We start from the raw sequence: 45,865 nt of genomic DNA on the forward strand, positions 1-45,865 counted from the left end.
TATTGATCACTTTTTTTGGCAGCTTTTTAGTACTATCCTATTTGGTTGTAAGAGAGAGATTGATGGCGATATTCCATAAAAATAAGTTTGATTAGTCTTCCCAGTTTTCATAGACAACAACTCCTCCTGATAAATCGATTGTATTACGTTCTCCTTTATAAAGAAGTTTGCCATCCTCTTCTACAATTAGATTTTCATAAGTAAATACTTTTTTTCCGTTTGGCAAGGTAATGACTACTTTGTCTCCATATTCTTCTGTTCCTGTTTTGGGCTCACTAGCAAAATATCTATCTGAAAATATATAACCTCCGAAAATTGTGGTAAGCAGTAAGATAGAGCCTAAAAAATACATCACTTTTTTACCTATCCTATTTTTATTTTCAATTTCCTCATGTTTATCTGTACGTTTCATATGCTCTTCCACAATATCACCTTTTCATAAAGTTTTATTGCTCAAACGGTAACAATGGTATATACAAAATATTTCGTTGATATAGATGAAATTCCCCTTAAACTATGATATGAAACAAATTCTTAAAGATGACGAAATATTAATGGAAGAATGATTTTTTTGCATGCTTGATAAGCTGATGCTAAAAAAGGGTATTAGTTCTTTATTTCTGTATGCCAGTTCATACAATATAAGTATAATTTAGATTTTTTCTAAAAATTCCTGAAACCTTTCTTCGTCTAAGTCGTATGTATGGTAAGTACTAAAATGAAGGAGGTCTGATTTTAGTGAATACATAACAAAATTAAATTTTTAGAAAGTGAATGATGTGTATGGAATTATTCGGCTTTGATCTTCCCTCCATTTATTTAACTGTTTTAATTGGTTCGGGAATATGTGTCATATTAACCTTATTACTATCAGACTTATTTGGTGGAGACGTGGGTGTATTTAATCCTACTTTAATCCTTGCTTTTTTTACGATATTATCAGCAAGTGGTTATCTTATGGAGAAGTATTCTTCTATCAATAGCTTCATTATTCTTTCCATTTCAGCAATAATCGCACTTATTATTTCTAGCTGCTTACACTTTTTTGTTTTTATTCCTCTTGCTAATGCAGAAGAATCATTAGTTTATAGCGATGAATCACTTAAGGGAAGAATTGGCAAAGTCATTACAGCAATTCCGCAGGATGGCTATGGAGAAATATTGATCGAAAGCATCAGTGGAAATATCTCAAAAACTGCAGCAAGCTTTTATAACGAAGAAATTGGATTTGGCGAAGAAACGGTTATAGTAGAAATTAAAGAAAATGTTGCTTATGTTGTTCGCAAGGATGGCATATAGTAAAGCAAACAAAAGGAGGAAAAATGAATGGCAATTGAGATTTATATTGTAATAGGAATTGTAGCATTTTTATTAATCGCACTTATTAGTATTTTTATGGCGAAATATAAGACTGCAGGACCAGATGAAGCACTAATTGTAACAGGTAGTTATTTAGGTTCTAAAAATGTTCATGTCGATGAATCAGGAAATAAAATTAAAATTATTAGGGGCGGAGGGACATTTATTCTCCCGGTTTTCCAGCAATCAGAACCTCTGAGTTTATTATCTAGTAAATTAGATGTTTCAACACCGGAAGTATATACAGAACAAGGCGTTCCAGTTATGGCAGACGGCACAGCTATTATTAAAATTGGTGGTTCTATTGGTGAAATTGCCACTGCAGCTGAACAGTTTCTAGGAAAAACAAAACAAGATCGTGAAAATGAAGCAAGAGAAGTATTAGAAGGCCATTTACGCTCTATTTTAGGTAGTATGACAGTCGAAGAAATTTATAAAAATCGAGATAAGTTTTCGCAAGAGGTCCAAAGGGTTGCTTCTCATGACTTAGCAAAAATGGGTCTAGTCATTGTATCCTTCACGATTAAAGATGTCAGAGATAAAAACGGATACTTAGAATCGCTTGGTAAACCAAGAATTGCCCAAGTTAAACGCGATGCAGATATCGCAACAGCTGAGGCAGATAAAGAAACAAGAATCAAAAAAGCCGAAGCAGATAAAGATGCTAAAAAGGCAGAATTAGAAAGAGCAACAGAGATTGCCGAAGCAGAAAAAGAAAATCAAATGAAAATTGCTGATTATAGAAGAGAGCAAGATGTTGCAAAAGCACGTGCTGACCAAGCATATGATTTAGAAAGCGCTCGATCTAAGCAAGAAGTTACTGAGCAAGAAATGCAAATTAAGATCATTGAAAGACAGAAACAAATTGAGTTGGAAGAAAAAGAGATTTTAAGAAGAGAAAAGCAGTATGATTCAGAGGTTAAAAAGAAAGCAGATGCAGATCGTTATGCAATGGAGCAGGCTGCCGAAGCGAATAAACGCCGTGAAATTGCCGAAGCGGATGCGAATCAATATCGAATTGAATCACAAGCAAAAGCGGAAGCAGAAAAAGTGCGAGTAGATGGTTTAGCAAAAGCGGAAGCAGAAAAAGCAAAAGGGGAAACAGAAGCAGAAATTATCCGCTTAAAAGGTTTGGCTGAAGCGGAAGCAAAACGCAAAATTGCCGAAGCATATGCACAATATGGTCAAGCGGCAATCTTGGATATGGTACTTGATATGTTACCTGAATACGCAAAACAAGTAGCTAGTCCATTAGCTAATATCGATAAGATTACGGTTGTGGATACTGGAAGTGATGGCAGCAACGGTGGAGCAAATAAAGTGACAGGCTATGCAACAAACTTAATGTCAACAATGCAAGAATCATTAAAGGCATCTGCTGGAATCGATGTAAAAGAATTACTTGAAAATTTATCAGGCAAAGGAAATATTCGTCAGAGTATTAATGAGTTAAATGATAATTTAAGTAATAAAACAGAATAAAGAAAAAAAGACTCATCTGAAATAAATTTCAGATGAGTCTTTTGGTGTTACTCTTTTTCTTTTAAATCTTCAATTGAATTAATATCTTTCATATAGCTTGGTACAACAAGACCTAGTTTTGTTCCTTCTAAGTTAGGTCCTAGGTCTTCGAATTGACCTTTGAATTTGTTTGCATAATCTTCATGCGTAATTGGTAACCAACCTGCAATATGTGCATCTAGGCTGCCATCTGCTACACCAGTCCACATTGGACCTGCTTCAACTTGACTTAATGTTACCTTATAACCTAAATCTGTTAAAACTTTGCCGATAACATTGGTACTTGCAATTTCACTATCCCATGCTACATAACCGATTTTAATTTTGTCTCCGTCTACTTTGCTCACGCCTTTTGTCCATTCACTAACTTTATCAGCGTTATCTTTTATCCATTTTTCAGCGGCTTTTTCAGGATCTTCGCCATCATAGATATCCATCATAACAACACCCATGTCATCTGTTGTCCAGTGGAAATTATCTAGTACCTGATATGCTTCAGGCATATCTTCTTTTAATCCGTTACGCGCAATGGAATGAATATTCTCATTTTCACCAAAAGAGCCCTTTGGATCTTCCAAGTATTTTAAATCATATGCAGTGAACATCCAATGTGGAGTCCAGCCTGTTATGATAATTGGTTCTTTTTTGTCATACGCTTTTTTTAGAGTAGCCGTCATTGCTGCGCTTGAACCTTCTACCAATTTCCAATCCTTTAAGTCATAGTCGCTAATCGCCTTATTAGCTGCTTTCATTATACCTGCACCAGGATCGATACCGATAATTTCATAATCAACTTTTTCACCAATTGTGGCATTCGGATCGTCTGCGCTGTTAGAACCACAGGCAGCTAACCCTAAGGTAAGAGTGATTGCTCCTAATAGACTAGTCATTTTTTTCATATTATTTTGCCCCCTTTTTCTTTGTTCCCACATTTTGGGTAATTCTATCTAAAATGATCGCAAGTACTACAATAGATATACCAGCTTCAAATCCACGTCCAATTTGAATTTGAGTTACAGCACGATATACATCAGCACCAAGTCCTGGTGCACCAACCATTGCAGCAATAACTACCATTGATAGTGCAAGCATAATACTTTGGTTAATCCCAGCTAGTATTGTTGGCATAGCAAGTGGTAATTCAACCTTTAATAATTTTTGGCTAGTTGTACTACCGAAGCTTTCTGTCGCTTCTCTAATATCGCTAGGAACCTGTTGGATACCAAGAATAGTCAAACGAATAGTAGGTGGCATAGCAAATATTACTGATGCTACCACTCCAGGTACGACCCCGATACTAAAGAAGAAGATAGCAGGAATAAGATAGACAAAGGCTGGCATTGTTTGCATAAAGTCTAATATTGGGATAACAATATTGCGGACAGTGCTATTTTGTGAAGCCCATATTCCTAGTGGAACACCAATTATTATGGAGATAAATACAGCAGAGAGTACAAGAGCTAGTGTATCAATCATTGGTTCCCAGTAGCCTAAATTATCTACTAGTAATAATCCGATAAGAGTAAAGAGTGCAATCTTCTTATTCGCTAATTTCCATGCAAGTAATGTAAGTAAAATAATTAATAAAATAGGAGGAATAAACCCAAAGAAGCCTACTAAAATATTTACAACAAATTCTAATACAGCAGTGATTCCATCAAATAATACTTCGAAGGTAGTTGTCAACCAGGCGACAAAGGAATCAATCCAATCTGCAACTGGTAATTTAGGAATTAGATTATTCATTATTCATTCCCCCCAACTAATACTGATTCTTCTGTTGGTGGAGTATTAATAAGCTCGTTGTTACCAGCAAGGGCTCCAATAACTGCACCTCTAACGAGAATCCCTTTTAATCTCTTCTGCTCATCTATTACTGCAACTGGAATGATTGCAGTTGATACCTTATCAAAGAGATCAGCTAATAATGTGTCACCTGTAACCGTAATTACATCTTTTTGTAAAATGGTTTCAATGCCTTCATTGTTTTCGGCAGCTGCACGGGCATCGTCAGCTGTAATTGCTCCGAGTAATTCTCTTTTCTTGTTCACGACATAGATGCTGGAAATTCCAAGTTTCTTCATCATTTGTAACGCGACACGAGGACCTTTTTCAATCGTGACTGCTTCTGCGCGTTTCATTATATGATTGGCAGTTAATACTTTCGATAAATCTACATCTTCGACAAATCGTTCCACATAATCATTGGAAGGATTCATTAATATTTCTTCTGGTGTTCCGACTTGAACAATGGTTCCATCTTTCATTAGCGCTATACGGTCGCCAATACGAAGTGCTTCGTCTAAATCATGTGTAATAAAAATGATTGTTTTTTCCATATTTGATTGCAAGTCTAATAATTCGTCTTGCATATCTTTTCGAATGAGGGGATCAAGGGCACTAAATGCTTCATCCATTAGAAGAATATCAGGGTCATTAGCTAAAGCGCGAGCAAGACCGACTCTTTGCTGCATTCCACCACTCAATTGGTCTGGATATTGGGATTCATACCCTGATAATCCAACTAATTTAAGTGATTCAAGTGCACGTTCTTTTCTTGATGCTTTATCAATCCCTTGAATTTCTAAACCATATTCTGCATTTTCCAATATTGTTCGATGAGGGAGTAGAGCGAATTTTTGGAAGACCATACTTATTTTTTCTCTGCGTACTTTACGTAAATCTTCTTTTGACATTTTTACGATGTCTTTCCCATCAATATAAATGTTCCCGATTGTAGGATCAATCAGACGATTAAACATACGTACTAATGTTGATTTACCACTACCGGATAGTCCCATAATAACAAATATCTCACCAGGATTTACTTCAAAACTAGCCTTGTTTACACCGACTGTTGCTCCTGTTTTTTTGAGGATATCTTTTTTTGATTCACCACTGTTTAATAGTTGAATTGCTTTTTTTGCGTTTTTGCCGAAAATCTTTGTGACATTTTCGACTTTTAATTTTGCCATACTTTCCATTCTTTCACCTCTTTAATTCTAAACGCTCTGTAAAGCGAGCCTACATATATTATAGAAGATAATCAACAGACACTTCAAACTGTATAATCAGTTAAAATGATTCATTCTGAACGTACAGAAAAAACTGAATGAACCGTAGGATGTATATTCTTAATAATGCGCTCAAATGCTTCCATATACTATCTAGGTTGTTACTTTACATTTTTTTTATTCATGTTAATCTATAAACAGAAAAAGCATTTAAGTACTTGATTATTGATTCACCTTGATTATTGAAATAATCATTATTACAATGTATAAGTAAACATATAATATGGATGTGAATGATAAATGACGGATAGGGAGCAGTTAAATATTGCTCGAGAGAGAGTGATTGATTCCGTAGCCCAAAACATGGATTTATATGGAGTGACTGAATCGATTGGTAGATTATATGGGATGCTATTATTCCAGAAAAATCCGATGACGCTTGACGAAATGAAAGAAGAGCTAGGAATGAGTAAAACTAGTATGAGTACTTCGGTTAGAACCTTGCTTGAATTGAAAATGGTGGACAAAGTATGGCGAAAAGGTGTTCGAAAAGATTTATATAGAGCAGAAGAAGATTGGTATCAAACATTTATCGATTATTTCACGATTAAATGGCGGTTAGCAATTACTGAAAATATATATGCAATTGAGAAATCAATGAATGAAATAAAAGTATTAATGAATAAAGAAGGAATATCTGAAGATGTTATAAAAGATGCAACCAATGATTTAGAGAAAATGAAATATGCGCTTGATTATTATGATTGGCTTGAACGTTTTGTAGATAGTTTAGAATCACATGAAATTTTTAATTTCATTCCCAAAAATAAAGAATAAAAGAATAGTTAAAGGTGCTATCTTCTAAGTTTTTTATTAAAAAACTTAGAAGATAGCACCTTTTTGAAGTCTAAATAGATGTATGAAGAAAATTTGACAATCAAATATGAAACGAAAAAAATATCACAATAGCCTAAGGATAACTGGTTAAAAAACCTAAAAAATGTGCATTTGTCTATCGCACATTTTCAATTCTTGAATAGGATATATGGAATCAAAAAAAGGAGGTTTTTATTCATGGGTGAAGTTGGAGTAGGTTACGGCGGAGGTTTCGCTCTTTTAGTAGTATTGTTTATTTTATTGGTGATTATTGGTGCTTCTTGGGGTTACGGCGGATTTTAATTAATCCGTAACGAAACAGATATTAAAAGGAGGAAATAGAATGTACGGATATGGTTGTGGATATCCTGGCTATGGTTCTGGCTATGGTGGTGCAGGTTACGGCGGAGGTTTCGCTTTAATCGTTGTTTTATTCATTCTTTTAATCATTGTGGGTGCAGCTTGCTTTAAATGGTAAAATAATGAAAAAAAGAAGGCTGATTCGATGAGTCAGTCTTCTTTTAATGGTAATAAGTAAAGCGAATAAAGTGCATACTATTATATTTGAGGAGTCTTAACTATTTGCTAAAATAAAGAGAGAAGATGTGTGTTAGGGGGAAATGAATAGATGGATTCCTTAGTTTCATTAATAAAGTCTGCTAATTATTTTGTTATATTTACTGGTGCTGGGATGTCAACAGAGAGCGGATTGCCTGATTTTAGATCTGCTAATAAAGGATTATGGACTGCTGAAAAGAAACAATATCTTTCCAGTACGAGTGCCTTAAATAATCATGTGCAAGAATTTATTGAGTTTTATCGAAATCGAGTTCAAGGCATTCATGAATTTAAGCCGCATAATGGCTATTACATACTAAGTGATTGGGAAAGAAAAGGCTATTTAAAACAAATCATCACACAAAATGTGGATGGGTTTCACGAAGAAGCTGGAAATGAGAAAGTTGCTGAATTGCATGGAACATTAAAAAAGGTTCATTGTGAAACGTGTGGAAAGAATTATCCTAGTGATGAATATTTACATGACAATTATTTATGCAGTTGTGGAGGGATACTAAGACCTTCCATTGTCCTTTTTGGAGAAATGCTCCCAGAACAGCCATTTTTTACAGCGGAAGAGGCAGCCATAAATTCAGACGTCTTTTTAGTTTTAGGGTCCTCTTTATCCGTTTCACCAGCAAATCAATTTCCATTACTTGCAAAGCAAACAGGTGCTAAACTAATCATTATCAATAAAGAGCCAACCCAAATGGATGGTATTGCTGACATTGTCATTCATGAATCAATTGGAAAGGTATTAGAAGAAATTAATCTTAAGCTATAATGTCCGTCAAACGGTTGAAAATAAATAAGATGGATGGATTCTCATGAAATAAAAGAAAAATAGTAAAAATAAAAGTAGCCGAATACATTTATATCCATTGCAAACTTTGATATATCGAGATAATATAAGGGAATGGACTAAATTTGAATGCGTAAAAGAGAGGAAAGTAACATGTCAAAGAATTTTAAACAGGATGTACTATCTCGTCGCACCTTTGCGATTATTTCCCATCCAGATGCTGGAAAAACAACGTTAACGGAAAAGTTATTATTATTTGGCGGAGCAATTAGAGATGCTGGAACAGTAAAAGGGAAGAAAACAGGAAAATATGCGACAAGTGACTGGATGGAAATAGAAAAGCAAAGAGGAATTTCTGTTACATCAAGTGTGATGCAATTTGACTACAAAAATGCACGAGTAAATATTTTGGATACACCTGGACACCAAGACTTTAGTGAAGATACTTATCGTACTCTTACAGCTGTGGATAGTGCTGTTATGATAATTGATTCGGCAAAAGGAATAGAGGAACAAACGTTAAAGTTATTTAAAGTGTGTAAGATGAGAGGTATTCCTATTTTTACATTTATTAATAAATTAGATCGCCAAGGGAAGCCGCCTCTTGAATTACTTGCGGAATTAGAAGAAGTAATGGGGATTGAGTCTTATCCAATGAATTGGCCGATCGGAATGGGTAAAGAATTTTTAGGTATATATGATCGTTTTTACAATCGAATTGAGCAGTTCCGTGTAGAAGATAAAGAACGATATGTTGATCTAAATGAAGATGGAGAGATTGAAGGGGATCATCCAATTAAACAGGATTCTTTATATGATCAAACATTAGAAGAAATCATGCTTTTAAATGAAGCGGGGAATGAGTTTTCGGAAGAAAAAATTAATAATGGTGATTTAACACCTGTATTTTTTGGTAGTGCATTAAGCAACTTTGGGGTACAAACATTTTTAGAAACATATTTGCAATTTGCACCGTCTCCACAAGCTAGAAAATCTACCATTGGAGAGATCGATCCTTTATCAGAAGAGTTTTCAGGGTTCATTTTTAAAATTCAAGCGAATATGAATCCGGCTCACCGTGATCGTATCGCGTTTTTACGTATTTGTTCTGGGAAATTTGAAAGAGGAATGATGGTTAATTTACCAAGAACAGGGAAGCAAGTAAAGTTAGCGCAATCTACACAATTTATGGCTGATGATCGAAGTACCGTTAATGAGGCGGTTAGTGGAGATATTATTGGGTTGTATGATCCAGGTTTTTATCAAATTGGCGATACGTTAACGGTTAGCAAGAATGCTTACCAATATGAAAAACTACCTCAATTTACACCAGAACTTTTTGTAAAGGTAACGGCAAAGAATGTAATGAAACAAAAACATTTCCATAAAGGCATTCAGCAGCTCGTACAAGAAGGTGCAATTCAGTTATATAAGACTGTCAAAACAGAAGATTATTTGCTGGGAGCAGTTGGTCAGCTACAATTTGAAGTATTTGAGCATCGAATGAGAAATGAGTACAATGTAGAAGTAATTATGGAGCATGTAGGTTCGAAAATTGCCCGTTGGTTAGTGGATGAAGAGGTAAATGAAAATCTTTCTAGTGGAAGAAGTCTGCTAGTAGAGGATCGTTACGGCAAAAAAGCATTTTTATTTGAAAATGAATTTGCATTAAGATGGTTCCAAGATAAAAATCCAGAAGTAAAATTATATAATCCGATGGATGAACAAGAATAATTCAGTAAAAGAAGAGATTATTGCAAAAGGATTCTACCTATTTTAAATGGAGATTCTTTTGTAAATAGTCTCTTTTTTGATGTAATGGAAAATAGCTCTATGTTGAAATCCTGTCAGATTTTCGAACATGAGAAAAGGGGAGGGAAGGAGAAGGGACAAGTGTTTATTATAAAATTTCAGATTTTTGTTATTCTGAAATAATTTTATTTGATGGGAAGTAGATATATACTGTCTTTTTTCTGAAATAAAAGCGGGTGGATGGTTTTTGTAGGGAGTAAAAAAGAAAGTCTTTCGGTATACGAATTACTGATATATAAGGTTTTTGTAAATCTAAATAAAAACGAAAATGTTTAAAATGTTTTCATGATTAAAAGTTTTCAAAAAACTATTTGTAATTCTAATAAAAATAGGTATAATAAAAACATGATGTTATAAAAGTTAACAAACAATTGTTAATTAGTTGGCTTTTTAATATCTAATAGGGCTGATACTAACATTCGATGTGATAAGAGTATTCTTGTAAGATAAATAGATTGAATATTCTTTTAATTAGAGTTTGCTAGTATCATAAAAACAAGATATAGGGGGATATATTGTATGAAGAAAAGTTTGTCGCTTACTTTTAGTATTTTATTAGTACTTGTTCTAGCTTTAGCTGGCTGCTCAAGTAAGTCAGGATCAGATGGGGAAAGTACTAATGGTGCAAAAACAAGTTCTTCTAAAAGTTTACTTGAAACCATAAAAGAAAGAGGGACATTAAAAGCAGGTGTTAATGATGCTCTTCCTGGTTTTGGCTACATAGGTTCAGATGGGAAAAATACTGGTTTTGATGTTGATTTTGCAAGAGCGATTGCAGCTGGAGTTCTTGGAGATCCTTCTAAAATTGAATTTAGACCTCTATCAGCTACAGACCGCTTTACGGCAGTTCAATCTGGTGAAGTAGATGTGTTAATTCGTAATACAACTTGGACAACAAACCGTGATGCTGAAGTGGGGCTAAGTTTTGCTCCAGTTACTTTCTATGATGGTCAAGGAATTATGGTTCCAAAGGATAGTGGAATCAAAACACTAAAAGATTTAGAGGGTAAAACAATTGGGGTAGAAACGGGAACAACAACCGAATTAAACTTAGCTGATCAGATGAAAGCAGCAGGTGTTAACTATACAGCACAAACATTTGATAATGCAGATGCTGTAATTGCTGCATATGAACAGGGTTCTATTGATGCTTGGACAACAGATAAATCGGGATTAGTTTCTCGCCAGTCTACTTTGCAGGACCCAGATGCTCATATTATTTTAGAAGAAACATTATCAAAAGAACCACTAGCTCCAGCAGTTAAAGATGGCGACGAAAAGTGGGCAGATGCAGTATCATGGATTGTATTTGCAACCATTCAAGCGGAAGAATTCGGTATTACCTCTCAAAACGTAGATGATTTCTTAACCAGTGAAAACCCAGAGATTAAGCGTCTTTTAGGAGTGGAAGGCAATCTAGGAGAACAGCTAGGATTAGCCAATGATTTTGCCTACCAAGTAATTAAACAAGTTGGTAACTATGGTGAAATTTACGAGCGAAATTTAGGTCCTGACACAGTGTTCAAATTAGAGCGTGCACAAAATGCGTTATATACTGATGGGGGATTATTGTACTCTATTCCATTCCGTTAATAGGTAATAACAGATAAAAATATGGGGGGTCTCAAAAACCAAAGTGTCTAATCTATTTGAGATACCCCCTATTCTTTTAAGTGAGAGGTGAGAAATAGTGGAAATGAAAAAAACAACATCGACTCCTCTTTGGAGAAATAGAAAAGTGGTCCCGATAATTAGTCAAATTATTTTTGTTCTAATCGTAGGAATAGTAATTGCCTTTATGGTGAGAAATGTAATATCAGGTCTCGAACAAATAGGTTTAGTATTAGGATTAGACTACTTAAATCTAAAAGCATCTTTCCCTATAGCAGAATCTATTATTAGTTATACACCTGACGATCCTTATACACGTGCTTTATTAGTAGGATTATTAAATACACTTAAGGTTTCCATTTTTGGGATTATCCTTGCAACTATTATTGGAGTCATTGTAGGAGTTGCAAGATTATCGAACAACTGGTTAGTCCGTAAAGTGGCAACAGTATATGTTGAAGTTTTTAGAAATACACCATTATTGGTTCAAATTTTCATTTGGAATTTTGCTGTTTTTTTACCAATGCCGAAAATTCAAGATGCTATATCGGTTGGGCCGTTTTATTTTTCAAATAGAGGTGCCTCTATTCCGTGGTTTACCTTACAGGATAATACGCTGATCTGGCTTGTCATTCTAATTTTTTTAATCGCAGGAAGCATAATTTTATTCAAAAAATTAACAAAAGTATCGATAGAATCAGGTAAGTCTACATATCCGTTCATTTCAAGTGTGGGATTAATAGTAATTGGAACGATAATTATCTATATTATTTTAGGAAATGGACCACTTGGTTTTTCTGTTCCTGTATTTAATGGCAATTCATTTGAAGGAGGAACGTCATTATCCATCGGGTTTATGTCTGTTTTAGTTGCCTTAACAATCTATACATCAACCTATATTTCGGAAATTGTTCGTGCAGGAATAATGGGGGTTCCAAAAGGGCAGATAGAAGCTGCTAAAGCGCTTGGATTTAAAAGTCATACAGCACTTCGTTTAATTATTTTTCCGCAAGCAATTAGAATCATTATCCCGCCATTAACAAGCCAATATTTAAATTTAATAAAAAACTCAAGTTTAGCAATGGCTGTAGCATACCAAGATATTGTTGGAATCGGAAATACAATTATTAATCAGACAGGACATACATTAGAAACTTTATTAATTGTTATTTCTGTGTATTTATTATTTAGCTTAACTACATCACTGTTAATGAATATTTTTAATAAAAAATTCCAGCTGGTAGAAAGGTAGGGAGGTAAATGGATAATATACAACTTAATACGGAACCAGTTATGGAAACGAAAAAATTGGCTAATCAAAAGAAATTACAATTATGGCTGAAAAATAACTTATTTAAGAATTGGAAAAATGCTATTTTAACGATTGTCACATTAATGTTTACTATTTATTTGCTTACGAGAATAGGTAAGTTTTTATTCGCAAGTGAATGGGGAGTTGTTACTGACAATTTAAGGCTCCTCTTTGTCGGACAATTTCCACTAGAAGAAATATGGAGATTGTGGGTATCTCTTCTGTTACTATCAGTATTTTTAGGAACTACTTGGGGAGCGTGGAGAGGGATTATCGGACATGTTGCCATTAGTCTCAGTGTTCTTCTAGTTATATTTGGAGTAATTCCTTATACAGAAATGGAATCGAAAGTATATTTATTTACGAGTGCGGCTGTGATATTCCTTTTTTACTTTATCGGAAAATATGTTCCGAAGTTAAAAATCCCCCTTCTTATATTATGGATTTTATATATGCCGATTACCCTTTCTATTATTAATGGGTTTGGTGTACTTGAGCCAGTAAAAACAAATATTTGGGGAGGATTTTTATTAACGCTTGTTATCGCTTCGGTTGCAATTATTTGCTCTTTCCCATTAGGTTTACTCCTAGCAGTGGGGAGACGAAGTAAACTGCCTATAATCAAATATTGCTGTATTCTTTATATAGAATTAATTCGAGGAATGCCGCTGATTATGGTGTTATTTATTGCCCAATTATTGCTGCCGATGTTCCTTGGGGGAATCGAACTAGATAATGTAGTCCGGGCAATGATAGCATTCACTTTATTCAGTGCGGCCTATTTAGCAGAAAATATTCGCGGAGGCCTGCAATCAATACCGAGAGGACAATTTGAAGCAGCGCAAGCTCTAGGATTAAATAATTTTAAGGTAATGTTTTTTGTCATATTGCCACAGGCTTTAAAAGCAGTTATCCCAGCTATGGTTGGTCAATTTATTTCCATCTTTAAAGATACATCCCTAGTTGCGGTTATTGGATTAGCCGATTTTCTTGGAATGGGAAAAAAAATTGCTGCAAATCCGGAATATTTAGGAAAATATATGGAGTTATATATTGTGATTGCTTTTATATACTTCATCTTCTGTTTCTTAATGTCGCATGTAAGTAAGCATATAGAAAAATCACTTGGTGTAGGGACGAGATAGAAAGGAGAATGAGAGGATGGAAAGTGTCTTTGGTATAAATAAATTATCGACACCTCTAGATGAGAGAGAGGATATTATTAAGGTTACTAAATTGAATAAATGGTATGGAGATCACCATGTATTAAAAGATGTAGATCTTACAGTAAAGCAAGGGGAGGTAATTGTCATTCTAGGACCATCAGGTTCTGGTAAGTCAACCTTTATTCGTACGATAAATGCTTTAGAGGAATTTCAAAAGGGGCATATAACGGTTGATAATATTGCGTTAACAGATGATTTGAAAAACATTGAAGAAATTCGGAAAGAAACGGGAATGGTGTTTCAGTCATTTAATTTATTTCCTCATATGACTATCCTGAAGAATATCTCTTTAGCACCAATTTGGGTGAGAAAGTGGAAAAAAGCAAAGGCAGAACAAATTGCCAAAGAATTACTTGAAAGAGTTGGTATTCCAGAACAAGCAAATAAGTATCCAGGACAATTGTCAGGTGGACAACAGCAACGTGTTGCAATTGCACGAGCATTAGCGATGCAACCGAAGATTATGCTGTTTGATGAACCTACTTCTGCCCTAGATCCTGAGATGGTAAAGGAAGTATTAGATGTTATGAAAACTTTAGCAGAGTCAGGAATGACCATGTTGGTGGTAACACATGAAATGGGTTTTGCAAGACAAGTGGCAGATCGCATTATCCTTTTTGATAAAGGAGAAATTGTAGAAACGGGAAAACCAGAAGAACTATTTGATCATCCGAAGCATGAACGGACAAAAGCATTTTTATCTCAGATATTATAAAAAGAGCCCTAGGGCTCTTTTATAGTGGTCCAATCATATATGATATGGATTGCTTATAAGCAGTATTTCCATTTAATATTTTGTTTTGTAAAAATATAACAATTTATTTTGTATAAAATATCGAGATTTCGCTAAAAATGTAATAGTAGGTATAGAAAAATAGATGGTGATACCAATGAAGGGCCTAAGTAGATTGGAAGCAATTATGTGGAGTATAGCTCTACCTGGTTTTAGTCAGTTATTATTGAAAAAATATTGGAAAGGAACACTATTAGTTATCTTAGAATTTATTATAAATGCGAAAAGTAATTTTAATTTAGCCATTATGCTGAGTTTTTGTGGCAATATCCAAGAGGCAATAGAGATTATCGACTTTCAATGGATATTGTTTTATCCGTGTTTATATATGTTCGCAATGTGGGATGCCTATAAGGAAGTTATGGAAACAGACAATGAATATGCTTTTTTACCATTTGTATTTTGCGCATATTTTGTTACCGTAGGTGTTTTTTATTCGACACAAATGAAGTTATTTGGAGTGTTGTTAGGTCCTGTATTTTTACCGATGGTATTCTTGATACCTGGAATCATTAGTGGTTTTGTAGTTAAGTATTGCTTAATTTATTTTAGGAAAAAGAAACATTCTTAAAGTGGTAAATGTTGATTGGCTAGAGAGAAATGATGAAAGAGTTACAGATAAAATAAAATTATCAGTAAAATTAAAAAATATGTAAAAAACCATTGGCAAATAGTTCAATATTGTATATAATTAATACATATTAATATTTGTATACTACTCAAAGGGGAGTAGCTTTTAGGTTTGATACCTAAAACAAAGTCGTCAGTTCATGGCATATGCCATCGGCTTTGTTGGCATATTAGTGCTTAGCAAGACCTTTGCCTATTTGGCAAAGGTCTTTTTTTGCGCACTTTTGTACATAATAACGAAAGTCGTAGCAAAACCTGCTAATAGGAGTATACAAATAAAAACCTAAAGGGGGAAATTTTATTGGATGCAAGCATGTTACTAGAGTATGGGTGGGTTTTACTGATTCTTGTTGTTTTAGAGGGGTTACTAGCAGCTGATAACGCGGTGGTAATGGCTGTTATGGTTAAGCATTTGCCAGTAGAACAACAAAAAAAGGCGCTTTTTTACGGATTATTAGGTGCTTTTGTATTCCGTTTTGCTACTTTATTTATGATTTCTTACTTAGTGGATGTTTGGCAAGTGCAAGCGATAGGGGCGCTTTATCTTCTCTTTATTGCAGTGCATAATATTTACGGAAAGTATGCGAAGAAAAATGAAGCCGATAAAGATAAAAAGCCGAAGAAACAATCCGGTTTCTGGATGACTGTTTTTAAAGTAGAATTAGCAGACATTGCTTTTGCGATTGATTCCATGTTAGCAGCGGTTGCACTTGCAATTACTTTACCAAAAACAAATTGGTTTACGCTAGGAGGCATTGATGGAGGACAATTCTTAGTTATGTTCCTTGGGGGATTAATTGGATTGATCATTATGCGTTTTGCTGCAAACTGGTTTGTAAAGTTACTTCATTCTCGTCCTTCTCTAGAAACAGCAGCATTTTTAATTGTAGGCTGGGTAGGGGTGAAATTAGCCGTATTTACGTTGGCACATCCATCAGTAGGATTCTTAGATGAACATTTTCCAGAATCGAAACTATGGAAAGGAATCTTCTGGTTTGTGCTAGTAGCTATTGCGGTTGGTGGATATCTCTTCTCCAATAAAGAAGCAGTTAAAGCAAAAGAAAGTAATGCATAAATATGATGAAAAAGCCATCCATTTGGAGTGGCTTTTTCTTTTTGATCAGGACTTTAGTTCAGCAGATTTAACTTATTGCGTTTTTCCAGATAACTCTGCCTGTGCTTGTTGGACAAGTCTTTTTGTTATTTCTCCCCCAACAGAACCATTGGCACGTGAAACAGTATCAGATCCTAAATTCACACCAAATTCTTGGGCAATTTCATACTTAACACTATCTAGGTATTGTTCAATTCCTGGAACTAATAATTTATTTCGAGAAGCCATTTTTGTTTCCTCCTTATCCAATATATAGTACAGTGATTATTTATCAATTAATTGTTTCAAAAATAGGAATGATAAATGATTCTGTATTTATAATATGTGGATTTATTTTAAGTTCATTAGTGGTAAAGTTTGTGTATAGGGGAGAAAATAGGATTTATTGTTGTTTATAGGTTAGCCTAGCCTATTGGTAAACCTCCATTACTTCATTAATTGATAGTACTTAAAAATATTCAAGCTAATCTTAAAAGTTTCCTAAACATTTAAGATTAGCTTGAACGTCGAGGGATAGATAACTTATACTGTTTAATATCTATGATAATAAGGCATCATTATATAGGATATATGGTTAGCTTTAAAGAAAGGAATTGTTTTTTAATGGGCAAGAAGTTTAAGTTAGTCCTTCAAAATTTAACTCCTGCGCAGATGATAACCAGTTATTATGGTTTAGCTGTTAGCATATCGGTTTTATTATTAAGTTTACCAGGAGTACATAAAGAAGGGGTAACAGTTTCCTTTATGGATACATTGTTTACTGCCGTAACGGCAGTAAGTGTAACAGGACTTACTGTTATTAATATCGCTGAAACGTATAGCACATTTGGAATAATAATATTAATGTTTGTTCTTCAATTTGGCGGTATTGGAGTAATGGCAATAGGTACATTTTTTTGGATGATTCTTCGTAAGAAGATTGGTTTAAGAGAAAGACAGTTAATAATGATTGACCACAATCAATCTAATCTTTCCGGTCTCGTCAATTTAATAAGAGAAATTATCAAAATCATTCTTATTATTGAAGTATTGGGTGCTATTATACTCTCAATGCAATTTCATAATTATTATCCTACCTGGGGGGATTCGATCCTACATGGCACTTTTGCATCTGTTAGTGCCACAACAAATGGAGGATTAGATTTAACAGGAGAATCACTTACTCCATTTAAGGATGATTATTTTGTCCAACTTGTTAATATTATTTTAATTACATTAGGAGCGATTGGATTTCCAGTACTTATCGAAGTGAAAAATTACCTTTTTCCAAAAGAAGGAAAAAATCATCTGAAGTTTTCATTATTCACTAAGTTAACAACGATTACTTTTGGTTTTCTTTTACTATTTGGAACGATTATGATTATTATTTTAGAATGGGGTAATTATTATGCGGGAATGAGCTGGCATCAAATATTCTTCAATGCCTTTTTTCATTCTACCTCCACTCGAAGTGGTGGTTTAGCAACAATGGAATTAAACGAGTTTTCTATGACAACTTTACTTATCTTTTGTTTTCTTATGTTTATCGGTGCTTCCCCAAGTTCTGTTGGAGGAGGTATCAGAACAACAACCTTTGCATTGAATGTCTTATTTATTTATCATTATGCAAATGGAAACAGGTATATTAAAATATTTAAACGAGAAATTCATGAAGAGGATATTATAAAATCATTGGTTGTAACGATATTTGCGATTGGTATATGTCTCGTCGCTGTCATTGCTTTATCTATTTCTGAAAAGGCGTCCCTTATTGTGATCCTTTTCGAAGTTTGTTCTGCATTTGGAACAACAGGACTTTCTCTAGGATTAACACCAGAATTATCTACCTTTGGTAAATGTGTAATTATGCTGCTTATGTTCATCGGAAGAATAGGATTGACTTCTTTCATCTATATTATTGGAGGAAAAGAGAAAAAAGATAACTTCCATTATCCAAAAGAACGAATTATTATCGGATAAGGATAAGGATAAGGAAGATGTGAATGGAGCTGGCTATTTTGCCAGCTCCATTTTTTTATGAGTGCTTGACAAAAGTAGGAAAGCATATCTTTTATTCACATGCGGATAATAATGATGTAATGGAAAGGAGAGATCATAATGGCTAAAAGAAAAGCTGAAGTTAACAGTGTAGAAAAATACAGCAAAACGCCAAAGAAAAATACGCAGGAAACAGAATTTTCCGCTGAATTTAGTAGGGGCGAAAACCCAATCAAAGGTGCCAATCGTAATGCAAAGCATGGAAGAGAGGGACAATAAATGGCGAAAAAAATAAAAAAACGACAACAAACAGAGGCTTCAAATGTAGAATTTGGCCAAGAGTTTGGTGATGTTAATGCAAGTAAATTCTATGATACAGGAGCTTTAACAAAAGATAAAACAAAGAGTGCTACTAGAAGAAAATAAAAAAATTTCCCATCAGTAAATTCCTTCACTGATGGGAACAAGTTATCTATTTGTTTGAAGAGAGCGCTGTACTCTTGAAAAAAGCTTTTTTAATTTAGAACTTTTTAATTCAATAATAGGCTGTGTAAAGGAAATAATTATATTGCTTGAAAGCAGTACTGTAATTAAGAATGATACAATTACGATCATAACATAGGACCTAGGTGATTCAAAAATAGCGGGTAAGTCACTTTGTCTAAAAAGACGGATAAAAAAGCCATGCAGTAAATATACATATAATGTTGATTTTCCAAGCTTAGTAAAGAAATATTCCTTTTTTGGTACACAAGCAAAAAAACAAAAAATCATCAGAAAACTTAATAGATAGAAAAATAATCGAATAGCCATTCCTATAAAATAACCTTCTCCAAGGGCTTCATAAGATTTTGAGCCGAATAGCCATTGATAATTAACGGTAGGGAATAGGTGAAATCCTATAAAAACAATCGTGAAAATAACAATAGCAAGGATGGTTGCTTTTCTTGTTTTTACTAAAGCAAAATGTTCTTTTTTCATATAAAATCCTATTAAGAATAAAGGGAAGAACACAAAGGTTCTCGTTAAGCTTAAATAGCTAGACGTCCAATCGACCATTCCAATCGCTAATCCTAGTACAAAGGAAAGTAAAATTCCATGTATAGGCTTTAACTTTACAAACACTAATAAAAAGATGTTCCAAAAAAACAAACTAATTAAAAACCATAAGGACCAATGTGGGGTCAACGGTTCAATGGCAAAAGTTGATTTACCATATAGAAAATAATAAAAAATGCTATATACAAGTTGGAAGATAAGGTAGGGAATGATTAGTTTTTTTGCATATTTTTTTATATATCCCTTTTCTGCTATACCTTTGGCAAAAAATCCTGAAATAAGAATAAATGCTGGCATATGGAAAGTGTAAATTACTTTATATAACGTATAAATATTTTGATTGTCATTTATGAATGATTGGATAAAATGACCGAAGACAACGAAAAAAATCAAAATAAATTTTGCATTATCAAAATAGTAATCCCGTTGTTTCATAAGCTCATCCTTTCATGAACGGAAATATCGTATAGTTCATTTCACTAACTATATATAACACAAATTCGATTGTTTTAATCCCCTGTCGTTAATCTGTTAACTAAATAACTTCTGTTTATTACATAATTGAAATGTACGTTAGACGAAAGAAAAATAAAAATCCTTATTAATAATAGGGAAGGCTTAATTTTTTGTTTGAATTTTAAGGGGGAATAAAGGGAGAGGTAGATATTAAAATGAATATACTTGCGATCAGAAATACATCGGTTGCTATATTGAGGGAGGGACATAAATATTTTAATCAAATATAAACCCGAACAATAATTAATTTTTTAAGAAAGATGGAACGATTGATTTCACCACTAAATTAGAGATTGTTTGTCCTTATCCGTTATATATTTTATTTTCTCAGCAGTTGACTAATCTTAGTATGTTTTTTTCTTTAAATTCTTCAGAAGGAAAGGAAATTCAAGAATAATGTAGAATTATGTAATCACTACGTTTGAAAAGGGGGGTATCCATAAAGATGGATAGTATATCCTATTCTGAAGAATATCGACAATTACAAAATAAACTGAGGGAATTGGAAAGAGAGAATACCCTTCTAAAGGAAGAATTAGAAGAAAATAAACTTGTCCGGGATAGGAGATTCATTGCTTTCCAAACAATAAATGTAGGGATGGTTATATTTGATAATAATGGAGTGATTCGAGATATTAATCCATGTCTTTGTGATTATTTTAACGTGAATATGAATCAAGTAGTTGATAGGAATATAACGCATTTTGTGAAGCAGGAAGAACGTTCGGTGATAAGGGAGCATATGGAAGCTATAAAAACCAAATCAGGTACTTTTCAAAGCGTATTCCTATTAACTATTAATGGGCGAAAACGCTATTTTGAAACGCAAACTAGTCGCTTGCCCGATGAGCTGGGATTTATAACAATTATTGAAAAGATAACAGAGGAATTTGAAAGAGAAAAAGAGAAAGAAGAAGCACAAAAGCTGTATAATGATTTTTTTACAGAAGCACTCGATGGTATTGTTCTTTGGAAAGAAACAGGGCAAATTATTGCAGCTAATGAATCAGCTTTAAAAATTTTTGAAAGTTCTGAAGAAAAGTTACTAAAATCAAGGATTAGTGATTTTATTTATAAAAAAGATAAACGCTACGTGGATATGATTACAAATCTCTATTATAAGAAATCTAATCGAGAAGAATTGATGTTTTTGATGCCTAATGGACAGAAAAAAATACTAGAATTTACAACCAAACTTCATTCGGTAGAAGGGCTAAACATGAGTATTTTCCGTAATATTACGGAACGTTATAAAATGGAAGAAGAATTACGTGAAAGTAAGGCGATGTTTGAGAATACTTTTGAAGAAGTTTTTGACGGTATTATCATTTGGGATCAAAACTATCAAATAATTGATATGAACAAAGCGGCTGAACGTCTTCTTCATAAAAGTAAAGAGGGTTTAATCGGTGCAGATTTAATATCCTTTTTCCCTCCTGCAAAAACAATTGGAGAAGATATAAAGCCAAAATTATTAAATGTGGACAAAGATGGACAAAATAGGGGGCTTTATACAGTAAAGTTTCCTAATAATAGAGAATATACGCAGCTTGAATATCGTAATAAATTTAATATTTATTCAGGATTAAGTATTACTACATTACGTGATGTTACAGAAAATGCCTTGTTGGAAGAACAGCTGAGAAAGTCATCTACTTTAAATGTAGTAGGAGAATTGGCAGCGGGAATAGCTCATGAAATTCGAAATCCAATGACAGCTTTAAAGGGATTTATTCAATTGTTAGAAGATGGAGTTGCCTCAAAGGAAAATGATATGTATTTTTCTGTGATAAAAACAGAGCTTACTAGGATTGAATCCATTATTAATGAATTTTTATTACTTGCTAAACCACAAGCTGTTCAATATGTAAAACGAGATATAAGACAAATTATGAATGATACAATCGAATTGCTGTATGCACAAGCGGTGCTACAAAATGTTCAAATTATAAAAATGTATGCAGAAGATATGCCGATTATCTATTGTGAACCAAATCAAATGAAACAGGTATTTATAAATATTATAAAAAATGCAATAGAGGCATTAGAAGACGGTGGGGAAATAGCTGTTTCCATTGAATGTAAGCAGGATTACTTTCAAATAGCAATCCGTGATAACGGAAGAGGAATGGGCAAGGAAATACTTGCAAGAATTGGGGAACCTTTTTATACGACCAAAGAAAAAGGAACAGGCTTAGGTTTACTAGTATCGTATCAAATTATTGAAGAGCATCAGGGGAAAGTGACAGTTGAGTCAGAGCTAGGGGTTGGTACGACGTTCTACATTGTACTTCCAGTCAAACTAAATGAATGATCATTAGACCTGGTAGAGTAACTTTTAAGGAATGGGCTTATATTAGGCCCTTTTTATTTTTGGTTGTTTTGAATTGTTAGAGGAGTAGACATAGGGAAACTCAGAAGGATTTGTCTAGTGGTCTTCTCAACGGAAAATGTAGACTTAGAAAATATTATACCATATCTTGACATCATCACCTACTTTGATTATTATCTAATTAGATGATAGTCAAAGTAGGTGATCGAATGCAATTAGATAAAATGGTTGCATTTCATAAAACTATGGGGGATCCCACCAGAATTAAAATAATTTCCTTGTTAGCAAACAAACCATGGAATGGTCAAGCAATCGCAGAAAAACTGGGTCTATCTGCTCCAACCATTACTCATCATTTAAAGAAATTGCGTGACATAAATGTTGTGTATGAACGCAGAGATAAAAATACGATTTATTTTTTCTTGAATAAATCAGTCATTTTACAACAAAACGAGTCTTTAAGAAAATTAACAAATGGAATGGAGGAGAGGATTATGACTGTTACTAAAGAGGAACAAGCAAAAATCATTGAGAACTTTTTTACTAAAGAAGGGAGACTTAAAAATATTCCTTCGCAAAGAAAGAAAAAGTTAATAGTGCTCAAATACATGCTTGAGGGGCTGGTTTTTGGCAGAAAATATGAAGAAAAAGAAATAAATGCTTATATTCAACAATATTTTGATGACTACGCGACAATAAGAAGAGAATTTATTATTAATCACTTTATGTATCGAGAAAATAGTATATATGAACTCAACCCTGAGGAAATGTGGGCGAAGTGAAGAAAAAGGGGCTGAGACAAAACTAAAAAGGCTATGCTTAAAGCTGAATAATCATTTGTTGAATTAGACGAATGATAAAAAGAATCTATTTTTGTTTCTCGCCCCATTTTATAAGATTAGTGAAATGGAGCGGAAGACACTCGACTCCTGCGGGAAATAGAGGAAAGGCTGAGACCCCGCAGCGCAGTGAGGAGGCTCAGCTTCCTCCCCGCGGAAAGCGAGTGACTGGAGCGCAATGGAACGAACTTGTTTTTTAGCTATAAAAAGGATAAATCAGCGAAAAGAAAAACCCGAACTATTACGATGTTATTGTATTATAGTTTGGCTTTTTCTTTATGTAAAATTCTTTTGTCCCACCCTCTAGGTTAATATGTATAAAAATCACGTATAATATGCTGGTTTTCGATCAGCAAATATTGGGATGGTTTTACGTACCTCTGTTACTTTATCTAAATTAATCGCAGCTGTTAGAATTTCTTCCTTCTCGCCGGCTTCTGCAATAATTTCTCCCCATGGGTCAATAATCATGCTATGCCCAGCAAAGATATTATTTGGGTCATTTCCGACACGATTACAAGCAATTACATAACATTGATTTTCAATGGCTCGTGCAATAAGCAGGCTTCTCCAGTGTGCCAATCTTGGTTTTGGCCATTCAGCCACTACAAAGATGGCTTCAGCTCCTTTTGTTGTATGTGCTCTTATCCACTCTGGAAAACGAATATCGTAGCAAATCATACTAGCAAAATTTCTATCCTCTAAAGAAAAAAGGCCATTAGATGTCCCGCTCTTTAAATATAGATGTTCATCCATCAGCTGAAAAAGATGAAGCTTATCATACGTATGTACCACATCACCAGATTTATTTATCACAATAAGTGTATTATAAACCCCTTTTTCTTTATTATTAGCAATAGATCCGCCAATGATATGAACATTATATTTGGAGGCTAATTTACTTAAAAAAGAAATAGTATTTTGAGCTTGTTTATCAGCAATCGCAGCTAATCTTGTTAAATCATAGCCGGTTGACCATAACTCTGGCAGTACAATGATATCACTATTATCCTTGCACGCAGCAATTTTTTTCTCTACCTGTTTAAAATTCTCTTCAGGCCTGCCAAATGCGATATCCATTTGAATTAAACTAATCTGAAATTTCAAATGATTACACCTCTATTCATCTTCGTTAAATTCCGTTATAATGTTAACCAACAAAAAAATTCAATTATTATATTAATTTCGTTATATCATAAAAAAGCGAATTATTAAACGATTATTTCTATTTTAATCACTTATGGAATGTTTATAATCGAATTTTCTAATAGAAGTTTATCCAATAATAATTGGAAGGTTTTATCATTGAAGAAGGTGTGTGTACATGAAGAAATATGATCAATCTCAATTATTAAAGAATTTACCAGAGCAGTTTTTTGCTTCATTAGTTAGTAAAGTTAATAGCTATATTGAAAAAGGATATGATGTGATTAATTTAGGGCAAGGAAATCCAGACCAACCGACACCTTCTCACATTATCAAGAGCTTGCAGATGGCTGCCGAACAGCCTAAGAATCATAAATATTCTCCATTTCGAGGATATAAACATTTAAAGGAAGCTATTAGTGAATTTTATAAAAAAGAATACGATGTTGACTTAGATCCTGAATCAGAGGTGGCGATATTATTTGGAGGAAAGGCCGGCCTTGTAGAGATACCCATATGTTTATTAAATCCAGGCGAAACAGTAATGGTTCCAGACCCTGGTTATCCGGACTATTTATCTGGGATTGCTTTAGCGAATGCAGAGACGGTTTTCATGCCATTGCGTGAAGAAAATAACTTTTTACCAAACTACAAGGAAGTGAGAAGGGAAGAGTTAGAAAAAGCAAAGTTAATGTTCTTAAATTATCCTAACAATCCTACTGGAGCAATAGCAACAAAAGAATTTTTCGCTGAAACAATTTCTTTAAGTAAACAGCATGATATATGTGTTGTCCACGATTTTGCATATGGAGCGATTGGGTTTGATGGAAAAAAACCGCTTAGCTTTTTACAAGTAGAGGGTGCCAAAGACATTGGTGTTGAAATTTATACTTTATCTAAGACATTTAATATGGCAGGTTGGCGAGTTGCCTTTGCAGTTGGAAATCAAAGTGTCATTTCCGCTATAAATCTTTATCAAGATCATTTATATGTTAGTTTATTTGGAGCGATTCAAGAAGCTGCCTATACGGCATTAACAGAATCTTTAGCGTGTATTAGAGATATGAATCAGCTTTACGAACAAAGACGTAATATCTTCATAAATGGACTTAAAAAAATTGGATGGGAAGTCAATGCGCCTGAAGGTTCATTCTTTGCATGGTTAAAAGTACCAGATGGATTTACTTCACAAGAATTTAGTGATTATTTATTAGAAACGGTACATATTGCAATGGCTCCAGGCTCAGGATTTGGTGCATTTGGGGAGGGATATGTCCGAGTTGGTCTATTGACAGAAGAAGAGAGATTGCAAGAGGCGGTTGATAGATTAAAAACACTCTCGATATTTAAGTAATTCCTCGATAATGGATAAGAATTCAGTCGAAAAAAGGCAAAGAATCATGGGAAACAACAACTTCATATGATTCTTTGCCTTTTTGCTCTTAATAAACTAATTTCCAGAAGGGTTGATACTCCTTCATACTAAGATGTTTTCTATTAGGCGAAAGTGACTAAAAAGAAAGCGTTTTCTATTATTGCGAGTTGTTTTCGACTCTTTTCATCAGTGGTTTTGTCGAAAAAAAGAAGCGGAATCAAGAAAAAATAAGTACAAATACCTATTTTGACTTAGAAAAATGTCTAATATTGCGAATCTATTTACTTTTATTTGTTTTATTGTAATAATTCATCAAGTAAACAAATAATGCATTGTTTGTAAGTAAGGAATTTGATTAGGAGGAAGTAAGGTGTATTGTAAGAAAACAGAATTATTATTTGAAATTCAAGATAAAAGGGAGGTAATGATTAAAACAGCGAAAGAGCGTGGAACAATTGATGAAGAGACCATTAGATTGAGTCAAGAACTCGATAAATTAATCTATGAATATCAGCTTGTATTTCGCTACGAAAGTGAGAAAAGAAAACAAATAAAAAGACAATATAAAAACACGCGAATTTTTTGGTCCAATGCTAACCGATATAAGCGGAAAAATTATTCCGAGGTTGTATATAGATAACTAAATGGCGAAGGGTAATGGCAGTGATTACCTTAATAATATTTCATCCAAATCAATGCCCTTCTTTAAAGAAAGATGTGACCTCCATTAAATTACTTATCCTATTATCCACTAATATTTTGACAAAATAAAAAACGCTTCTTTTGTTCAAAAGCTACTATTCTTCTTTTAAGAAGAATAATAGAAAATGAACAGCGTTTATGATGCAAGAAGCGAATAGATAAATAATTATTCCATAATAGGTAAGATTATATTTACCTTTGTGCCTTTCTTTTCCCTACTGGATATATGGATTTCACCATCGAATGATTCAACGATTCTTTTACATACAACGAGCCCCAAGCCAGTCCCTGTTTCCTTCGAAGTATTAAATGGCTCAAATATTTTCTTTAACTGTTGATTGGACATGCCAATGCCATTATCGGTGATTGTAATGATTACGTTTGACTTAACGGAACGTATGGAAAGTTCTAACTGCCCGCCCTTTTCCATTGCTTCAAGCGCATTTTTGGTTAAATTAAGTAATACTTGTTTCATTTGATCGGCGATTCCGAGAATATAAATGTCTTGGTCAGATATCTTTTCTGTATATTTTACATTATATAAATTTGCTTCCGAAACGATAAGCGGATTAAGTTCTGCGATGATTAATTTTAAGTTTATTTTTTGCTTATTTTGTGCAGTTGGCTTTCCTAAGATAAGGAATTGACTTACGATTTCATTTATCCGTACAATTTCTTTTTGGATAATAGAAAAATAAAACTGGTCTTGCTGATCATGATATTTCTCACTTAATAATTGAATGAGACCTTTGATACCAGTTAGAGGATTCCTAATTTCATGTGCAGAACTAGCGGCTAAATTGCCGACAAGTTCTAATTTTTGAATTTCGTTTTGTTTTGCTTCTTCTTCTCTTATTTTACGATGATAGTAAAGAATTAAAAGCATATAAAAGAAATGGAAAATCACCATAAAAAAAAGAAGGACCCATATTTTCGATTTTACGATATTCCAAATATGTGGTTTTTCTAATTCCACAATGATGGTCCAAGGCAGGCGATCAATGGGCATACTTATAACTTCTTTTTTATTGATTGATGCACCATCATTTATATAAAAAATGCGTTCTTTTTGTTCATTCATAATGGCGATGTTTTCCTCTGAGGATAGCATTTTCGTGATATTTATTAAGTGATCGACACGGAGATAAGCAGTTATAATTGAATTTAATTGATTATGGTCACTGATAATAGGCATGGCAATACCGATTACTTTCTGACCGTTGCTTAATACTTCCTCTCTATTAGAAATCACTAAGTCCTTTGAATTAATAACTTCCATTATATAATCCTCTTCAGAGATATCAATCGAATCATACGTATCATTAACCCCAGCAATTGTTTTACCTGAACTATCAAGTAAGAATATACCACCATAAATATGCTCATTCGTAAACACTTTTTTTAATAGGTTATTAATTTCTTCTGCTGAATCGGTATTAGTTTGAATGGAGAGACTTAGAATATTTAAAGAAGAGACGATTTTGTTTATATAAGAGTCCCATTGTCTTTGGTGAATAGAGGCCACCCATTCTGCATGAGCCTTATTTTTTGCTTCTTCTCTATTTACTTGGTAATAAAAAAATAGAATAGTTGTAATAAGGATCGGAATAACGACAATTGCAAAATATAAAAGCTTTTTGTGTGTGTTTATTTTCATCAATAGATTCTCCATAGGGTAATTCCAATATATAGATATAATTATAACATGAAATAGAGAAAGCTCAATGAAGGGGAAGGTTTTCATCTGGAAATTGACAAAAGACCTAGGGAATAATATAATTTATCTGAATTCGAGATAGTGAATTATATACTAATAAGGGAAGTTTATAAATGGCAAAAAAAGATATCGATCAATCATTAAAGTTATATATTGTATTATCACGTGCTTATCGAGCAATAAATGAAAATGTTAATAAGGCAATCACGGCAAACGGCTTAAATCCGACAGAGTTTGCAGTCCTGGAATTGCTGTATCATAAAGGCGATCAGCCGCTACAGCAAATTGGGGGAAAGATTTTGTTAGCAAGTGGGAGCATCACTTATGTGGTAGATAAATTAGAGGAAAAAGGATATTTAAAAAGGGTTGCCTGCCCAACTGATAGACGAGTTACATTTGCACAAATTACTGATAATGGTAAGGGATTAATAGAGAGTATTTTCCCAAATCATGAGCAAAGAATTCATGAAATCATGTCTGAATTGACACCAGATGAAAAAGATACTGCAATTGAATTAATAAAAAGACTTGGATTATCTGTTGGGGATAAATAGGACAAGAAAAACTTATTATAAGCGAGTATTTCAGAAGGAAGATTTATTTTGATAGGAAATAAATCTTCCATTATGAATATTCGCTTTTTTGTATTGGTCTTCCTAGATTTCATGTATAATTAGAGAAGCCAGTTAAAAATGGAGGGATATAAAAGAATGAAGTTTTCGGAATTTACATACAAAAGACCAGATATAAATGAATTTACAATTAGAATGGACGAATTATTAGTAGAGTTTAATCAGGCAGAGCATTTAGATCAACAAATGGCAGCAATGGAAAAAATAAATGAGCTTAGAAATGACATTTCTACTATGTTTAATTTATGCTATATCCGCCATTCTGTTGATACAAATGATGAGTTTTACCAGCAAGAACAAGATTATATCGATGAGATATCACCAAAGGTAGAAGGGCTTATTACAAAGTATTATCAAGCGCTTGTTCAATCTAAATTTAAACCAGAATTAGAAGAAAAATGGGGCAAGCAATTATTTGCATTAGCAGAAGCGCAACTAAAAGTATTCTCAGAGGATATCGTTGAATTACTTCAGCAAGAAAATAAACTCTCTACTGAATATACTAAGCTTGTTGCCTCTGCCAAGATTTTGTTTGAAGGGGAAGAAAGAACACTGGCACAATTACAGCCATTTACAGAATCAAAAAATCGCGAGACGAGAAAGGCAGCAAGTGAAGCCCGGTTTGCTTTTTTCCGTGAACATGAAGAGCAGTTAGATAGAATATACGATGATATGGTGAAGGTTCGGACAGAAATTGCTAATAAGCTAGGCTATAAAAACTTCGTCGAGTTAGGTTATGATCGTATGTATCGCACAGATTATAATGCAGATATGGTTGCGGCTTTTAGAAAACAAGTTGAAGACTATATCGTCCCCCTTGCAACTAAATTAAAAGAAAGACAAAGGGAGAGAATCGGAGTTGACTCCTTAAAATTTTATGATGAACCATTCGAATTTGTAACTGGAAATGCAGCTCCTAAAGGAGATTCAGAGTGGATCGTTGAAAATGGACAAAAGATGTATAATGAATTATCAAAAGAAACGGGTGATTTCTTCTCTTATATGAGAGAAACAGAATTAATGGATTTGGTCGCTAAAAAGGGAAAAGCTGGTGGTGGCTATTGTACTTTTATCGAAAATTATAAAGCACCATTTATTTTCTCAAACTTTAATGGTACATCAGGCGATATTGATGTCTTAACCCATGAAGCAGGTCATGCATTTCAAGTGTATTCTAGCGGCGGCTTTGCTATCCCAGAATACTATTGGCCAACATATGAAGCAGCAGAAATTCATTCCATGAGTATGGAGTTTTTCACATGGCCATGGATGGATTTATTCTTTAAAGAAGATGTAGAAAAATATAAGTTTTCTCATTTAAGTTCTGCCCTGCTATTCCTTCCGTATGGAGTATCAGTTGATGAATTTCAGCATTGGGTTTACGAAAACCCGACGGCTACTCCATCAGAAAGGAAGCAAGCATGGAGAAAGATAGAAAGAAAATATAGTCCTCATCTTGATTATGATGGAAATGAATATCTGGAAAATGGAGGTTTCTGGCAAAAACAAGGACATATTTATAATTCTCCATTCTATTATATTGATTATACATTAGCACAAATATGTGCCTTCCAATTTTGGAAACGTTCAAGAGAGAATAAAGAAGAAGCTTGGGAAGATTATGTCAAGCTTTGCGGCTTGGGAGGCAGTATGCCATTTACAGAATTAGTCAAAGCAGCTAATTTAATTTCTCCTTTTGAAGAAGGCTGTGTGGAATCTGTAGTAGGGGAAATCGATGAATGGTTAAATTCAGTAGATGACCGTAATTTATAAAAATAAAAACCGTGGGAATAATTCCTCCCACGGTTTTAGCTATTTATTTTTATGATAATGTTTTAGAGAGAACTGGTTTTATTTTAATTTGGTCATCCTCTAGAACAGCTGTTAATTCTGTTACAGATGGATCATCAAGAATAACATCTGCCAGTTGATCTTCTAAATGTTCTTGAATCACTCTTCTTAAAGGACGAGCTCCGAAGCTTGGATGGGTACCGAGTTCAACAATTTTCTCTTTTGCAGTGTCCTCTACATGTAAAGTAATATTCTGTTCTTGCAAGTTTTGAGCAAGTTCTTGTATCAATAAATCAGTAATGCGAAGTAAGTGTTCTTTTTCCAGTGTTTTAAACTCAATAATCGCATCAAAGCGGTTAAGAAATTCAGGTTTAAAGAAGTTTCCTAATGTTTGTAATAAATTACTTTCTTCAATGGCATCATTATTTCCAAAGCCAACCACTTTGTGCTTATGACCAACACTAGCATTACTTGTCATGATAATAACAGAATCTTTGAAGCTTACTGTACGTCCTTGACTATCTGTTAAACGTCCATCTTCTAAAATTTGCAGGAAGATAGATTGGATATCAGGATGTGCTTTTTCGATTTCATCTAGCAGGATAATGCTATATGGATTTCTTCTTACTTTTTCCGTTAATTGTCCTGCTTCTTCATGACCGACATAGCCTGGAGGAGAACCAATTATTTTACTAATACTATGTTTCTCCATATATTCACTCATATCTAATCGAATCATGCTGTCTTTGTTGCCAAATAATTCTTCTGCAAGTGTTTTAGTAAGTTCCGTTTTTCCGACCCCAGTTGGACCGACAAATAGGAAGCTTCCGATTGGTCTTGTTTTTGATTTTAGTCCTGCTCTACTACGCTTAATAGCTTTCGCCACTTTGCGGACTGCCTCGTCCTGGCCAATCACTTTTGCAGCTAAACGTTCACTCAAAAACTTCATTTTTTGTTGCTCATCTTCCTGTAATTTTCCAACAGGAATCCCCGTTTTCTTTTCGATAAGTTGTTGAATAAGGGTAACATCGACAATCGGTTTTTCTTCTATATTTGGTTCGTTTATAGCTTTTTCAAGCTGTTGCTCTTCTTTACGTAATTCTGCTGCTTTCTCGTAATTTTCTTCTTTCAATGCTTGTTCTTTTTCTTTTGCTATCATAGCAAGACGATTTTCAATTTCTTCTGTGTTTTGATAAGTAGAAGAAAGATTCATTTTAGAACCAGCCTCATCCATTAAATCAATTGCTTTATCTGGTAAAAAGCGATCTTGGATATAACGATGAGAGAGCTCTGCACATGCTTTAATTGCATCCTCAGTATAAGTAACTTCATGGAACTTTTCATACTTATCCTTAATACCATTTAAGATGGAAAGAGTTGCCTCAACAGATGGCTCACTTACCTGTACCGGCTGGAATCTTCGCTCTAATGCAGCATCTTTTTCGATTTGACGGTATTCTTTTAAGGTAGTTGCCCCAATGATATGCAATTCGCCACGAGCGAGTGCTGGTTTTAGAATATTACCTGCATCCATTGATCCTTCTGCAGAACCTGCCCCAACTAACTGGTGAATTTCATCGATAAAGACGATTACATTCTTTCGAGCTTGTACTTCTTGAATTACTTGCTTCATTTTTTCTTCAAATTGTCCTCGAATTCCAGTATTCGAAACAAGGGAAGCAACATCCAATAAATAAATTTCTTTGTTTTGTAATTTTTTTGGAACATTACCTTCTATAATTTTTAATGCTAAGCCTTCCGCTATTGCTGTTTTTCCGACACCAGGTTCGCCAATTAGCACAGGATTGTTTTTATTTCTACGATTTAGGATTTCAATAACACGTTCGATTTCATTTTCTCTGCCGATAACGGGATCAATCAAACCAGCGTTCGCCATTTGATTTAAATTTTTTCCGTGTTTATCAAGAATACCTGCTTTTTTATGGTTGTTAGTAAAAGGAGCTTCCTTTGAAGTACTAGCTCCCCCTAATGGATTTGATTGGTTAAATGATTGAAATAACTCATCAAAAGGGGAAGGTTGGAAAAACATTGGGCCACTTTGTGCTGTCATTTTTTGCTTTTCTTTTTGATAGCATGCATGACATAGATTCATTGTGCTTTCCATATTGTTAAAAACAAATCGTAAACTGATTGTTGCATTATTTTGTTGGCACATTTCACATTTCATTGTAAATATCCTCCTTTTGAATTTGACTAATATTGACCTTTTGTAATTATGATTATACTTTGACCTTTTTTGACTTTCAAGTATTTTGCTTCAAAATAAAATTTAGAAATTTATGTATATAGGAAATTTCTTTGTGTCTATACCAATTTTCCTATTTTAAAAGGGTTAAACGTCATGGATAAAATAAATTTTTAATAGGCTAAAATGCTCGTCATTGTTTGTCCATTTCTACATATAGTTGATGTAAGGAGGGAAATATGTGAAAAATAAATGGAGTGCTGCAATTCAGCTTGCAGCAGTTTATGTAGGCACGGTAGTTGGTGCTGGCTTTGCGACAGGGAGAGAAATAGTGGTGTTCTTTTCACAATATGGATTTATTGGCTTTTTAGGGATACTTTTAAGTGGGATTATTTTTGCCTATTTCGGAGCAAAATTAATGAGGATATCTGTCAAAATAAAGGCATCTTCCTATCAAGAATTTACCATTTACTTGTTTGGTAACATTGTTGGAAACATGATTAACTTTCTATTATTATTAATGCTTTTAGGTGTTTGCGCCGTGATGTTTTCAGGAGCGGGTGCTGTATTTGAAGAGCAGCTTGGGCTGAATAAAAGCACTGGTGTCATCTTTACTATTATTCTTTCCTTACTTGTTATGAGAGTTGGTACAAAGGGATTGTTTGCTGTAAACACTTTTGTTGTACCTATTATGATTACTTTTAGTTTTATTTTATTTCTACTTTCTATATCTTTGCCTGGGTTTTTTGGTGAGATATTTCAGATGGAGAATATTTCATGGAAAACGATCAGTTCTCCATTTTCGTATACTGCTTTAAATTTAGCTTTGGCCATTGCGGTTCTAGTACCTGCTGCCTCTGAAATCGGCGATGAAGAAGTGGCAAAATGGGGAGGGATATTAGGTGGAATCGCTTTAATGCTTATTTTAATATCTAGTCATTTTTCTCTTATTATGCTATCAGATGTTTACCGGTATTCCATTCCGATGGCTGTCATTATGAAAAATTTGGCTCCTCAGCTTTCATGGGTATATATATTAGTGATTTATGGAGAAATTTTCAGTTCTGTTATTGGGAATATCTATGGATTAGAGAGGCAGTTGCGCAGTTTTATTCCTTTACCAAGCATGGTTATAATTGGAGGAATTATTTTAATTTCTTATCTAATTAGTTACGTCCAATATGGTACGCTATTATCCTTTTTATATCCTATATTTGGATATATAAGTTTAGTTTTCTTACTATTCTTATGGAGAAAGCCCATACCAAAATGATGAATAGCAAGACAAGAAGTTCCCTATTGCTCAGGAAAAGATAGGGATACTTCTTGTCCAGTATATAATACTAATTAATTAAAGCTTGTAGAGGAGATGGAATACGTCCACCACGATTAATTAATTTATCAGAGCTATACGGATTGACACCCATAACAGGTGCTCGACCTAATAATCCGCCGAATTCAACGATTTCTCCTTCTTTTTTCCCTGGAACAGGAATAACGCGAACAGCTGTTGTTTTTTTATTAATCATCCCAATGGCTGCTTCATCGGCAATTATGGCAGATAAAGTAGCAGCTGTAACATCTCCAGTAAGAGCAATCATGTCAAGGCCAACAGAGCAGACACATGTCATTGCCTCTAATTTAGACAGGGTTAAGCTATTGTCTAAAATCCCTTTAATCATTCCATTGTCTTCGCTCACTGGAATAAAGGCTCCGCTTAATCCGCCCACATAGCTGCTTGCCATTGCACCACCTTTTTTTACTGCATCATTCATTAAGGCGAGGGCAGCAATAGTGCCATGAGTTCCAACTCGTTCTAAGCCGATTTCTTCTAATATCTCTGCAACACTATCGTTAATAGCGTTTGTTGGAGCAAGAGATAGGTCCATAATACCGAAAGGCACGTTTAATCGTTCCGCAACGACACGACCTATTAATTCACCAGCACGAGTAATTTTAAAGGTTGTTTTTTTGATGATATCTGATACTTCGCCTAAATCTGCTGCAGGATATTTTTTTAGTGCACTTAAAACGACTCCAGGACCACTAACCCCTACATTGATAACAACTTCTCCTTCACCAGCTCCATGGAAAGCACCTGCCATGAAGGGATTATCCTCCACAGGATTACAGAAGACAACGAGCTTAGCGCAAGCTAAACCATTTGTATCTTTCGTATTTTCTGCTGCTTTTTTGATAATTTCTCCCATTTGTTTGACAGCATCCATATTAATTCCTGTTCTTGTCGTAGCAACAGAGACAGAAGAACAAACACGTTCCGTAACAGAAAGTGCTTCTGGGAGAGCGTCTAATAATGTTTGATCCCCTTTAGAAATCCCTTTATGAACAAGAGCAGAATATCCACCAATGAAATCTACATTTAAATCTTTTGCTGCTTTGTCTAGGGTTTTGGCAAGCGTTACAGCCTGTTCTACTGTACTATTTCCAAGTATTTCGGCAATAGGGGTGATGGAAATCCGCTTATTAATAATAGGAATTCCATACTCCTTTTCTACCGCATTTGCTACTTCTGTTAATTTGCTTGCATAAGTTGTAATTTTTTTGTATACAGAATCATTTAATTTTTGGAAATCAGAATCAGCACAATCATAAAGACTGATTCCCATTGTCACAGTACGAATATCAAGATTCTCCATCTGTACCATGTTGATTGTTTCCATCATTTCATTTAATGCAATTTTCATTATTGGACCCTCTTTTCTTAAACGCGGTGCATAGATTGGAAGATTTCTTCTAATTGGATATTTATTTTTAAATGAAGTTGCTCGCTTAGTTCGTCAAACTGTTTTGTTAAGTTATCTAAGTTTTCTTTATCAGTGATATCTACGAGCATCATCATCGTAAAGAAATCCTGGAGAATGGTTTGACTTATATCTAGGATATTGATGTGATTATTAGAAAGGATTGTTGTAACCTTACTGATAATCCCGATTTGATCTTTTCCAATTACGCTGACAACTGCGCGACGTTGTTGAACCATCATTTCACCTCATAATTTCCTATTGTTTTACATCTTAAATAAAAGAGTAGGGAAGAATGTATGAAAAAAACAGATTGGAGACACCAATCTGTTTAAAAGGATAAGAAGAACCAGGACATGATAACTTTAAGTATGTATTGGTTGATCTTCTGTCCTTTTACCTGAGATTGTGAATCCTTCGGTGCCGTTTTTTACAGAACGGTCTCTCCAGAAGCTGCTCCTGTTATAGTTTGATCCATAACATTCATAGCATGCAATTATTTAAGAAATATAATGTGATGTTAACAGTTTTTTATCAAGTGGTCAACAGAATATTTGCAAACATAGTGTCATTTAGATGGGGGAGAATAAGTCTTAAAACGTTAAGAAAGAAATGGATAAAAAACGAAATACTGTTCATGATAAAACGGAAAGGATGGAGGTGAGAAAAGTGTCAAAAGCGCAGAGCGAAAAAGAAAGAGAATGGACTGTACGTAAGCAGAAACAAAAGCCGCATGGAAAAGTAAAAACGAAAAAGGAATTAGCAGAAGAGTAGTCTCTTCTTTATAATATAGAAGTTAGGTGTAAAGCGCATACAAAAAAGAAGTCAATAAGTGGGGAAATTCCCAATCTGACTTCTTTTTTAGGTTTCTTGATTATTTTATGATACGATAATTTTTATGGTTAACAACAGTTCTTTGCTCTAGCTCTAAATCGCGATAATTACTCATATAAGTCAAATCAACAATAACTGAATTTTCATTTACTTTTTCTACAATGCCTTGCAAGCCTCTAAATTCAATAATATTTCCAACCTCAGCTATTTTCACGCACAATCTCTCCTTATCATTCCAAAATTTATATAAATTCTGAATATAGTTTTCACTACTTCGAACTTATTCGTAAACATATAAGTATATAAACTTACTAAATATATACTATGAAAATATGAATAAAATGTGTGTTACTAACTTTTTTGAAATAGGTTTAATGCTTGTTACTAAATAATTAATTCTCCTTCATTAATAGGGAAACGCTGGTTAATCGAAAAATTATGTATTTTGTGTGAAAAGAAAGTGGTATAAGGAACCATTTTCTCGAATAACCGATTATTCGACTATCCTTGATGATTAAAATGCATACACTTTTCTGATATTAGATGATATTATAACATAATTAGTAGAATTATACATAATAATATCAGAAATAGTTCCATAAAAAGGAATTATGCAGAATTCTTTACTTAAAGTCAAAAAGTAATTTAAAATATGGTCAAAAAAATAATGGAAAGGTTAATTGGTGAAATGGATGAATAAAGAAATAGTCGAAGAAATTTTAGATAAGTTAATGAAGAGAGAAATAGAAAGCTATCGAGTGAAAAAAGAAGATTTTCTTGCATTCCGATCAGAATTAGTAAAGAGGGAAGATTTCAAACATTTTAAAGGAATTGCCGAAATAGGAGGAGATGTTACATATAAATATATGGATGAACCGAGAAGTTAAACTGTTGAAATAAATCGTTTCTATAGTATACATAGTGCATACAAACAAACCTCGCTTTTTTATAAGCGGGGTTTGTCAATAGATGTAAACGAAAATCTATTACTTGTGCTATTGAGGTGTATCTTAGTTCTCTATTCGTGAAAGTTCCTTCAGTCCCCTGATGATCTGCTGCTTGGCTTCCGGAGTTCCTGTCCCTTCAAAGCCATATTCATATAGGTTCCCGATCTTTTTCTTCCACGATATATGACCAGGCATTACTATTTCCCTTCCATTTAGAGGGAACTGTAGTTGTAAAAGTAATCGTGTATCATCAGCTGGTAAGTCATATTCTGTTCGAAAACGTAACCCATTGGGGCTTATATTATTTATAGAAGCATGACCTTTATTAGAAAGAGTAGCTTCGTCAACTTTTACAGTAAATGTAGCATCTATAAAATCAGTTAATTGATATCGAAAAGATTCTTTCCGGTTGTATCTCATAATTCTCCTCACTTTAGTCCATGATCCAGTTAAAGCATTAATGTTTGTAGAAAAATGGCATTAATCTTGATAACGATTTAGTTTCCATTCTAAGTACATCTTAATAATGTTTACATAGAATTTACGTAACATGAAAGTTTTAATAATATTTAAGCTTGTTTAAGGAGATAATGCAATATATTTTTCAGTTTATATTGGTTTCTATGCAAATCCGTAACTGAATAAAAGTTTATAATATGGGGATTTTATAAAACAGGAATTAATCCCAAAATGGACTAATTCCCCTAAAATTCCCCATAAAGTTAACTATTTTTTGTCGTTTAGTAAATTTTGATTGTCTATATAACAAAGAAATGCTATTCTTTCATTTGAGATGTCTTTTTCAAAAACTTAAATTACCTGCCTATTTTGAACACTATCTTACATGTTCTCATCTTTTTAGAAGATGCTATAAATGGTTGTAAAGAAAGTTTGTGTGCATAGACAATTAATTTTTTTTCGACAAAATACATAGCTTTCAGTTTACAATTGTAATATATAAATTATATATTATTTATGATAAACAATTGTTGGTTTATAATTAAGGTTGTTTAAGTTTGAAAAGTTTAGCTTATGTTAACATCTTATAACTTAATCGATAAAGGAGAATGATTTTATTATGGTAGAAAAACAATTTAAAGTTATTGCAGATACAGGAATTCATGCTAGACCGGCGACTCTTTTAGTACAAGCTGCTAGCAAGTTTGATTCAGATATTCAATTAGAATATAAAGAGAAAAAAGTGAATCTTAAATCGATTATGGGTGTTATGTCATTAGGTATTGCTCAAGGTGCTGATATTAAAATTATTGCTGAAGGTAACGACGAACAAGAAGCAATTAATGGATTACAAGAAACTTTAAATAAAGAAGGTTTGGCAGAATAATGAGTTTTTTACAAGGAATTGCTGCATCTAGTGGAATAGCCATTGCTAAAGCTTATCGCCTAGTTGAACCAGATCTTTCTTTTGAAAAGACTAGTGTGGAAAATGCAGAAAGTGAAATTTCTCGTTTTCAAGAAGCTTTAAATAAAGCGAAATCAGAATTAGAAGCTATTCGTGAAAAAGCTAATAAAGAGCTTGGTGCAGATAAAGCTGCTATTTTTGAAGCGCATTTATTAGTATTAAGTGATCCAGAATTAATTGCACCTATTGAAGACAAAATTAAAACAGATCTAGTAAACGCAGAATTTGCATTAAAAGAAACAACAGACATGTTTATTACGATGTTTGAATCAATGGATAACGAGTATATGCAAGAAAGAGCTGCAGATATTCGTGATGTAACAAAACGTGTAATGTCTCACCTTTTAGGCGTACATTTAGCAAATCCAAGTATGATTTCTGAAGAAGTAGTTGTAGTTGCAGAAGATTTAACACCATCTGATACTGCACAACTTAACCGTCAATTTGTTAAGGGATTCACAACAGATATTGGTGGAAGAACATCTCACTCAGCTATCATGGCTCGTTCTTTAGAAATTCCTGCTGTTGTAGGGACAAAAAAAGCAACAGAAGAAATTAATAATGGCGATTTAGTCATTGTTGATGGATTAAAAGGAGAAATCCATGTTAATCCAACACCTGAAGTAGTCGAAAGCTATAAAAAAGTTGCTGAGCAATATGAACAGCAAAAAGCAGAATGGGCTAAGTTAGTGAATGAACAAACAGTAAGCTCTGACGGTGTTCATGTTGAACTTGCAGCAAATATCGGTACACCTAATGATTTAGAAGGGGTAACGAATAACGGTGCAGAAGCTGTCGGTTTATATCGTACAGAATTCTTATACATGGGAAGAGATCAGCTTCCAACAGAAGATGAGCAATTTGAGTCTTATAAAGCTGTTCTTGAAGGCATGAAAGGGAAGCCAGTTGTTGTTCGTACATTAGATATTGGTGGAGATAAAGAATTACCTTATTTAGATCTGCCAAAAGAAATGAACCCATTCTTAGGTTTCCGTGCAATTCGTCTTTGCTTAGAGGAGAAAGATATTTTCCGTACGCAATTAAGAGCATTGCTGCGTGCAAGCTCATATGGAAATCTAAAAATCATGTTCCCAATGATTGCTACATTAAATGAATTCCGCGCAGCTAAAGCTCTTTTAGAAGAAGAAAAGGCTAATTTAGTGTCTGAAGGCGTTAAAGTTGCAGACAAAATCGAACTAGGAATCATGGTGGAAATTCCTTCTACAGCAGTGCTTGCAGATCAATTTGCGAAAGAAGTTGACTTCTTTAGCATTGGAACAAATGATTTAATCCAATATACAATGGCTGCAGACCGTATGAACGAACGCGTTTCATACCTTTACCAACCATACAATCCTTCTATTCTGCGTCTTGTTAAAATGGTTATTGATGCAGCACATAAAGAAGGTAAATGGGCAGGTATGTGTGGAGAGATGGCAGGAGATGAAACGGCTATTCCTTTATTATTAGGATTAGGCTTAGATGAATTCTCTATGAGTGCTACATCCATCTTAAAAGCAAGATCACAAATTCTAAATCTTTCTAAAGCAGAAATGGAAGAGTTAGCAGAAAAAGCATTACAAATGTCTACAACGGAAGAAGTTATGGAAGCAGTTAAAGCTGCTGCAAAACTTTCTTAAATAAACAGGTTTATCCTTAAAAATAGTGGGTATAAATAAAAATAGCATAAGCTCTTTTTACAAGTTAGCTTAACGCTATTCTCATTTTCCCCTTATTTGAACTGACTAGATGACTCTAGTCAGTTTTTTTTTGCCTATCTTTAACGTTTCATCCATACATGAAAAGGAAAGACGGAGGCAAAATACAAATATTCTATTGTTTTTTTAGACAGGTTTATAGAAATTAAATAATGGGAAGGGGTTTTAAATAGAAGTATGCCACTATACATATGAACAGAGAACAGTTTATTTGTTCCATTTCATCATTGTCAAAAAAGGAGTTAATAAGGCGGAACAATAAGGAGTTGAATAAAGTCACGTGGAATTTTATCAAAAGGATAAAGAAGCAGTATTAAAAAATTTACAGTCATCTGAACAAGGACTATCAACAGACAAAGTAAAAGAAATTTTGGAAAATGAGGGTTACAATGAGCTTCAAGATAAAGAAAAAGTACCAACTTGGAAGCTCTTTTTAGAAACATTTAAAGACCCAATGGTTATTGTCTTATTACTAGTAATTATTATCCAATTAATCATGGGTAAATTTGTAGAATCTCTTATTATCTTTTTAGTGTTATTGCTAAATTCTGTTATTAGTGTGATTCAAACAAAAAAGGCAGAAAGTTCTTTAGATGCTTTGCGTAATATGAGCGCACCGGAGGCAAAAGTAAGGCGAGATAATACCAATATCACCATTCCTGCACGGGAGTTAGTTCCAGGAGATATCGTCTTTCTAGAAGCTGGTGATTTTATCCCCGCAGATGGACGTATTTTAGAAAGTGGTTCTCTGAAAGTAAACGAAGGAATGTTAACAGGGGAATCAGAAGCTATTGAAAAACAAGAAAAAGTAATAGACGAGGAAGCAGCACTTGGCGACCGGATTAATATGGTATACAGTAGTTCACTAGTCGTTTATGGCCGAGGGATCTTTGTTGTAACCGGCACTGGGGAAAAAACGGAAATTGGTAAAATTGCTGATATGCTTAATAAAGCAGAGGAAAAGCAAACACCATTACAACAGAAGCTTGCAGAATTTAGTAAAAAATTAGGAGTAGGAATACTTCTCTTATCTATTCTTATTTTTGCTATTCAAGCATTAAGGATATGGTTAGGAGATGGAAATGTTGATGTTACAACTTCTATTCTTAATGCGTTACTATTTGCCGTAGCCGTAGCTGTAGCGGCTATTCCAGAAGCTTTATCATCTATTGTAACCATTGTCTTGTCGGTTGGAACCAATAAAATGGCAAAACAGAGTGCTATTATACGAAAATTGCCTGCAGTCGAGACGCTAGGTTCTACCAGTGTGATATGTACAGATAAAACTGGAACACTGACACAAAATAAAATGACTGTAACCGATTATTTTATACCGGAAGGAGAAAGAGAACATTTACCACCAGATCCTTCCCAATGGAATCATTCAGAAACTTTTTTACTAAATATAGCTGTATTATGTAATGATTCGTACATTAATAAAGAAAATAGAGAAGTGGGAGATCCCACAGAAGTAGCGCTTATTAACTTTTATAATGATGGTAAAAGAAATTATGAACAAATTCGCTCTAGATATCCGAGAGAAGCAGAATTACCGTTTGATTCGGATCGCAAACTAATGTCTACGATTCATACCATTGATAATAAACGTTTCATGCTTGTAAAAGGTGGCCCAGATGTTATGTTTAACCGGGCGACAAAAATATTAGTAAATGAAAGGGAAGAACCTTTTACAAATGAATGGTTAAAGAAACTGCAGGAGGCTAATGAGGATTTTTCCAATCAAGCTTTAAGAGTTCTTGCATATGGATATAAGCATGTACCCAATGATAAGACAATTATAACGGAAGAAGATGAATCGGAACTCATCCTTGTTGGTTTAACGGCGATGATGGATCCACCACGTGAAGCTGTTTATGGATCGATTGAGCAAACAAAAGATGCGGGGATTCGAACAGTAATGATTACAGGAGATCATAAAACTACCGCACAAGCCATTGGTCGTAAAATCGGCTTGATGGAGGATAATGATATTGCTTTAACGGGGCAAGAATTAGATGCATTATCAGAAGAAGAACTGAATCAAAAATTAGAACAAATTTCTGTCTATGCACGTGTTTCTCCAGAAAATAAAATTCGCATTGTGCGAGCTTGGCAAAAGAAAAATCGAATTGTTGCTATGACAGGTGATGGTGTTAATGATGCGCCAGCATTAAAACAGGCAGACATCGGTATTGCAATGGGAAGCGGGACAGATGTTGCCAAAGATTCAGCTGACATGATTCTTACGGATGATAACTTTGTTTCGATTGTAAATGCTGTAGGAGTAGGAAGAACTGTTTTTGACAATATCAAAAAATCAATTGGCTATTTGTTTGCAGGGAACTTCGGCGCTATTATAGCGATCTTGTTTGCAGTGATTGCAGGATGGGCAAATCCCTTTACAGCATTACAATTATTATTTATAAACTTAGTAAATGACTCCTTACCAGCCATTGCTCTTGGAATGGAGAAATCAGAGCCTGGTGTAATGAAGCGAAAACCTCGAGACGTCAAAGAAGGAATTTTTGCAGGTGGGACGCTTCGGGCGGTTGTTGTAAGAGGGGTATTAATTGGGATTGCGGTAATTATCTCTCATTATATTGGTTTACAGCATTCAGATGAATTAGGAGTAGCGATGGCTTTCACCACGTTAATCCTTTCTCGTTCCTTGCAAACCTTTGCTGCGCGTTCTAGCACCCAAACAATCATTGGAGTCGGATTATTTTCTAATAAATATGTATTAGGAGCAGTAGGTATTTGTTTCTTACTTTATTTAGTTACTATCCTGCCTTTTGCTAGAGAAGTGTTCGCCATTCCTGATTCCTTTGGCTTAAATGAATGGTTAATTGCAGCTGGATTGGCCATCGGAGCAGTAATAGCAATGGAAATAATGAAAATGCTTCTTGTGCGGGTATTACGTAATAAGTAAAAGAAAAAACTACCTAGTATTATCCAATTGGTTTAGAAAGATTGGGATATTGGGTAGTTTTTTTCTATTAGCAGTTTTCAATCTTATATAGAAGAATTATACATGCTTTCATGATACTATTAGAAAAAGAAAGTTATTTGCCAAAAAAGGGAGAGGATCGGATGTTGGCGAAAGAAACAACTATAATTGGTTTTATTGGTACTGGTGTAATGGGAAAAAGTATGGCAAGCCATTTATTGCATGCAGGATATCCTGTTATGGTGTATAACCGTACGAAAGCAAAGGCAGACGAACTAGTAGCTGCTGGAGCAGAATGGGCAGACAGTCCCTATGAAATTGCTTTAAAAGCAAATGTCATTATTACAATTATTGGTTATCCGAAAGATGTAGAGGAAATATATTTAGGAGAACTAGGATTAATTAACAATGCCAAAGAAAATACATATTTAATCGATATGACCACCTCCACTCCTAGTCTTGCTAAGAAAATATATGAAGAGGCGAAAAAGAAAAATATATATGCAGTAGATGCCCCTGTAAGTGGTGGAGATGTAGGGGCAAGAGAAGGAAAGTTATCCATTATGGTAGGTGGGGAAGAAGCGGTTTTCCAACAGCTTCTGCCTCTATTCGAGATACTGGGCACTAATATTGTCTATCAAGGGTCTGCAGGTTCTGGTCAACATACGAAAATGTGTAATCAAATTGCCATTGCTTCTACAATGATTGGTGTAAGTGAAGCTATCGTTTATGCGCAAAAAGCGGGACTAGATCCTGAAAAAGTATTGCAGAGTATCTCAAGCGGAGCCGCGGGGAGCTTTTCCTTAAGTAATTTAGCACCTAGAATGATAAAAGGGGATTTTGAACCAGGATTTTATATCAAGCATTTTATAAAAGATATGAGAATTGCCCTTAAAGAAGCAGAGGAAATGCAAATGGAAACACCAGGATTATCTCTTGCGGAAACATTGTACAGCCGCTTGTCAGCAAAAGGAGAAGATGAGAGCGGAACACAAGCTTTATATAAATATTGGGATTGAAAAAACAGCTTCTAATCGGTGAAAGCCAAGATTAGAAGCTGTTTTTTATTTTGCTAGATGTAGTTTTATATATTCCTCTAATCGATTACATGCCTCTTCCAATGTTTCCATAGAATAGGCAAAGGAAATTCGAAAATATCCTTCCCCTAATTCAGAAAAAGCACTTCCAGGAACAACCGCTAGATTTACTTTATCGACTAGATCAAGGCAAAAATCAAAAGAATTCAATTTAGTTGTTGGAACTTTTATGAAGAAGTAAAACGCCCCATCTGGCATGACTACATCCAATCCGATAGAGGACAAGCGATCATACACATATTTTCTTCTTCTTTGATAATCTTCTCTCATAGGTGCTGCATCATTAATACCAACAGTTAAAGCTTCTAATGCCGCTTTTTGCGAGATTGAAGAGGCACAAGTTACATTATATTGATGGACTTTAAGGATTTGTTGACAAAGATAGGAAGGAGCAAATAATAGACCAACTCTCCATCCAGTCATGCTATGTGATTTAGAAAGACCATTAATCACAATAGTTTGTTCGCGTAGATATTGAGCAATGGATACATGCTCTTGATCATATAATAATTCACTGTATATTTCATCGGCTAAAATAAAGATATCTTTTCCTTTAATTAGGGCTGCAATCTCCTTGATTTCTTCTTTTGTTAGGCTGACACCTGTTGGATTTGATGGATAGGGTAAGACGATACATCTTGTTCTTTCCGTGATATATTTTTTTATGACCTCAGCTGTAAAGCGGAAAGACGTATGACGAATATCAGCATGCACAGGAATCGCACCACATAAACGAATAATTGGTTCGTATCCAGGATATACAGGTCCTGGCAGGATGACCTCCACTCCATCGTCGAGAATCGTTCGAAATGTAACATCAATAGCTTCGCTAGCTCCCACGGTAACAATCACTTCTTTGGAAGGATCATAAGAAAGATTATATTTTGTATTTACAAATTGAGATGCCGCTTCCCGTAACGCAAGGTCTCCAGCATTATGTGTATAGGAAGTATAGTTTTCATCAATGGAGGTTTTTGCTGCCTCTTTAATATGTAGTGGAGTAGGAAAATCGGGCTGGCCAATGGTTAAAGAAACCATTCCTTTTTTTCCAGCGACCATATTAGCGAACTTTCTGATACCAGAAATCTCAATATTTTTAACTTTTTTATTGATTAAATGTTCCATAACAAGTCTCCTATCGTAACGTATTCTATTATGATATCAAAAGCGATGATTGTTTTAAATACATAAACAAATAAAAAGAGCAGGGTATAGAA

The 45,865-nt window shown here is 34.2% G+C and carries 43 protein-coding genes and 2 riboswitches; of the genes, 29 read left to right on the forward strand and 14 right to left on the reverse strand.

Translation table 11 applies throughout. The annotated features are described in order from the left end of the window. Positions 1 to 91: 91 nt before the first annotated feature. The gene (locus NiCM35_RS25620; protein ID WP_095329003.1) at positions 92 to 412 is read right to left on the reverse strand and encodes a hypothetical protein; all 321 of its coding nucleotides are present in this window, start codon (positions 410 to 412) and stop codon (positions 92 to 94) included. Between the two features lie 371 nt (positions 413 to 783). Here NiCM35_RS25620 and NiCM35_RS25625 point away from each other — a divergent pair, with 371 nt between their 5' ends. Beyond that, positions 784 to 1,299 carry an NfeD family membrane protein gene (locus NiCM35_RS25625; protein WP_095328993.1) on the forward strand — a complete coding sequence of 172 codons (516 nt, stop codon included), beginning with the start codon at positions 784 to 786 and terminating at the stop codon, positions 1,297 to 1,299. Between the two features lie 27 nt (positions 1,300 to 1,326). Next, on the forward strand, positions 1,327 to 2,841 hold the full coding sequence (gene floT / locus NiCM35_RS25630; RefSeq protein ID WP_095328994.1) for a flotillin lipid rafts scaffold protein FloT: 1,515 nt from the start codon (positions 1,327 to 1,329) through the stop codon (positions 2,839 to 2,841). Positions 2,842 to 2,888: 47 nt separating this feature from the next. On the opposite strand, the gene NiCM35_RS25635 is transcribed toward floT, so the two are convergent. From NiCM35_RS25635 to proV, 3 genes are read right to left on the reverse strand one after another with little or no spacing between them, the layout of a single operon-like run. After that, complete coding sequence (locus NiCM35_RS25635) at positions 2,889 to 3,779, reverse strand: glycine betaine ABC transporter substrate-binding protein (protein ID WP_095328995.1); 891 nt, start codon at positions 3,777 to 3,779, stop codon at positions 2,889 to 2,891. Position 3,780: 1 nt separating this feature from the next. Next, entirely contained in the window at positions 3,781 to 4,626 is an 846-nt protein-coding gene (locus NiCM35_RS25640) for an ABC transporter permease (protein WP_095328996.1), read from the reverse strand. Continuing rightward, positions 4,626 to 5,864 carry a glycine betaine/L-proline ABC transporter ATP-binding protein ProV gene (gene proV, locus NiCM35_RS25645; protein WP_095328997.1) on the reverse strand — a complete coding sequence of 413 codons (1,239 nt, stop codon included), beginning with the start codon at positions 5,862 to 5,864 and terminating at the stop codon, positions 4,626 to 4,628. Before proV ends, NiCM35_RS25640 begins: the two co-directional genes overlap by 1 nt. A 330-nt stretch (positions 5,865 to 6,194) precedes the next feature. Here proV and NiCM35_RS25650 point away from each other — a divergent pair, with 330 nt between their 5' ends. From NiCM35_RS25650 to NiCM35_RS25700, 11 genes are all read left to right on the forward strand, one after another. Further along, positions 6,195 to 6,731 carry a GbsR/MarR family transcriptional regulator gene (locus NiCM35_RS25650; RefSeq protein WP_095328998.1) on the forward strand — a complete coding sequence of 179 codons (537 nt, stop codon included), beginning with the start codon at positions 6,195 to 6,197 and terminating at the stop codon, positions 6,729 to 6,731. A 237-nt stretch (positions 6,732 to 6,968) separates the two neighbouring features. Next, complete coding sequence (locus tag NiCM35_RS25655; RefSeq protein WP_081836530.1) at positions 6,969 to 7,073, forward strand: YjcZ family sporulation protein; 105 nt, start codon at positions 6,969 to 6,971, stop codon at positions 7,071 to 7,073. Positions 7,074 to 7,113: 40 nt separating this feature from the next. Continuing rightward, on the forward strand, positions 7,114 to 7,248 hold the full coding sequence (locus NiCM35_RS25660; protein ID WP_123257382.1) for a YjcZ family sporulation protein: 135 nt from the start codon (positions 7,114 to 7,116) through the stop codon (positions 7,246 to 7,248). 150 nt (positions 7,249 to 7,398) lie between these two features. Then, positions 7,399 to 8,112 carry an NAD-dependent deacylase gene (locus NiCM35_RS25665; RefSeq protein ID WP_095328999.1) on the forward strand — a complete coding sequence of 238 codons (714 nt, stop codon included), beginning with the start codon at positions 7,399 to 7,401 and terminating at the stop codon, positions 8,110 to 8,112. 171 nt (positions 8,113 to 8,283) lie between these two features. Further along, complete coding sequence (locus NiCM35_RS25670) at positions 8,284 to 9,864, forward strand: peptide chain release factor 3 (protein WP_095329000.1); 1,581 nt, start codon at positions 8,284 to 8,286, stop codon at positions 9,862 to 9,864. 597 nt (positions 9,865 to 10,461) lie between these two features. Next, positions 10,462 to 11,535, forward strand: coding sequence for an amino acid ABC transporter substrate-binding protein (locus NiCM35_RS25675; protein WP_095329004.1), 1,074 nt, complete (start codon positions 10,462 to 10,464; stop codon positions 11,533 to 11,535). Between the two features lie 103 nt (positions 11,536 to 11,638). Beyond that, positions 11,639 to 12,805, forward strand: coding sequence for an amino acid ABC transporter permease (locus tag NiCM35_RS25680; protein ID WP_433780875.1), 1,167 nt, complete (start codon positions 11,639 to 11,641; stop codon positions 12,803 to 12,805). Positions 12,806 to 12,813: 8 nt separating this feature from the next. Next, positions 12,814 to 14,010: an amino acid ABC transporter permease gene (locus tag NiCM35_RS25685; RefSeq protein WP_433780876.1), complete on the forward strand. Its 1,197-nt coding sequence runs from the start codon at positions 12,814 to 12,816 to the stop codon at positions 14,008 to 14,010. Positions 14,011 to 14,026: 16 nt separating this feature from the next. Next, positions 14,027 to 14,806, forward strand: coding sequence for an amino acid ABC transporter ATP-binding protein (locus tag NiCM35_RS25690; RefSeq protein WP_172860240.1), 780 nt, complete (start codon positions 14,027 to 14,029; stop codon positions 14,804 to 14,806). 175 nt (positions 14,807 to 14,981) lie between these two features. Continuing rightward, positions 14,982 to 15,455, forward strand: a complete 474-nt coding sequence (locus tag NiCM35_RS25695; RefSeq protein ID WP_123257387.1) for a hypothetical protein — start codon at positions 14,982 to 14,984, stop codon at positions 15,453 to 15,455. Positions 15,456 to 15,596: 141 nt separating this feature from the next. Next, positions 15,597 to 15,693, forward strand: a riboswitch (yybP-ykoY riboswitch). A gap of 122 nt (positions 15,694 to 15,815) precedes the next feature. Continuing rightward, positions 15,816 to 16,589 carry a TerC family protein gene (locus NiCM35_RS25700; RefSeq protein WP_095329009.1) on the forward strand — a complete coding sequence of 258 codons (774 nt, stop codon included), beginning with the start codon at positions 15,816 to 15,818 and terminating at the stop codon, positions 16,587 to 16,589. Between the two features lie 72 nt (positions 16,590 to 16,661). Here NiCM35_RS25700 and NiCM35_RS25705 read toward each other — a convergent pair whose 3' ends face one another. Next, a complete protein-coding gene (locus tag NiCM35_RS25705) occupies positions 16,662 to 16,856 on the reverse strand; it encodes an alpha/beta-type small acid-soluble spore protein (protein WP_047942948.1) in 195 nt (64 codons plus the stop codon). 375 nt (positions 16,857 to 17,231) lie between these two features. Between NiCM35_RS25705 and NiCM35_RS25710 the strand changes: the two genes are divergently transcribed. From NiCM35_RS25710 to NiCM35_RS25720, 3 genes are all read left to right on the forward strand, one after another. Beyond that, the gene (locus tag NiCM35_RS25710; protein WP_095329010.1) at positions 17,232 to 18,587 is read left to right on the forward strand and encodes a TrkH family potassium uptake protein; all 1,356 of its coding nucleotides are present in this window, start codon (positions 17,232 to 17,234) and stop codon (positions 18,585 to 18,587) included. A gap of 138 nt (positions 18,588 to 18,725) precedes the next feature. Beyond that, entirely contained in the window at positions 18,726 to 18,884 is a 159-nt protein-coding gene (locus tag NiCM35_RS25715) for a protein YkzP (protein ID WP_164463606.1), read from the forward strand. Then, positions 18,885 to 19,031 (forward strand): hypothetical protein, encoded by a 147-nt coding sequence (locus NiCM35_RS25720; RefSeq protein WP_164463607.1) that lies wholly within the window; start codon positions 18,885 to 18,887, stop codon positions 19,029 to 19,031. 42 nt (positions 19,032 to 19,073) lie between these two features. Here NiCM35_RS25720 and NiCM35_RS25725 read toward each other — a convergent pair whose 3' ends face one another. Beyond that, positions 19,074 to 20,099, reverse strand: a complete 1,026-nt coding sequence (locus NiCM35_RS25725) for an acyltransferase family protein (RefSeq protein ID WP_095329011.1) — start codon at positions 20,097 to 20,099, stop codon at positions 19,074 to 19,076. 526 nt (positions 20,100 to 20,625) lie between these two features. Here NiCM35_RS25725 and NiCM35_RS25730 point away from each other — a divergent pair. Continuing rightward, positions 20,626 to 22,494 (forward strand): PAS domain S-box protein, encoded by a 1,869-nt coding sequence (locus NiCM35_RS25730; protein WP_123257388.1) that lies wholly within the window; start codon positions 20,626 to 20,628, stop codon positions 22,492 to 22,494. 227 nt (positions 22,495 to 22,721) lie between these two features. Continuing rightward, positions 22,722 to 23,294, forward strand: a complete 573-nt coding sequence (locus tag NiCM35_RS25735) for a DUF2087 domain-containing protein (protein WP_433780877.1) — start codon at positions 22,722 to 22,724, stop codon at positions 23,292 to 23,294. 381 nt (positions 23,295 to 23,675) lie between these two features. Here the strand turns inward: NiCM35_RS25735 and NiCM35_RS25740 are convergent, their stop codons facing one another. Beyond that, complete coding sequence (locus tag NiCM35_RS25740; RefSeq protein ID WP_095329014.1) at positions 23,676 to 24,458, reverse strand: carbon-nitrogen family hydrolase; 783 nt, start codon at positions 24,456 to 24,458, stop codon at positions 23,676 to 23,678. A gap of 217 nt (positions 24,459 to 24,675) precedes the next feature. Between NiCM35_RS25740 and NiCM35_RS25745 the strand changes: the two genes are divergently transcribed. Continuing rightward, positions 24,676 to 25,851, forward strand: a complete 1,176-nt coding sequence (locus NiCM35_RS25745; RefSeq protein ID WP_123259643.1) for a pyridoxal phosphate-dependent aminotransferase — start codon at positions 24,676 to 24,678, stop codon at positions 25,849 to 25,851. Positions 25,852 to 26,242: 391 nt separating this feature from the next. Beyond that, positions 26,243 to 26,512 (forward strand): aspartyl-phosphate phosphatase Spo0E family protein, encoded by a 270-nt coding sequence (locus NiCM35_RS25750; RefSeq protein ID WP_123257391.1) that lies wholly within the window; start codon positions 26,243 to 26,245, stop codon positions 26,510 to 26,512. 228 nt (positions 26,513 to 26,740) lie between these two features. Here NiCM35_RS25750 and NiCM35_RS25755 read toward each other — a convergent pair whose 3' ends face one another. After that, positions 26,741 to 28,231, reverse strand: a complete 1,491-nt coding sequence (locus NiCM35_RS25755) for a PAS domain-containing sensor histidine kinase (RefSeq protein ID WP_164463608.1) — start codon at positions 28,229 to 28,231, stop codon at positions 26,741 to 26,743. A gap of 173 nt (positions 28,232 to 28,404) precedes the next feature. Between NiCM35_RS25755 and NiCM35_RS25760 the strand changes: the two genes are divergently transcribed. Both NiCM35_RS25760 and NiCM35_RS25765 read left to right on the forward strand, forming a co-directional pair. Then, positions 28,405 to 28,845 (forward strand): MarR family winged helix-turn-helix transcriptional regulator, encoded by a 441-nt coding sequence (locus tag NiCM35_RS25760; RefSeq protein WP_095329018.1) that lies wholly within the window; start codon positions 28,405 to 28,407, stop codon positions 28,843 to 28,845. A gap of 156 nt (positions 28,846 to 29,001) precedes the next feature. Beyond that, a complete protein-coding gene (locus NiCM35_RS25765) occupies positions 29,002 to 30,696 on the forward strand; it encodes a M3 family oligoendopeptidase (RefSeq protein ID WP_123257393.1) in 1,695 nt (564 codons plus the stop codon). A 49-nt stretch (positions 30,697 to 30,745) separates the two neighbouring features. Here the strand turns inward: NiCM35_RS25765 and NiCM35_RS25770 are convergent, their stop codons facing one another. Further along, the gene (locus NiCM35_RS25770) at positions 30,746 to 32,902 is read right to left on the reverse strand and encodes an ATP-dependent Clp protease ATP-binding subunit (protein WP_095329020.1); all 2,157 of its coding nucleotides are present in this window, start codon (positions 32,900 to 32,902) and stop codon (positions 30,746 to 30,748) included. A 259-nt stretch (positions 32,903 to 33,161) separates the two neighbouring features. Here NiCM35_RS25770 and NiCM35_RS25775 point away from each other — a divergent pair, with 259 nt between their 5' ends. After that, a complete protein-coding gene (locus NiCM35_RS25775; RefSeq protein WP_095329021.1) occupies positions 33,162 to 34,193 on the forward strand; it encodes a YkvI family membrane protein in 1,032 nt (343 codons plus the stop codon). A gap of 70 nt (positions 34,194 to 34,263) precedes the next feature. Here NiCM35_RS25775 and NiCM35_RS25780 read toward each other — a convergent pair whose 3' ends face one another. Together NiCM35_RS25780 and NiCM35_RS25785 are read right to left on the reverse strand one after the other, a co-directional pair. Continuing rightward, on the reverse strand, positions 34,264 to 35,625 hold the full coding sequence (locus NiCM35_RS25780) for a PFL family protein (RefSeq protein WP_123257395.1): 1,362 nt from the start codon (positions 35,623 to 35,625) through the stop codon (positions 34,264 to 34,266). 17 nt (positions 35,626 to 35,642) lie between these two features. After that, on the reverse strand, positions 35,643 to 35,921 hold the full coding sequence (locus NiCM35_RS25785) for an ACT domain-containing protein (protein WP_031534154.1): 279 nt from the start codon (positions 35,919 to 35,921) through the stop codon (positions 35,643 to 35,645). A gap of 139 nt (positions 35,922 to 36,060) precedes the next feature. After that, positions 36,061 to 36,142, reverse strand: a riboswitch (glycine riboswitch). A gap of 209 nt (positions 36,143 to 36,351) precedes the next feature. On the opposite strand from NiCM35_RS25785, the gene NiCM35_RS25790 reads away from it, so the two are divergent. After that, the gene (locus tag NiCM35_RS25790) at positions 36,352 to 36,456 is read left to right on the forward strand and encodes a DUF6254 family protein (protein ID WP_235850216.1); all 105 of its coding nucleotides are present in this window, start codon (positions 36,352 to 36,354) and stop codon (positions 36,454 to 36,456) included. A gap of 100 nt (positions 36,457 to 36,556) precedes the next feature. Here the strand turns inward: NiCM35_RS25790 and NiCM35_RS25795 are convergent, their stop codons facing one another. Continuing rightward, on the reverse strand, positions 36,557 to 36,730 hold the full coding sequence (locus NiCM35_RS25795) for a YkvS family protein (RefSeq protein ID WP_095329023.1): 174 nt from the start codon (positions 36,728 to 36,730) through the stop codon (positions 36,557 to 36,559). A 478-nt stretch (positions 36,731 to 37,208) separates the two neighbouring features. On the opposite strand from NiCM35_RS25795, the gene ykzS reads away from it, so the two are divergent. Further along, positions 37,209 to 37,403: a protein YkzS gene (gene ykzS, locus NiCM35_RS25800; protein ID WP_095329024.1), complete on the forward strand. Its 195-nt coding sequence runs from the start codon at positions 37,209 to 37,211 to the stop codon at positions 37,401 to 37,403. A gap of 123 nt (positions 37,404 to 37,526) precedes the next feature. Here ykzS and NiCM35_RS25805 read toward each other — a convergent pair whose 3' ends face one another. Further along, a complete protein-coding gene (locus tag NiCM35_RS25805) occupies positions 37,527 to 37,883 on the reverse strand; it encodes a PilZ domain-containing protein (protein WP_095329025.1) in 357 nt (118 codons plus the stop codon). 658 nt (positions 37,884 to 38,541) lie between these two features. On the opposite strand from NiCM35_RS25805, the gene NiCM35_RS25810 reads away from it, so the two are divergent. From NiCM35_RS25810 to NiCM35_RS25825, 4 genes are all read left to right on the forward strand, one after another. Next, entirely contained in the window at positions 38,542 to 38,808 is a 267-nt protein-coding gene (locus NiCM35_RS25810) for a phosphocarrier protein HPr (RefSeq protein ID WP_016200927.1), read from the forward strand. After that, entirely contained in the window at positions 38,808 to 40,526 is a 1,719-nt protein-coding gene (gene ptsP / locus NiCM35_RS25815) for a phosphoenolpyruvate--protein phosphotransferase (protein ID WP_095329026.1), read from the forward strand. The genes NiCM35_RS25810 and ptsP overlap by 1 nt, the downstream gene beginning before the upstream one ends. A 358-nt stretch (positions 40,527 to 40,884) precedes the next feature. Continuing rightward, on the forward strand, positions 40,885 to 43,533 hold the full coding sequence (locus tag NiCM35_RS25820; protein ID WP_095329027.1) for a cation-translocating P-type ATPase: 2,649 nt from the start codon (positions 40,885 to 40,887) through the stop codon (positions 43,531 to 43,533). A 161-nt stretch (positions 43,534 to 43,694) separates the two neighbouring features. Further along, positions 43,695 to 44,570: an NAD(P)-dependent oxidoreductase gene (locus NiCM35_RS25825; protein ID WP_095329050.1), complete on the forward strand. Its 876-nt coding sequence runs from the start codon at positions 43,695 to 43,697 to the stop codon at positions 44,568 to 44,570. 45 nt (positions 44,571 to 44,615) lie between these two features. Here the strand turns inward: NiCM35_RS25825 and NiCM35_RS25830 are convergent, their stop codons facing one another. Next, the gene (locus NiCM35_RS25830) at positions 44,616 to 45,773 is read right to left on the reverse strand and encodes an aminotransferase A (RefSeq protein WP_123257398.1); all 1,158 of its coding nucleotides are present in this window, start codon (positions 45,771 to 45,773) and stop codon (positions 44,616 to 44,618) included. Positions 45,774 to 45,865 lie beyond the last annotated feature (92 nt).

Origin of the sequence: Niallia sp. M35 (genome assembly GCF_050971705.1) — a bacterium.
In the GTDB taxonomy this organism is placed as follows: domain Bacteria; phylum Bacillota; class Bacilli; order Bacillales; family Cytobacillaceae; genus Niallia; species Niallia circulans_A.

Coding starts and splice junctions, on each gene's coding strand:
- NiCM35_RS25655 (WP_081836530.1), top strand. CDS start 6,969: ATGGGTGAAGTTGGAGTAGGTTACGGCGGAGGTTTCGCTCTTTTAGTA.
- NiCM35_RS25660 (WP_123257382.1), top strand. CDS start 7,114: ATGTACGGATATGGTTGTGGATATCCTGGCTATGGTTCTGGCTATGGT.
- NiCM35_RS25705 (WP_047942948.1), bottom strand. CDS start 16,856: ATGGCTTCTCGAAATAAATTATTAGTTCCAGGAATTGAACAATACCTA.
- NiCM35_RS25760 (WP_095329018.1), top strand. CDS start 28,405: ATGGCAAAAAAAGATATCGATCAATCATTAAAGTTATATATTGTATTA.
- NiCM35_RS25665 (WP_095328999.1), top strand. CDS start 7,399: ATGGATTCCTTAGTTTCATTAATAAAGTCTGCTAATTATTTTGTTATA.
- NiCM35_RS25730 (WP_123257388.1), top strand. CDS start 20,626: ATGGATAGTATATCCTATTCTGAAGAATATCGACAATTACAAAATAAA.
- NiCM35_RS25725 (WP_095329011.1), bottom strand. CDS start 20,099: ATGAAACAACGGGATTACTATTTTGATAATGCAAAATTTATTTTGATT.
- NiCM35_RS25735 (WP_433780877.1), top strand. CDS start 22,722: ATGCAATTAGATAAAATGGTTGCATTTCATAAAACTATGGGGGATCCC.
- NiCM35_RS25780 (WP_123257395.1), bottom strand. CDS start 35,625: ATGAAAATTGCATTAAATGAAATGATGGAAACAATCAACATGGTACAG.
- NiCM35_RS25830 (WP_123257398.1), bottom strand. CDS start 45,773: ATGGAACATTTAATCAATAAAAAAGTTAAAAATATTGAGATTTCTGGT.
- ptsP (WP_095329026.1), top strand. CDS start 38,808: ATGAGTTTTTTACAAGGAATTGCTGCATCTAGTGGAATAGCCATTGCT.
- NiCM35_RS25620 (WP_095329003.1), bottom strand. CDS start 412: ATGAAACGTACAGATAAACATGAGGAAATTGAAAATAAAAATAGGATA.
- NiCM35_RS25805 (WP_095329025.1), bottom strand. CDS start 37,883: ATGAGATACAACCGGAAAGAATCTTTTCGATATCAATTAACTGATTTT.
- ykzS (WP_095329024.1), top strand. CDS start 37,209: ATGAATAAAGAAATAGTCGAAGAAATTTTAGATAAGTTAATGAAGAGA.
- NiCM35_RS25690 (WP_172860240.1), top strand. CDS start 14,027: ATGGAAAGTGTCTTTGGTATAAATAAATTATCGACACCTCTAGATGAG.
- NiCM35_RS25635 (WP_095328995.1), bottom strand. CDS start 3,779: ATGAAAAAAATGACTAGTCTATTAGGAGCAATCACTCTTACCTTAGGG.
- NiCM35_RS25685 (WP_433780876.1), top strand. CDS start 12,814: ATGGATAATATACAACTTAATACGGAACCAGTTATGGAAACGAAAAAA.
- NiCM35_RS25675 (WP_095329004.1), top strand. CDS start 10,462: ATGAAGAAAAGTTTGTCGCTTACTTTTAGTATTTTATTAGTACTTGTT.
- NiCM35_RS25695 (WP_123257387.1), top strand. CDS start 14,982: ATGAAGGGCCTAAGTAGATTGGAAGCAATTATGTGGAGTATAGCTCTA.
- NiCM35_RS25625 (WP_095328993.1), top strand. CDS start 784: ATGGAATTATTCGGCTTTGATCTTCCCTCCATTTATTTAACTGTTTTA.
- NiCM35_RS25670 (WP_095329000.1), top strand. CDS start 8,284: ATGTCAAAGAATTTTAAACAGGATGTACTATCTCGTCGCACCTTTGCG.
- proV (WP_095328997.1), bottom strand. CDS start 5,864: ATGGAAAGTATGGCAAAATTAAAAGTCGAAAATGTCACAAAGATTTTC.
- NiCM35_RS25770 (WP_095329020.1), bottom strand. CDS start 32,902: ATGAAATGTGAAATGTGCCAACAAAATAATGCAACAATCAGTTTACGA.
- NiCM35_RS25710 (WP_095329010.1), top strand. CDS start 17,232: ATGGGCAAGAAGTTTAAGTTAGTCCTTCAAAATTTAACTCCTGCGCAG.
- NiCM35_RS25640 (WP_095328996.1), bottom strand. CDS start 4,626: ATGAATAATCTAATTCCTAAATTACCAGTTGCAGATTGGATTGATTCC.
- NiCM35_RS25720 (WP_164463607.1), top strand. CDS start 18,885: ATGGCGAAAAAAATAAAAAAACGACAACAAACAGAGGCTTCAAATGTA.
- floT (WP_095328994.1), top strand. CDS start 1,327: ATGGCAATTGAGATTTATATTGTAATAGGAATTGTAGCATTTTTATTA.
- NiCM35_RS25755 (WP_164463608.1), bottom strand. CDS start 28,231: ATGAAAATAAACACACACAAAAAGCTTTTATATTTTGCAATTGTCGTT.
- NiCM35_RS25745 (WP_123259643.1), top strand. CDS start 24,676: ATGAAGAAATATGATCAATCTCAATTATTAAAGAATTTACCAGAGCAG.
- NiCM35_RS25650 (WP_095328998.1), top strand. CDS start 6,195: ATGACGGATAGGGAGCAGTTAAATATTGCTCGAGAGAGAGTGATTGAT.
- NiCM35_RS25680 (WP_433780875.1), top strand. CDS start 11,639: ATGAAAAAAACAACATCGACTCCTCTTTGGAGAAATAGAAAAGTGGTC.
- NiCM35_RS25785 (WP_031534154.1), bottom strand. CDS start 35,921: ATGGTTCAACAACGTCGCGCAGTTGTCAGCGTAATTGGAAAAGATCAA.
- NiCM35_RS25810 (WP_016200927.1), top strand. CDS start 38,542: ATGGTAGAAAAACAATTTAAAGTTATTGCAGATACAGGAATTCATGCT.
- NiCM35_RS25825 (WP_095329050.1), top strand. CDS start 43,695: ATGTTGGCGAAAGAAACAACTATAATTGGTTTTATTGGTACTGGTGTA.
- NiCM35_RS25715 (WP_164463606.1), top strand. CDS start 18,726: ATGGCTAAAAGAAAAGCTGAAGTTAACAGTGTAGAAAAATACAGCAAA.
- NiCM35_RS25765 (WP_123257393.1), top strand. CDS start 29,002: ATGAAGTTTTCGGAATTTACATACAAAAGACCAGATATAAATGAATTT.